This is a genomic window from Streptomyces sp. AC512_CC834, from assembly GCF_019049325.1.
In the GTDB taxonomy this organism is placed as follows: Bacteria; Actinomycetota; Actinomycetes; order Streptomycetales; family Streptomycetaceae; genus Streptomyces.
In genome coordinates, this window is record NZ_JAGMUO010000011.1 from 57672 (window position 1) to 114928 (window position 57257).

Annotated in this window: 52 protein-coding genes, 1 pseudogene and 1 riboswitch (2 of these 54 cut by a window edge); of the genes and pseudogenes, 9 read left to right on the forward strand and 44 right to left on the reverse strand. The window is 71.8% G+C overall.

Annotated elements, in window-relative coordinates; genetic code table 11:
• The 7 genes from KUM40_RS02080 to rpsB all read right to left on the reverse strand — a co-directional run.
• On the reverse strand, positions 1-83 hold the 5' portion of the coding sequence (locus KUM40_RS02080) for a thiamine ABC transporter substrate binding subunit (RefSeq protein WP_217162169.1). Its footprint begins 1003 nt before the window's first position; only the first 83 of its 1086 coding nucleotides appear in the window; its start codon is at positions 81-83; the stop codon falls past the left edge of the window.
• Between the two features lie 79 nt (positions 84-162).
• A riboswitch (TPP riboswitch) is annotated at positions 163-268 on the reverse strand.
• Between the two features lie 41 nt (positions 269-309).
• Positions 310-1422 (reverse strand): 23S rRNA (adenine(2503)-C(2))-methyltransferase RlmN, encoded by a 1113-nt coding sequence (gene rlmN, locus KUM40_RS02085; protein WP_308401043.1) that lies wholly within the window; start codon positions 1420-1422, stop codon positions 310-312.
• A 301-nt stretch (positions 1423-1723) separates the two neighbouring features.
• A complete protein-coding gene (locus KUM40_RS02090; protein WP_374227335.1) occupies positions 1724-2788 on the reverse strand; it encodes a phosphatidate cytidylyltransferase in 1065 nt (354 codons plus the stop codon).
• Positions 2789-2916: 128 nt separating this feature from the next.
• Entirely contained in the window at positions 2917-3474 is a 558-nt protein-coding gene (gene frr / locus KUM40_RS02095) for a ribosome recycling factor (protein WP_217162176.1), read from the reverse strand.
• Between the two features lie 180 nt (positions 3475-3654).
• Positions 3655-4416, reverse strand: coding sequence for a UMP kinase (gene pyrH, locus KUM40_RS02100; RefSeq protein ID WP_217162178.1), 762 nt, complete (start codon positions 4414-4416; stop codon positions 3655-3657).
• 206 nt (positions 4417-4622) lie between these two features.
• The gene (gene tsf / locus KUM40_RS02105; protein WP_217162180.1) at positions 4623-5459 is read right to left on the reverse strand and encodes a translation elongation factor Ts; all 837 of its coding nucleotides are present in this window, start codon (positions 5457-5459) and stop codon (positions 4623-4625) included.
• Positions 5460-5552: 93 nt separating this feature from the next.
• Complete coding sequence (rpsB, locus tag KUM40_RS02110) at positions 5553-6542, reverse strand: 30S ribosomal protein S2 (RefSeq protein WP_217162182.1); 990 nt, start codon at positions 6540-6542, stop codon at positions 5553-5555.
• Positions 6543-6814: 272 nt separating this feature from the next.
• On the opposite strand from rpsB, the gene KUM40_RS02115 reads away from it, so the two are divergent.
• Positions 6815-7507, forward strand: coding sequence for a M23 family metallopeptidase (locus KUM40_RS02115; protein WP_308401044.1), 693 nt, complete (start codon positions 6815-6817; stop codon positions 7505-7507).
• Here KUM40_RS02115 and KUM40_RS02120 read toward each other — a convergent pair.
• The 18 genes and pseudogenes from KUM40_RS02120 to KUM40_RS02205 form a co-directional block, all read right to left on the reverse strand.
• Positions 7461-8018: a TetR/AcrR family transcriptional regulator gene (locus tag KUM40_RS02120; RefSeq protein WP_217162467.1), complete on the reverse strand. Its 558-nt coding sequence runs from the start codon at positions 8016-8018 to the stop codon at positions 7461-7463. The two genes, KUM40_RS02115 and KUM40_RS02120, sit on opposite strands and share 47 nt — an antisense overlap.
• A gap of 140 nt (positions 8019-8158) precedes the next feature.
• Complete coding sequence (whiG, locus tag KUM40_RS02125; RefSeq protein WP_217162184.1) at positions 8159-9001, reverse strand: RNA polymerase sigma factor WhiG; 843 nt, start codon at positions 8999-9001, stop codon at positions 8159-8161.
• Between the two features lie 281 nt (positions 9002-9282).
• Entirely contained in the window at positions 9283-10638 is a 1356-nt protein-coding gene (gene dprA / locus KUM40_RS02130; protein WP_254394414.1) for a DNA-processing protein DprA, read from the reverse strand.
• A complete protein-coding gene (locus tag KUM40_RS02135) occupies positions 10635-12260 on the reverse strand; it encodes a YifB family Mg chelatase-like AAA ATPase (RefSeq protein WP_217162186.1) in 1626 nt (541 codons plus the stop codon). The genes dprA and KUM40_RS02135 overlap by 4 nt, the downstream gene beginning before the upstream one ends.
• Positions 12260-12622: a YraN family protein gene (locus KUM40_RS02140; protein ID WP_217162188.1), complete on the reverse strand. Its 363-nt coding sequence runs from the start codon at positions 12620-12622 to the stop codon at positions 12260-12262. The genes KUM40_RS02135 and KUM40_RS02140 overlap by 1 nt, the downstream gene beginning before the upstream one ends.
• Positions 12623-12710: 88 nt before the next feature.
• A complete protein-coding gene (locus KUM40_RS02145) occupies positions 12711-13019 on the reverse strand; it encodes a DUF2469 domain-containing protein (protein ID WP_003965949.1) in 309 nt (102 codons plus the stop codon).
• Positions 13020-13075: 56 nt separating this feature from the next.
• Positions 13076-13600, reverse strand: coding sequence for an NUDIX hydrolase (locus KUM40_RS02150; protein WP_217162190.1), 525 nt, complete (start codon positions 13598-13600; stop codon positions 13076-13078).
• Positions 13590-14366 (reverse strand): signal peptidase I, encoded by a 777-nt coding sequence (lepB, locus tag KUM40_RS02155; protein ID WP_217162191.1) that lies wholly within the window; start codon positions 14364-14366, stop codon positions 13590-13592. Before lepB (KUM40_RS02155) ends, KUM40_RS02150 begins: the two co-directional genes overlap by 11 nt.
• A 137-nt stretch (positions 14367-14503) precedes the next feature.
• The gene (gene lepB, locus KUM40_RS02160) at positions 14504-15514 is read right to left on the reverse strand and encodes a signal peptidase I (protein ID WP_308401045.1); all 1011 of its coding nucleotides are present in this window, start codon (positions 15512-15514) and stop codon (positions 14504-14506) included.
• Positions 15405-16490: pseudogene (gene lepB / locus KUM40_RS02165) on the reverse strand (signal peptidase I); the annotation flags it as partial. The pseudogene lepB (KUM40_RS02165) and the gene lepB (KUM40_RS02160), both read right to left, overlap by 110 nt.
• Positions 16483-17238: a signal peptidase I gene (lepB, locus tag KUM40_RS02170; protein ID WP_217162198.1), complete on the reverse strand. Its 756-nt coding sequence runs from the start codon at positions 17236-17238 to the stop codon at positions 16483-16485. The pseudogene lepB (KUM40_RS02165) and the gene lepB (KUM40_RS02170), both read right to left, overlap by 8 nt.
• 45 nt (positions 17239-17283) lie before the next feature.
• Positions 17284-17634, reverse strand: a complete 351-nt coding sequence (gene rplS / locus KUM40_RS02175; RefSeq protein ID WP_030041016.1) for a 50S ribosomal protein L19 — start codon at positions 17632-17634, stop codon at positions 17284-17286.
• Positions 17635-17770: 136 nt separating this feature from the next.
• Entirely contained in the window at positions 17771-18604 is an 834-nt protein-coding gene (gene trmD, locus KUM40_RS02180) for a tRNA (guanosine(37)-N1)-methyltransferase TrmD (protein WP_217162200.1), read from the reverse strand.
• Complete coding sequence (gene rimM / locus KUM40_RS02185; protein WP_217162202.1) at positions 18604-19194, reverse strand: ribosome maturation factor RimM; 591 nt, start codon at positions 19192-19194, stop codon at positions 18604-18606. The genes trmD and rimM overlap by 1 nt, the downstream gene beginning before the upstream one ends.
• 154 nt (positions 19195-19348) lie before the next feature.
• Positions 19349-19588 carry an RNA-binding protein gene (locus KUM40_RS02190; RefSeq protein WP_217162204.1) on the reverse strand — a complete coding sequence of 80 codons (240 nt, stop codon included), beginning with the start codon at positions 19586-19588 and terminating at the stop codon, positions 19349-19351.
• A 2-nt stretch (positions 19589-19590) separates the two neighbouring features.
• A complete protein-coding gene (gene rpsP, locus KUM40_RS02195; RefSeq protein WP_217162206.1) occupies positions 19591-20010 on the reverse strand; it encodes a 30S ribosomal protein S16 in 420 nt (139 codons plus the stop codon).
• Positions 20011-20267: 257 nt separating this feature from the next.
• Positions 20268-20864, reverse strand: a complete 597-nt coding sequence (locus KUM40_RS02200) for a hypothetical protein (protein ID WP_217162208.1) — start codon at positions 20862-20864, stop codon at positions 20268-20270.
• 452 nt (positions 20865-21316) lie between these two features.
• A complete protein-coding gene (locus KUM40_RS02205; protein ID WP_308401046.1) occupies positions 21317-21604 on the reverse strand; it encodes a hypothetical protein in 288 nt (95 codons plus the stop codon).
• 269 nt (positions 21605-21873) lie between these two features.
• Between KUM40_RS02205 and KUM40_RS02210 the strand changes: the two genes are divergently transcribed.
• The gene (locus tag KUM40_RS02210; RefSeq protein ID WP_217162210.1) at positions 21874-22776 is read left to right on the forward strand and encodes an SAM-dependent methyltransferase; all 903 of its coding nucleotides are present in this window, start codon (positions 21874-21876) and stop codon (positions 22774-22776) included.
• An 89-nt stretch (positions 22777-22865) separates the two neighbouring features.
• Here KUM40_RS02210 and ffh read toward each other — a convergent pair whose 3' ends face one another.
• From ffh to KUM40_RS02235, 5 genes are all read right to left on the reverse strand, one after another.
• A complete protein-coding gene (ffh, locus tag KUM40_RS02215) occupies positions 22866-24416 on the reverse strand; it encodes a signal recognition particle protein (protein WP_217162212.1) in 1551 nt (516 codons plus the stop codon).
• Positions 24417-24635: 219 nt separating this feature from the next.
• Positions 24636-27131 (reverse strand): [protein-PII] uridylyltransferase, encoded by a 2496-nt coding sequence (locus tag KUM40_RS02220; RefSeq protein WP_217162214.1) that lies wholly within the window; start codon positions 27129-27131, stop codon positions 24636-24638.
• Positions 27132-27203: 72 nt separating this feature from the next.
• The gene (locus tag KUM40_RS02225; RefSeq protein ID WP_217162215.1) at positions 27204-27542 is read right to left on the reverse strand and encodes a P-II family nitrogen regulator; all 339 of its coding nucleotides are present in this window, start codon (positions 27540-27542) and stop codon (positions 27204-27206) included.
• Complete coding sequence (locus tag KUM40_RS02230) at positions 27539-28885, reverse strand: ammonium transporter (RefSeq protein WP_217162216.1); 1347 nt, start codon at positions 28883-28885, stop codon at positions 27539-27541. Before KUM40_RS02230 ends, KUM40_RS02225 begins: the two co-directional genes overlap by 4 nt.
• A gap of 315 nt (positions 28886-29200) precedes the next feature.
• On the reverse strand, positions 29201-30697 hold the full coding sequence (locus tag KUM40_RS02235) for a hypothetical protein (protein WP_217162218.1): 1497 nt from the start codon (positions 30695-30697) through the stop codon (positions 29201-29203).
• 445 nt (positions 30698-31142) lie between these two features.
• Here KUM40_RS02235 and KUM40_RS02240 point away from each other — a divergent pair, with 445 nt between their 5' ends.
• Positions 31143-31814 carry a bifunctional DNA primase/polymerase gene (locus KUM40_RS02240; RefSeq protein WP_217162220.1) on the forward strand — a complete coding sequence of 224 codons (672 nt, stop codon included), beginning with the start codon at positions 31143-31145 and terminating at the stop codon, positions 31812-31814.
• 455 nt (positions 31815-32269) lie between these two features.
• Here KUM40_RS02240 and ftsY read toward each other — a convergent pair whose 3' ends face one another.
• Complete coding sequence (gene ftsY, locus KUM40_RS02245; RefSeq protein WP_217162222.1) at positions 32270-33475, reverse strand: signal recognition particle-docking protein FtsY; 1206 nt, start codon at positions 33473-33475, stop codon at positions 32270-32272.
• A 192-nt stretch (positions 33476-33667) separates the two neighbouring features.
• On the opposite strand from ftsY, the gene KUM40_RS02250 reads away from it, so the two are divergent.
• Positions 33668-35134: a cytosine permease gene (locus KUM40_RS02250; RefSeq protein WP_217162224.1), complete on the forward strand. Its 1467-nt coding sequence runs from the start codon at positions 33668-33670 to the stop codon at positions 35132-35134.
• Between the two features lie 79 nt (positions 35135-35213).
• Here KUM40_RS02250 and KUM40_RS02255 read toward each other — a convergent pair whose 3' ends face one another.
• The 4 genes from KUM40_RS02255 to KUM40_RS02270 form a co-directional block, all read right to left on the reverse strand.
• The gene (locus tag KUM40_RS02255) at positions 35214-36632 is read right to left on the reverse strand and encodes a sugar porter family MFS transporter (protein WP_217162226.1); all 1419 of its coding nucleotides are present in this window, start codon (positions 36630-36632) and stop codon (positions 35214-35216) included.
• A 207-nt stretch (positions 36633-36839) separates the two neighbouring features.
• On the reverse strand, positions 36840-40394 hold the full coding sequence (smc, locus tag KUM40_RS02260; RefSeq protein ID WP_217162227.1) for a chromosome segregation protein SMC: 3555 nt from the start codon (positions 40392-40394) through the stop codon (positions 36840-36842).
• A gap of 314 nt (positions 40395-40708) precedes the next feature.
• Entirely contained in the window at positions 40709-40921 is a 213-nt protein-coding gene (locus KUM40_RS02265) for a hypothetical protein (RefSeq protein ID WP_003973418.1), read from the reverse strand.
• A 388-nt stretch (positions 40922-41309) separates the two neighbouring features.
• Entirely contained in the window at positions 41310-41591 is a 282-nt protein-coding gene (locus KUM40_RS02270; protein WP_217162229.1) for an acylphosphatase, read from the reverse strand.
• 194 nt (positions 41592-41785) lie between these two features.
• Here KUM40_RS02270 and KUM40_RS02275 point away from each other — a divergent pair, with 194 nt between their 5' ends.
• Positions 41786-43024 (forward strand): CAP domain-containing protein, encoded by a 1239-nt coding sequence (locus KUM40_RS02275; protein WP_217162231.1) that lies wholly within the window; start codon positions 41786-41788, stop codon positions 43022-43024.
• Positions 43025-43122: 98 nt separating this feature from the next.
• Positions 43123-43527: a helix-turn-helix domain-containing protein gene (locus KUM40_RS02280; protein WP_217162233.1), complete on the forward strand. Its 405-nt coding sequence runs from the start codon at positions 43123-43125 to the stop codon at positions 43525-43527.
• Positions 43528-43531: 4 nt separating this feature from the next.
• Here KUM40_RS02280 and mutM read toward each other — a convergent pair whose 3' ends face one another.
• From mutM to KUM40_RS02325, 9 genes are all read right to left on the reverse strand, one after another.
• Positions 43532-44392 (reverse strand): bifunctional DNA-formamidopyrimidine glycosylase/DNA-(apurinic or apyrimidinic site) lyase, encoded by an 861-nt coding sequence (gene mutM, locus KUM40_RS02285; RefSeq protein WP_217162234.1) that lies wholly within the window; start codon positions 44390-44392, stop codon positions 43532-43534.
• A 129-nt stretch (positions 44393-44521) separates the two neighbouring features.
• On the reverse strand, positions 44522-45364 hold the full coding sequence (rnc, locus tag KUM40_RS02290; protein WP_217162236.1) for a ribonuclease III: 843 nt from the start codon (positions 45362-45364) through the stop codon (positions 44522-44524).
• Between the two features lie 7 nt (positions 45365-45371).
• A complete protein-coding gene (gene rpmF, locus KUM40_RS02295) occupies positions 45372-45545 on the reverse strand; it encodes a 50S ribosomal protein L32 (RefSeq protein WP_006139588.1) in 174 nt (57 codons plus the stop codon).
• 2 nt (positions 45546-45547) lie between these two features.
• On the reverse strand, positions 45548-46201 hold the full coding sequence (locus KUM40_RS02300; protein WP_217162238.1) for a DUF177 domain-containing protein: 654 nt from the start codon (positions 46199-46201) through the stop codon (positions 45548-45550).
• 145 nt (positions 46202-46346) lie between these two features.
• The gene (locus tag KUM40_RS02305; protein ID WP_217162240.1) at positions 46347-47516 is read right to left on the reverse strand and encodes a cell division initiation protein; all 1170 of its coding nucleotides are present in this window, start codon (positions 47514-47516) and stop codon (positions 46347-46349) included.
• A 151-nt stretch (positions 47517-47667) separates the two neighbouring features.
• Positions 47668-48147 carry a pantetheine-phosphate adenylyltransferase gene (gene coaD, locus KUM40_RS02310; protein ID WP_217162472.1) on the reverse strand — a complete coding sequence of 160 codons (480 nt, stop codon included), beginning with the start codon at positions 48145-48147 and terminating at the stop codon, positions 47668-47670.
• A gap of 26 nt (positions 48148-48173) precedes the next feature.
• Positions 48174-48761, reverse strand: a complete 588-nt coding sequence (rsmD, locus tag KUM40_RS02315) for a 16S rRNA (guanine(966)-N(2))-methyltransferase RsmD (RefSeq protein WP_217162242.1) — start codon at positions 48759-48761, stop codon at positions 48174-48176.
• Positions 48762-48816: 55 nt separating this feature from the next.
• A complete protein-coding gene (gene recG / locus KUM40_RS02320; RefSeq protein ID WP_217162244.1) occupies positions 48817-51039 on the reverse strand; it encodes an ATP-dependent DNA helicase RecG in 2223 nt (740 codons plus the stop codon).
• Positions 51040-51137: 98 nt separating this feature from the next.
• Entirely contained in the window at positions 51138-52823 is a 1686-nt protein-coding gene (locus KUM40_RS02325; protein WP_217162246.1) for a DAK2 domain-containing protein, read from the reverse strand.
• 277 nt (positions 52824-53100) lie between these two features.
• On the opposite strand from KUM40_RS02325, the gene rpmB reads away from it, so the two are divergent.
• The 3 genes from rpmB to KUM40_RS02340 all read left to right on the forward strand — a co-directional run.
• The gene (gene rpmB / locus KUM40_RS02330; RefSeq protein WP_013000438.1) at positions 53101-53286 is read left to right on the forward strand and encodes a 50S ribosomal protein L28; all 186 of its coding nucleotides are present in this window, start codon (positions 53101-53103) and stop codon (positions 53284-53286) included.
• 166 nt (positions 53287-53452) lie between these two features.
• Complete coding sequence (locus tag KUM40_RS02335; RefSeq protein ID WP_217162248.1) at positions 53453-56488, forward strand: BTAD domain-containing putative transcriptional regulator; 3036 nt, start codon at positions 53453-53455, stop codon at positions 56486-56488.
• Between the two features lie 544 nt (positions 56489-57032).
• Positions 57033-57257, forward strand: partial view of an FAD-dependent monooxygenase gene (locus KUM40_RS02340; RefSeq protein WP_217162250.1) — the 5' portion only. The gene runs 978 nt beyond the window's last position; the window shows 225 of its 1203 coding nt (coding positions 1-225); its start codon is at positions 57033-57035; the stop codon falls past the right edge of the window.

Genomic DNA, 57257 nt, shown 5'->3' on the forward strand with positions numbered 1-57257 from the left:
TCGGACGACGATCCGCAGGCGGCCAGCGTGCCGACCATGCCGAGGCCGACGGCCAGGACACTGACCTTCTTGGTGATGCTCACTGAATTCCTCCTGGGTGACCAGGAGAAGACGCGGCCCCGCCCGGAACCCCTGGTGAGGGTCCCGGGCAGGGCGCAACAGCTCGAGTGATGACCGATCTCCCTACCCAGAATGACCTGGGCCAGGTTCGGAGGGTCTGCGGCCGGTGCCGCACTCTCAGCGCTGTGGCGCTCCCCTGTCGGAATATGAAGATGTGGTTACTGTGATTCTGTACTGACGTCGGTCAGGTTACCGCTCGCTTGCGGCGAGCTGACCACACGCCCCGTCGATCTCCTGCCCACGGGTGTCCCGGATCGTCACCGGCACACCGTGCGCCGCGATCGCCTCCACGAACGCCTTCTCGTCCTCGGGCCGCGAGGCGGTCCACTTCGAGCCGGGCGTGGGGTTGAGCGGGATGAGGTTGACGTGCACCGGCCTGCCCTTGAGCATCCGCCCGAGACGGTCGCCGCGCCAGGCCTGGTCGTTGATGTCGCGGATCAGCGCGTACTCGATGGACAGCCGGCGCCCGGACCTCGCCGCGTACTCGAACCCGCTGTCCAGCACCTCGCGCACCTTCCACCGCGTGTTGACGGGGACGAGGGTGTCGCGCAGCTCGTCGTCGGGCGCGTGCAGCGAGATGGCGAGGCGGCACTTGAAGCCCTCGTCGGCGAACCGGTTGATCGCCGGGACGAGGCCGACCGTGGAGACGGTGATGCCGCGCTGGGAGAGCCCCAGCCCGTCCGGCTCGGGGTCGGTGAGGCGGCGGATCGAGCCGACGACGCGGTTGTAGTTGGCGAGGGGCTCGCCCATGCCCATGAACACGATGTTGCTGAGCCGCGCGGGACCCCCCGGGACGTCGCCGTCCCTGAGCGCGCGCATACCGTCCACGATCTGGTGCACGATCTCGGCGGTCGACAGGTTCCGGTCGAGGCCGGCCTGGCCGGTGGCGCAGAACGGGCAGTTCATGCCGCAGCCGGCCTGGGAGCTGATGCACATGGTCACCCGGTCCGGGTAGCGCATCAGAACCGACTCGACGAGCGTCCCGTCGAACAGCTTCCACAGCGTCTTGCGCGTGGTCCCCTCGTCGGTCGACAGATGCCGCACGACCGTCATCAGCTCGGGCAGCAGCGCCTCCCGGAGCCCCTGGCGGGAACCGGCGGGGATGTCGGTCCACTGCTCGGGGTCGTGCGCGTACCGCGCGAAGTAGTGCTGCGAGAGCTGCTTCGCACGAAACGGCTTCTCACCGATCGCGGCGACCGCCTCCTTGCGCTCGGCGGGCGTGAGGTCGGCGAGGTGCCGCGGCGGCCGCTTCGCTCCGCGGGGTGCGGCGAAGGTCAGCTCACCGGGGACTGGACGGGCCACGGTCGGACAACTCCTCATGACGGCGGGCCTGTGTGGCAACACCCCCGCGTCGGCGGGGAGGACGGCAGAGCCATGCCGAAGCCAGGAGACCTCACTGGAACACCCCCGCGTCGGCGGGGACACACGGAAGGGCCCGCAGCCAGACGCCGCGGGCCCTTCCAGGCTACCTGATCGCTGTCAACCCGACCCGACGAAGATCACGAACAGCAGCCACACCACCGGTGCCGTCGGCAGGAGCGAGTCCAGGCGGTCCATGCTGTATCAATTCGCGGCTACCGCCGCGCGGCGCCGTGGCCTGCACTCACCCGGACCCCACAAAGACGACCAGCAGCAGCCACACCACCGGTGCCGTCGGCAGCAGGCTGTCCAGGCGGTCCATGATGCCGCCGTGGCCCGGCAGGAGGGTGCCCATGTCCTTGATGCCGAGGTCACGCTTGATCATGGACTCGCCGAGGTCGCCCAGGGTGGCGCTGACGGCGACGACGAGGCCGAGCAGCAGGCCCTGCCACCAGGTGCCGTCGTCGATCAGGAACTGCACGCACAGCGCGCCCGCCACCATCGCGAACGCCACCGCTCCCAGCAGGCCCTCGCGGGTCTTGCCGGGGCTGATGCGCGGGGCCAGCTTGGTCCTGCCGAAGCGCCAGCCGACGGCGTAGGCGCCGGTGTCGCTGACGACCGTCAGTATCAGGAAGACCAGGACACGCCACGCACCGTCGTCCGCCATCAGCATCATGGCGACGAACGTGGCCAGGAACGGCACGTAGAACGCCGCGAACAGGCCCGCCGTGACGTCCTTGAGGTAGCCCTCCGGCGGCTCGGTCATCCGCCACACCAGGACCGCGAGCGCGGTGAGCGCCATGGCGACCCAGGCGCCCTCGGCACCGCGCGCGTACCCGGCGACGACCATCGCCGCGCCGCCGATCGCGAGCGGCACGAGGGGCGCCTTGATGCCCTTGCGCTCCTCCAGCCGCTTGGTCAGCTCCCACAGCCCCACCACGACGGCGACCACGATCACGCCGACGAAGACGGCCTTGACGACGAACAGCGACGCGACGATCACCACGCCGAGCCCGACGCCGACCCCTATCGCGGCACCCAGGTCGCGCCCCGCGCTCTTCTTCTGCGGCGACGGCTGAGGGTGCGCCGGGTGCGGGGCGTCGGGCATGGGCTCCGGATTCTGCGGCACCGCCGCATACGGCTGCGCCGACGGGTTCTGGTCGCGATAGGGCTCGTCGCGAAACGGCTCGTCGCGAGAGGGCTGGTCGTGGAACGGCTCGTCCCGGAACAGGGGACCACTCAGCCGAGCGGTCCCCTGGTCGTCGTCCTGGTCTCCGCCGTGTTCGGGTACGTCGGGCACGATCGGCATGGGGCGAGTCTGCTGCGCGTAGTGCGCATCGTATGCGGGACCCGCCGGGTCGGCGCCCTGGGCGGGTCCCTGGTCGGACGGCCCCCAGTACCCGGCTTGTGGCGGCGCCCCCCAGGAAGAGTCGTTCATCAGACCTCGAGCAGTTCCGCTTCCTTGTGCTTCAGGAGCTCGTCCACCTGGGCGACGTACTTGGCGGTGGTGTCGTCGAGCTCCTTCTCCGCACGGCGGCCCTCGTCCTCGCCGACCTCGCCGTCCTTGACCATCTTGTCGATGGCGTCCTTGGCCTTGCGGCGTACGGAGCGGATCGAGACCTTGGCGTCCTCGGCCTTCGCCTTGGCGACCTTGATGTACTCGCGGCGACGCTCCTCGGTGAGCTCGGGGAACGTCACCCGGATGATGTTGCCGTCATTGCTCGGGTTGACGCCCAGGTCGGAGTCGCGGATCGCCTGCTCGATGTTGCGCAGGGCCGTCTTGTCGAAGGGGGTCACCACGGCCATGCGCGGCTCGGGCACGGAGAACGAGGCCAGTTGGTTGATCGGCGTCGGCGCGCCGTAGTAGTCGGCCACGATCTTGTTGAACATCGCCGGGTGCGCACGGCCGGTGCGGATCGCGGCGAAGTCCTCCTTGGCGACCACGACGGCCTTCTCCATCTTCTCCTCGGCCTCGAGGAGGGTCTCTTCGATCACCACTTGCTCCTGCGTGTCTTGAGTAGGCCCGGCTGCGGTTCCCTGACGGGTCGTCGGCCGGCTGCGTCGCGTTCTTCCTGCACGGTTCCCGACCGGCGGGACATTGTCCATCCCCCGGCCCGGTCCCGTCCCGTCCGTCCCCCGGACAGGTGGCGTCCGCGGACGGGGGGTGTTCTCCGGTCAGTCCCGGCTGCCCTGGTCACCCACAAGCGTGCCGATCTTCTCACCCTTGACGGCGCGGGCGATATTGCCCTCCTTCAGCAGCTCGAAGACCACGATGGGGAGGCTGTTGTCGCGGCAGAGCGTGACGGCCGTCGCGTCGGCGACCTTCAGGTTCTGGGTGATGACCTCGCCGTAGCCGAGCGCGTCGAACTTCACGGCGTCCGGGTTGGTCTTCGGGTCGGAGTCGTAGACCCCGTCCACGCCGTTCTTGCCCATGAGGAGGGCCTCGGCGTCGATCTCGAGGGCGCGCTGGGCGGCGGTGGTGTCGGTGGAGAAGTAGGGCATGCCCATGCCGGCGCCGAAGATGACCACGCGGCCCTTCTCCAGGTGGCGCACGGCGCGCAGCGGGATGTACGGCTCGGCGACCTGGCCCATGGTGATGGCGGTCTGCACGCGGCAGTCGACGCCCTCCTTCTCCAGGAAGTCCTGGAGGGCCAGGCAGTTCATCACGGTGCCGAGCATGCCCATGTAGTCGGAGCGGGCGCGGTCCATGCCGCGCACCTGCAGTTCGGCGCCGCGGAAGAAGTTGCCGCCGCCGATGACGATGGCGACCTGCGCGCCGTCGCGTACGACGGCCGCGATCTCGCGGGCGATGGCGTGCACCACGTCGGGGTCGACGCCCAGGCCCCCACCGCCGGAGAAGGCCTCTCCGGACAGCTTCAGCATGAAACGGCCGCCTACTTTGCCGTCGTCGCTCTTCTCGGCCTTGGTGGTGGTCATGGAGATCTCGTCTCTTCTACGTGGGTCACACACACGAAGAAGGCCACTGCCGGTGGGGGCGTGTTTCGCATCCCATACGCGGCAATGGCCTCCTCGTCAGATCTGCTGTCGCCCGCCGCCACGCGCGCGTACGCAACGGCATACGCGAACGGCGCCGACGACTGCTGTCGACCCTACCGGGGTCGCGCGTCCGTCGCGGTACGGACTCAGATGCCGACCTTGATGCGCGAGAAGCGCTTCAGGCTGACACCGGCCTCCTCCAGCACCTTCTGGACGGACTTCTTGTTGTCCAGGGCGTAGGGCTGGCCGAGCAGGGTGGCGTCCTTGAAGAAGCCGTTGACGCGACCCTCGACGATCTTCGGCAGGGCGGCCTCGGGCTTGCCCTCGGCGCGGGTGGTCTCCTCGGCGACGCGGCGCTCGGACTCGACGACCTCGGCCGGGACGTCCTCCTTGGAGAGGTACTTCGGCGCGAAGGCGGCGATGTGCTGGGCGACGCCCTTGGCGATCTCGGCGTTGGGCTTGTCCAGCTCCACGAGGACACCGATCTGCGGGGGCAGGTCAGGCATCGTGCGGTGCATGTACGCGGTCACGAAGCCGCCGGAGAACTGCGCGAAGCGGTCCAGGACGATCTTCTCGCCGAGGTTGGCGTTGGCCTCGTCCACGTACGCCTGGACGGTCTTGCCGGGCTCGATCTCGGAGGCGAGCAGGGCCTCGAGGTCGGCCGGGGCGGCCTTGGCGACGTGCTCGGCGATGGTCTTGGCGACGTTCTGGAACCTCTCGCCCTTGGCGACGAAGTCCGTCTCGCACTTCAGCTCGACGATGACACCCGAGGTGTTGTCGTCGGCGATGACCGAGACGACCGCGCCGTTCTCGGCAGAGCGGCCCTCGCGCTTGGCGACGCCCTTCTGACCCTTGATACGGAGCGCCTCGACGGCCTTGTCGACGTTGCCCTCGGCCTCGTCCAGCGCCTTCTTGCAGTCCATCATGCCGGCGCCGGTGAGCTCGCGGAGCTTCTTGACGTCGGCGGCGGTGTAGTTCGCCATGTTTCCGGAATCTCTCTCGAAGTCTGAAGATCTACGGGCCGGACGGCGGAGGCTTCGCAGCCCCCGCCGTCCAGAACCCGAAGGTGGTGAGGGTCAGGCCTGCTCGGCGTCCGTGGCCGGAGCCTCGGCGGCGGGCGCCTCGGCAGCGGGCGCCTCGTCGGCGGGGGCGGCCTCGGCGGCCGGAGCCTCGGTGGCCTCGGCAACCGGGGCGGCCTCGGCGTCGGCGTCGGCAGCCGGAGCCTCGGCGGGCTTCTCGGCGGCCTCGGCGTCGGCGTCGTCCTTCTTCTCGGCCTTCTCGGCCTTCTCGGCCTTCTCGCCCTCGAGCAGGTCGCGCTCCCACGCGGCGAGCGGCTCACCGGCGGCCTTGTCACCCTTGGCGCCACCGGCGGCGCCGGAGCGGGCGATGAGGCCCTCGGCGACGGCGTCGGCGATCACGCGGGTGAGCAGGGTGACGGAGCGGATCGCGTCGTCGTTGCCCGGGATCTTGTAGTCGACCTCGTCGGGGTCGCAGTTGGTGTCGAGGATGGCGACGACCGGGATGTTGAGCTTCCGGGCCTCGCCGACCGCGATGTGCTCCTTCTTGGTGTCCACGATCCAAACGGCGCTGGGCACCTTGGACATCTCGCGGATACCGCCGAGGGTCTTCTCCAGCTTGGCCTTCTCGCGGGAGAGGACCAGCAGCTCCTTCTTGGTGAGGCCGGAGGCGGCCACGTCCTCGAAGTCGATCTGCTCGAGCTCCTTCAGGCGCTGCAGGCGCTTGTAGACGGTCGAGAAGTTGGTGAGCATGCCGCCCAGCCAGCGCTGGTTGACGTAGGGCATGCCGACGCGGGTGGCCTGCTCGGCGATGGCCTCCTGCGCCTGCTTCTTCGTGCCGACGAACATGACCGTGCCGCCGTGGGCGACGGTCTCCTTGACGAACTCGTAGGCGCGGTCGATGTACGACAGCGACTGGAGCAGGTCGATGATGTAGATGCCGTTGCGCTCCGTGAAGATGAACCGCTTCATCTTCGGGTTCCAACGACGGGTCTGGTGACCGAAGTGGACGCCGCTTTCCAGCAGCTCCCGCATCGTGACGACGGCCATGGCCGCATCTCCTCGAGTTTCTCGGTTGTGCCGCGGAAGCCGGACGGCTCCCGCGCCTGACGCCCGCGTTGCGCCGTGCCGCTGAGGACCGAGAGGCGCTGACACCAGCCTTGGGAGGCTTCATGTCGGGGCGTGCGAAGTCGACCCGGTGACCCGGATCGCCACCAGAAGTGTACGGGACCCGCGGGGTACCGGGTGACGCGGCTGTCCACAAGCGGAGCGCGGTCCACAGGGCCGGGCGGCGGTCGGCCCTGGTGCGGGACGGTGCTCGCATGCGAACGAGGCGAATGGCGAGTACGAGTACGTGTGCGGGGGCGAGTGGGAGTGCGTGGGCGTGGGCCTGGGTGGTGCTGCTGCTGACCGTCGTGGTCCCGGGTCCGTCGCGTCCCGCGCCGGCGGCGGCCGCCGTGACGGCCGCGGCGGACTTCGGCAGGAAGGTCCCGGACCCGGCGGTGCCGGCCGTGGCCCGGCACTGGCCGGTCGGCACCCGGCCCGCCGTCCTGCGGGGCTGGGAGCCCCCGGCAACCCCGTACGGACCGGGCCACCGCGGTGTGGACCTCGCCGCGGCGGGCGGGGCACCGGTGCGGGCGGTGGCGGCGGGGCGGGTGTCGTTCGCGGGGCGGGTGGCGGGCCGGGGCGTCGTCTCACTGGAGCTGACGGGAACGGGGGACCCGCCTCTGCGGACGACGTACGAGCCGGTCGAGGCGGCGGTGGAGAAGGGCGACGAGGTGGCGGCGGGCGAGGTGCTGGGCACGGTGGAACCGACGGGCTCCCACTGCGCGGCCTGCCTGCACTGGGGGCTGCTGCGCGGCGAGGTCTATCGGAACCCGCTCTCCCTGCTCCCGCCGTGGCTGCTGGACGCGGGTCCGTCGCGACTGCTGCCGGTGCTGGGGGTGCCCCTGCCCGGCGGCGCGGCGGTCAGCCCCGTACGCCCCGCAACGCCATGGAGACCGCCGCCCGGGTGATCACCGTCGGCTCCTCCGCCGCCCCCAGCTCGATCCGCCGCACGGCCGCGTCCACGACGCCCTGGAGCAGCATGGCCGCCAGCCGCGGCTCTCCGTGCCCCATCTCCCCCAGCGCCTCGACGATCATCGCGATCAGCCCACCGTGCGCGGCCCGGATCTTCTCCCGCGCGCCGGCGTCCAGCTCGCTCGCGGAGATGGCCACCACGGCCCGGTGCCGCCGGTCGCCGACCAGGTCGAGCTGCCCCCGCACATACGCCTCGACCTTGGCCTCCGGGGCCGTCTCGCGCTCCATCGCCGCCTCGACCTCCGCGGCCCAGACCGGGAAGTCGACGGCGCACAGCTCCTCGACCACCGCGGCTCGCGAGCGGAAGTACTCGTAGACGGACGACCTGGCAAGTCCCGTCCGTTCGGCGAGGGCGGGGAAGGTCAGCGCCTCCGTTCCGCCGTCGGACAGCAGGGAGCGTGCCGCGTCCAGCAGGGCGGCACGCTGCATCGACCGGTGCTCGGCCACAGAGGCCGCTCGAATCCTTGGCACGTCACCACTTTACGGACGCGCCACGCCGTACGGGAGTCACTCACCCGACCGTACGACCGCCGACGGGGTCACGGGCAGGGCCGACAGCGGGGCCTGTCGCGTGCCGTAAGCCCAGGTCAGCGGCCGAAACTGGCCAGCTTGGCGCGCAGTTGCAACACCGACTTGGTGTGAATCTGACTGACCCGGCTCTCGGTCACGCCCAGCACGTTCCCGATCTCGGCGAGTGTGAGGCCCTCGTAGTAGTACAGCGTGACGACGGTCTTCTCCCGCTCCGGCAGCGTGTTGATCGCCCGCGCCAGGAGCCGCCGCAGTTCCCGGCCCTCGGCGATCTCCACCGGATCGTCGGCGGCGGTGTCCTCCAGCGTGTCCATCAGGCTCAGCCGGTCGCCGCCCTCGCTCCCCGCGTGCAGCAACTCCTCCAGGGCGACCACGTTGGCCAGCGACAACTGGCTGAAGACCGCATGGAGATCCTCCACCGCGATCCCCATCTCCGCGGCCACCTCGCTCTCCGAGGGGGTGCGCCGCAGCCGTGCCTCCAGCGTCGCGTAGGCGCGCTCCACGTTGCGCGCCTTCTGCCGCACCGACCGCGGGATCCAGTCCAGCGCCCGCAGTTCGTCGATCATCGCGCCCCGGATCCGGGTGATCGCGTACGTCTCGAACTTGATCTCGCGGTCGACGTCGAACTTCTCGATGGCGTCGATCAGCCCGAACACCCCGGAGGAGACGAAGTCGGCCTGCTCGACATTGGGCGGCAGTCCCACGCTCACCCGGCCGGCCACGTACTTCACGAGGGGCGAGTAGTGCAGGATCAGCTGTTCCCGCAGCCGCTCGTCGCCGGTCGTCTTGTACGACCGCCACAGCTCGTCGAGCGTCGAGGGGGCGGACGGTCGCACGCTGCCACCGTCGCGGGCGGCTGGGGGGATCGCCGCCCGGTCGGACCCGGAGGTGTGCTGGGGCATTCGTCGCCTAGTGCCGTTCTGCCGTGTTGTGGTGTGCCTGAGGCCGCCGGCCTGCTGTCTGGTTGTCGCCTGCTGTCGGCCGTCTGCGTGGGGGTCATCGTGAGCGTAGCGTGACTGGACCGTCGCGGTGTGCGAAGAAGCGGGTGAGGGCGGTACGCAGATACGTTCCGCTGAACGCTCTACAGGGGGGACGATGATCGCTCTGGGTGATCACTCGAATACCTCAACTGCCAGAATCCCCACGGGCGTCGGGGTTCCCCCGGACGGCCGAACACGGTGCGTCAGCACGGGCTGCGACCTCCGCGGACCGAGATCATCGCCTGGCGTGTCAACTTCCAGCCGTCGCCGTGTCGTTCGACGTAACCAAGTGCTCGAAGTTCGTACAGTCTCGCGATCGCGTCGTCCTGCGTGGTCTGGGCCCGGCGTGCCACCTCCGCCGCCGTCGCCGTTCCCCGCGCGGGGAGCCCGGCCAGCACCTGGCGGGTCCGGGGTTCCAGGAGGTCGGTGGGGAGGACCGGCCCGCGCCGCTCCGGGGACAGCTCCCCCATGTCGCCGACCAGTTCGACCACCTCGGCGGCGTCGCCGACGAGTACCGCGTCGCCGCGCAGCAGCTCGTGCACGCCGGCGGAGAGCGCGCTGGTCGCCGGCCCCGGCACGCCCATCACATGCCGGCCCAGGCGCCGAGCCGCCCGTGCGGTGACCAGGGAACCGCTGCGGTAGGCGGCCTCGACGACCACGGTGCCCCGGGTGAGCGCGGCGATCACGCGGTTGCGCAGGATGAATCTGCTCGGCGTCGGATGGTCGCCCGGTGGCAGCTCTCCGACGACCAGGCCCTGGTCGGCGATCCTGGTGATCAGGGCGGTGTGCCCGGGAGGGTAGGGGCGGTCGACACCGCAGGCGAGAACCGCCGCGGTGGCACCGCCGGCGCCGAGGGCCCCTCGGTGGGCCGCGCCGTCGACGCCGTAGGCGCCGCCGGACACCACGACCCAGCCGCGCTCGGCGAGGCCGGCGGCGAGCGTGGCCGCCATGTGGGCGCCGTACTCGGTGCAGGCGCGGGCGCCGACGACGGCGACCGACCTGAGCGCCCACATGCGCAGGCTGGGCCCGCCCCGCACCCACAGACCGAGGGGCCGGGCGTCACCGAGGTCGTCGAGCTGCCCCGGCCACTCGGCGGTCCCGGGTGCCACGAAGCGCGCCCCCGCGGACCGGGCGGCGGCCAGGTCCCGTCTGGGGTCGGCCCTGCTCGCCCGGGCGCACAGCCCGGCCCACCGCTTCTCGCTCACCCCGGGCAGGGCACGCCCGCCCTCGCGCAACCGCCGCGCCACCTCCACGACGCCGCGCTCGCGCACCCACCGCCCGGCCGTCTCGTCGCCGGGCTCGATGACCCGGGCGAGGAACACCCGCCCGAGCAGCTCACCGTCCACCGGCCCGTCACTCCGCGCCCCGGTGCCCCCGGCACCGCCTCCCCCAGAAGCGGCGTCCCCCGAATCGGTGTCCTTCGAATCGGTGTCCTTCGAATCGGCCTTCGTCGAATCGGCGCTCCTCGCCGCGGCGGAACCGCACCCCTCCTCGCCACGGGTCGCCGCGTCGGCGTTGAACAGGGCGTCGCCGCCCGTGGGCGCGGTGTCCCCGGTCATGTCAGCGCTCCGAGGGCCATCGGGACGCCTCGCGGCACCCCGGTGCGCAGTTGCAGGGCCAGGGCGACGTCCCGTACGTCGGGCCGGTCGTGGCCGACGAGGTCCGCCACGGTCCAGGCGACGCGCAGGACCCGGTCGAGGCCGCGGGCGGTGAGGACGCCGCGTTCCAGACTGCGCTCCGCCTCCTCCAGCGCTCCGGGCGCGGCGCGCCAGCGGCTGCGCAGCTCACGGCCGGGCACCTCGCTGTTCGACCGCCACGGGGTGTCCGCGAGGCGCGCGGCCGCTCGCTCCCGGGCCGCCCGCACCCGGTCGGCGACCGTTGCGGTGGCGTCTCCCCGGGGGCCGTCCCCCGCGAGCTGACTGCGTGTGACCCGGTCCACCTCGACCCGGAGGTCGACCCGGTCGAGCAGCGGGCCGGACAGTCTGGCCTGGTAGCGGCGGATCGACGAGGGCGGGCACTCGCACAGCTCGTCCGTGCGCGAGAACCGCCCGCACGGGCAGGGATTGGCGGCGAGCACCATCAGGAACCGCGCCGGGAAGCGCACCACGCCCGCGCTGCGCGCGATGACGACGTGCCCGGCCTCCAGCGGCTGGCGCAGGGCGTCGAGCGCGTGGCTGCTGAATTCCGGTGTTTCGTCCAGAAACAGGACGCCTCGGTGCGCCAGTGACACGGCTCCCGGCCTCGCGATGCCGGGGCCGCCCCCGACGAGGGCCTGCATCGTGGCGGAGTGGTGCGGGGCGCAGTAGGGGGCCACGTCGATCAGGGGCTTGCCCGGCGGCAGCAGTCCCGACACCGAGTGCACGGCGGTGACCTCCAGCGACTCCGCACGGCAGAGCCGGGGCAGGATGGCGGGCAGCCGTTCGGCGAGCATGGTCTTGCCGGCCCCCGGCGGCCCTTCCAGGAAGAGGTGATGACGGCCTGCGGCGGCGACCTCCACGGCCGTGCGCGCCGACCCCTGGCCGACGACGTCGGCGAGGTCGTGACCCTGGTCGTGCTGCGCCGCCCCCATGCCGTGCATGCCGGTGGCCGCGCCGGTGCCGGGCATGCGCAGACCGGCGAGGAGCGGGTCGGGGCGGCCCTGCTCGTCCTGTTCCTCCTCCGGCACGGGTTCGTCGGCGAGGACGGCGATGAGCTGGCGCAGGCTGCGCACGCCGAGTACGGAAACCCCTGGCACCAGGGACGCCTCGGCGGCGGCGCACTCCGGCACGACCACCTGTTCGTAGCCGGCCTCGGACGCGGCCAGGACCGCCGGCAGGATGCCGCGCACCGGCCGCACCCGGCCGTCCAGACCCAGCTCCCCGATCATCACGATGTCGGCGAGCACCCGCGGGTCGATCCGCTCGGCGGCGCCCAGGACGCTTGCGGCGACGGCCAGGTCGAAGCCGCTGCCGCTCTTGGGCACCGAGGCCGGGCTGAGTCCCACCGTCAGCTTCTTCTGGGGCCACTCCGCGCCCGAGTTCACCACGGCCGCCCGGACCCGGTCCCGGCTCTCCGTCAGGCTCTTGTCCGGCAGCCCCACCAGCGTGAACGCCGCCACCCCCGGTTCGAGGTCGGCCTGGACCTCGACCACCACGCCCTCGACGCCGACGAGCGCCACCGAGCACGTACGCGCGAACCCCATCACGCCACCCCCCGGGCGTGCTCGACCACGGGGGCGCCGCGCTGCGGGAGGAGCACGCCGACCAGATCGATGCGGACGCCGCCGGGCGGGGCGCCTCCGTGGGTCTGGATCCAGCGCTCGGCGAGCCGCCGCAGCCGCTCCGTCTTCTCCGGGGTCACGGCGGCCATCGGGTGCTCGAAGGAACCGGCCCTGCGCGTCTTGACCTCGCAGACGACCAGGACGTCTCCGTCCCGGGCGACGATGTCGATCTCGCCGGTCCTGCCGCAGCGCCAGTTGCGCTCCAGGACGGTCATCCCGGCCCCGGTCAGCCTGCGGGCGGCGAGTGTCTCGCCGTACTTGCCCATCGCACCTCGTGCGTTCATGCCGGCACCACCTCCGGCACCAACGATCACGCAGACGGGTCGATCCCGTCACTCACGGTGAACTACTCACCGGTTGTGGAAAACTCCGTCACCCGCCGGGAAGCTCCAGGTCGCTCTTGTTCAGCTCCTCGATGTTCACGTCCTTGAACGTCAACACCCGCACCTGCTTGACGAACCGGGCCGGCCGGTACATGTCCCACACCCAGGCATCAGCCATGGAGACCTCGAAGAACACCTCACCCTGGACCGAGTGCACCTGCATCTCGTAGTCGTTGGTGAGGTAGAAACGCCGCTCGGTCTCGATCACGTATTTGAACAGACCGACGACATCGCGGTACTCCCGGTAGAGCTTGAGCTCCATCTCGGTCTCGTACTTTTCGAGGTCCTCGGCGCTCATGGCATGTTCCCCTTCAGCCGTGCGGTCCCACCATTGTGCGCCAGTCCCGTGCGCCCCTAGACGATTTCGGTGTCCAGAGTCACCGGCCCGGCCGGGGGACCTTCGTCGAGCAGCTTGCGCAGCAGCCCGGCGAGTCTGGTCGGATACACCGTCTCATGTGCCCGGGTCAGTTCCTCACACGTCCACCAGCGTGCTCCGGCGACGCTGCGCCGCTCCAGCTCGGTGAGGCCGAGGGCCTCGGTGGCGGTCTGGGCGGTGCGGGCCAGGTAGTACCACTCGTCCTGGTCCCAGCGGCGGCCCGCGAAGGGGAAGGAGCACCTGCGCCGCCACAGCACCGGGCCGAGTTCGACGTCGGTGATGCCGGTCTCCTCCAGGAGCTCGCGCCGGGCGGCCTCCGCACGCGTCTCGTCGCCCTCCACGCCGCCGCCGGGAGTGAACCACCAGTCGTCGGCCGGATCGTCCGGTTCGTGCCCGTGCAGCAGGAGGATGCGGTCCTCGGAGTCGAGCAGCACGACCCGGGCGACCCGGCGCAGTCCGCCCTCGTAGGTGTCCCGGCCCGCCGGGGTCACCTCAGCGGCCACCGGTGGGCTCCGCTCCGCTTCGGGCACGGGAGGCCCCGGCCCGCTTGGCGAGGGGCCCGTACGCCGCGCCGGCCAGAATGAGCACGGCCCCGGCGATCACCACCGCGACGACCGTCCGCAGCGGACCCGGCGAGGAGAGGCCGCCCAGGGTCTCGAACCCGGTCGGCCGCTCCAGCATGCCGTTCATCGGCCAGGCCACGGCGTCGACGCGGGCGTCCACGGCGCCGCGCGGCACGGTGCCGCCGGCCGCGTCGGTGAGGTGGGCGGTGGAGTCCACGGAGTTGTCGCGTTCGTCGCCGAGCAGGAACAGGCGGCCCTCCGGAACGGTCACGGTCTGGAAGTCGCTGATCTCGGCCGGGGTGCCTGCGGGCAGGTACGGCTCCTCGATCACCTTGCCGTTGACCTTCAGCTTGCCCTTCTGGCAGCAGGAGACGGTGTCCCCGCCGACGGCGACGACCCGCTTGACCAGCGGGGCGTCGGCCCAGGTCGCGTCCTTGAACACGACGACGTCGCCGCGGTGGACGTCGGCGCCGTCGATGCGCTGCGCCAGGACCCGGTCACCGGCGTCGATCGTCGGCGTCATCGAGCTGGTCGGCACGGTGTAGGGCCGGTAGACCACCGCACCCCAGGCGAACCCGCCGAGGAACAGCACCAGACCCAGCGCCACGGCGAGTCCGGACAGCCGCTGCCCGGTCCGGCTGCCCACCGGACCCTTGTTCGCGCCGCCGCCGCGCGGGGCCGTACGTGTCGTGCTCTCGCCACCCATGGAGCGGCACCTTACCCGGCGGTACCCGAACGGGGCAGCCCCCTCCCCGGGGGCGGAAGGCGGCCGGGAGGGGCTGCCGCGTCGACGGGCGGACGATCCGAGGCGTCTCAGCGGGTCTCGGTGGGTCTCGGCGGCTCTCAGCGAGTCTCGGCGGGGGCGGTGCGGCGACGGCGCCACCAGACGACCGGGGCGACGCCGGCGAGGGCCAGGCCCTGGGGTGCCACCGACAGCGCGGCGGCGGCAGAGGACTGAGACTGGGCCTGGGCCTGGGCCTGGAGCCTGTCCTGGTCGAAGGTGTCGGGGACCGACAGGGTGCCCCAGCGGTCCATCGGCCAGGCGACCACGATGGCGCGGCCGATGACCGCGTCCACCGGGACCATGCCGTCGTTCTTGTCCGACTGGTTGTAGCGCGAGTCCCGGGAGTTCTGCCGGTGGTCGCCCATGACCCAGATCATGCCCTGCGGCACCTTGACCTTGAACTGGCCGCCCTGGTCGTCGTCGGAGCACGGCGTGTTTCCGGGGTACACGTACGGCTCGTTCAGCGCCTTGCCGTTGACCTTGAGCGGGCCCGTCTTGTTGCACTCGACGGTGTCGCCGCCGACGCCGATGACGCGCTTGATCAGGTCCTTCTCCTCCGCGGACGGCATCAGGCCGATCCAGCTCAGGACGGTCTGAAACGCGTTGGGGTCGGGTGTCGGCTCGCCCGCCAGCCATTCGGCCGGGTCGTGGAAGACGACGACCTCGCCGCGGTCGGGCTCCGAGCCGAACCAGGGGGTCAGCTTGTCGACGAGAACCCGGTCACCGATCTGAAGGGTGTTCTCCATCGAGGACGACGGGATCGAGAACGCCTGTAGCAGGAACGTCTTGATCAGCAGGGCGAGCACCAGCGCGATGCCGATCAGGATGGGCAGCTCCTTCCAGAAGGAGCGCTGCTTCTTGGCCGCGGAGGGTGCGGTGGGAGGTGTCCCGCCCACTCCCTCGTCCTCGGTCCCGCCGTTGTGTCCGTTCGTCACCCTGCCGTCCTCGGTTCCGGAGTCGTGCCCGGAGTCCGGGGCGCCGTCCGTGACCGGGGCGGCCGTCTCCTCGGGGCGTCCGCGGTTCTCCTCGCCGTCGTGTCCGGACCGTGCGCCAACCGCCACATCCCCCACGCCAACTCCTTACTCTCTGCCACCGCCTGCCCCGGATACGACGCAGGCCCACCACTCCCATAACGAGCGGGAGTTCCGCAGGGGTCGGGAGTTGAATCATCGCGTTCGGATCGTAGGGGGCAACCCTATGCGACAGCCGGGGAGCGGCGGTCGCACCGGCGGCCGAGTCGGACACGGACGCATACGTTTTCGGCTCGTCCAGGCTGGTCCAGTGGCCGAACGGCCACGCGATCACCATGGCCCGCCCCACCACCTCGTCCTGGGACACGGTGCCGAAGTCGGTCTCCTGGTGGGCGCGGGAGTCGGCGGAGTTGGACCGGTGGTCGCCCATCACCCACAGCCGTCCCTCGGGGACGGTGACGTCGAACGGCGTCCTGGACGGGGTGTCTCCGGGGTACAGGTAGTCCTTCTCCTCCAGGGGAACGCCGTTGACGGTGATGCGTCCCTGTTTGTCACAGCACTTGACGTGGTCCCCGCCCACACCGACGACCCGCTTGATGAGGTCCTTCTCGTCGTCGGACGGCAGCAGACCGATGAAGGCGAGGCCCTCCTTGACCTGCTTGACCACGACGGGGTCGTCCTTCTTGCTGGTCTGCTCGCCCTGGAGCCAGCCGCCGGGGTCCCGGAACACGACGACGTCCCCGCGCTGCGGCTCGGAGCCGAACCAGGGGGTGAGCTTGTCCACCAGGACCCGGTCGCCGATCCGGATGGTCTGCTCCATGGAGCCCGACGGGATCACGAAGGCCTGGACGAGGAAGGTCTTCAGCACCAGCGCTATGAGTACCGCGACGCCGATGAGGAGGGGGATCTCCTTGACGGCGCCGCGCCTGCGACGCCGTTTGACCTTGCGCTGAAGCTTGCGGCGTTCGGCGCGCGAGCGGCCACCGGACGGCGCGGCGGTGCGCCGGGAGCCGGTGGGCAGCAGGTTCTCCGTGGGGCTGCTGGGCGCTCCCCGCGGTTTGCCCCGGCTACCCATCGCCGTCCTCACGGTGCTCCGCCCCGGCCTCGGCCTCCACCTCGGCCTCCGACTCGGGCACGCGCGCGTAGGCGTCTGGGCGGTCGAGGTGGGTGGCGTGGCCGAAGGGCCAGACGATCCAGTCGGCGCGGCCGATCACCTCGTCCACCGGCACCATCCCACCGCCCGGGGAGCCCAGGTGGTCGCGGGAGTCGCTGGAGTCGGCCCGGTGGTCGCCGAGGACGAAGAGGGTTCCGTCGGGGACGACGACGTCGAAGCGGACCGTGGACGGGCGGTCGCCGGGGTACAGGAACGACGACTCGTCGACCGACTGTCCGTTCACCCGGACCCTCCCCTCCCTGTCGCAGCACACCACGTGGTCCCCACCCACACCGACAACGCGTTTGATGTAGTCGCCGTGCCCGAAGAGCCCGGTGCCGTCGAAGACGACGATGTCGCCCCGCTGCGGCCGGCCGTCAAAACGGTACGCCAACTTATTTACGAGAACCCGGTCACCGATCCTCAATCCGCGCTCCATTGATCCACTGGGGATCAGGAACGGCTTCAGCACGAAGGTGCTGAGCAGCAGCAGGAACAGCAGGAAGGTCAGCAGGGTCACGGTGATCCGGCCGCCCGGCACCCAGTCCCTGATCCGCCCCGTCAACGCGGAACGCGACCGTTCCTCCGGGTCCCCCGGATCCGAGGGCTGCTCGGAGTCGGAAGGGCGGGAGGAGCGGTCGCGCTCCGTGTGCTGTGCTTCGGTGTCCATCGGGGCCAGATGCTATCCGGCCCCGCCACGGACCTCGGAGGGCGCTCAGTTGTCGCGCTTCTCCTTGATCTTCGCGGCCTTGCCGCGCAGCTCGCGCAGGTAGTACAGCTTCGCGCGGCGGACGTCACCGCGGGTGACGAGCTCGATCTTCTCCACGATCGGGGTGTGCACCGGGAAGGTGCGCTCGACGCCGACGGAGAAGGAGACCTTGCGGACCGTGAAGGTCTCGCGCACGCCGGCGCCCTGGCGGCGGATGACGACGCCCTTGAACTGCTGCACACGGGAGCGGTTGCCCTCGATGACGCGCACGTGGACGTTGACGGTGTCGCCGGGGCGGAAGGCCGGGACGTCGCTGCGCAGCGACGCGGAGTCGACGGAGTCGAGCAGGTGAGACATTTCGTCTGCTTTCCTCGCTGATGCCACAGGTCATCAACGGAAACTAGGTGTTTCGGAATCAGGGTCGTGCGGGTCGGGACGGGCGTCGTGTCCCCCTGTGGCAGGGGCGCGCTCCGGACGGACGCACAACAGCGGCCTATTCTTCCATGCCCGGGGTCCTGCGCCAAAATCGGCCGTACGGCTCCCCGTCCGGATCGGGTTGCCAGCCCAGGATGGAGAGCATCTCGCGGTCCTTCTTGTCGAAGGCCGCCGGGTCGCACCGTTCGATCAGGTCGGGCCGGTTGGCCGTGGTGCGCCGCAGGGCCTCGTCGCGGCGCCAGCGGGCGATCTTCCCGTGGTGGCCGCTGAGCAGCACGTCCGGGATGCCGCGGTCGCGCCACCGCGGCGGCTTGGTGTGGACGGGTCCCTCCAGCAGGTTGGCCATGGCGCCGGGGGCGAAGGAGTCGTCCCGGTGGGACTCGGCGTTGCCGAGGACGCCGGGCAGCAGCCGGGCCACGGCCTCGGTGACGACGAGTACGGCGGCCTCCCCACCGGCGAGGACGTAGTCGCCGATGGACACCTCGTAGACGGGCATCCTGGTGGCGTACTCGTCGACCACGCGGCGGTCGATGCCCTCGTAGCGGGCGGGTGTGAAGATCAGCCAGGGGCGCTCGGAGAGGTGGACGGCGAGTTCCTGGGTGAAGGGCCGGCCGCTGGGCGTGGGCACGATGAGGGCGGGCTCGCCGGAGCCCGTCTCGTAGCCGTCGGCCAGGACGGCGTCCAGGGCGTCGCCCCACGGCTCGGTCTTCATCACCATGCCGGGGCCGCCGCCGTACGGGCTGTCGTCGACCGTGTTGTGGCGGTCGTACGTCCAGTCGCGCAGGTCGTGCACACGGACGTCGAGCTGCCCACGCGCGCGTGCCTTGCCGACGAGGGAGACGTTCAGCGGTTCCAGGTACTCGGGGAAGATCGTGACGACGTCGAGCCGCATTACGCGTCTTCTCCCGGGGAGTCCTCCGCGTCGTCCCGCGCGGAGGCGCCGCGTCCATCAGCGACTTCGTCGGGGGCGGTGCGGTCGTCGATCAGGCCGGGCGGCGGGTCGATGACCGCGCGCTGCTCGTCCAGGTCGATCCCGGTGACGATCTCGGAGACGAACGGCACGTAGACCTCGCTGCCGTCGGGGCGCTCCACCACGAACAGGTCCTGCGTGGGCAGGTGGGAGATCTCGGTGATCCGGCCGACCTCGTCGCCGTCCCCGGTCACCACGTCGAGGTCGATCAGTTGGTGGTCGTAGTACTCGTCCTCGTCCTCGGGCCGCTCGTCCGGGTCGACGTCGGCGATCAGGAGGGTGTTGCGCAGCGCCTCGGCTCCGGTGCGGTCGTGGACGCCGGCGAAGCGCAGCAGGAGGCGGCCGCTGTGCACCCGGCCGGTCTCGATGGTGAGCGGCCCGGTGGAGGCGGGATCGGTGGTCAGCACGGCACCGGGCCCGAGCCTCAGCTCCGGCTCGTCCGTGCGGACCTCGACGGTCACCTCGCCCTTGATTCCGTGGGCGCGGCCGATGCGCGCGACTACGAGCTGCACTGTGCTTGATCTCCTGTCGGAACTGCGACGAGCCGCTCTCGGCTCGCACGACGCCGGTCACGGCTCATACGACGCCGGGTCACGGCTCATACGACTACGGGCCGGGGACGGCCCAGTGGCCTTCCCCGGCCCGAGCCGGTGCTGCGTTCTGGCGTCAGCGGACGTGGTCCACGTCGACCAGGTCGACACGGACACCGCGGCCGCCGATGGCGCCCACGACGGTGCGCAGAGCGCGTGCGGTGCGGCCGTTGCGGCCGATCACCTTGCCGAGGTCGTCGGGGTGGACCCTGACCTCGAGCACCCGCCCGCGACGCAGGTCGCGCGAGGCGACCTGCACATCGTCAGGGTTGTCGACGATGCCCTTCACGAGGTGCTCGAGAGTCTCCTCGAGCATGCTCAGGCCTCGGTCGACTCGGACTCGGCGGCAGCCTCGTCCTTCTTGTCGGCCTTCTTCTTCTGGGTGATCGCCTCACCCTTGCCCTCGTCCTCGCCACCGATCACCTCGAAGGACGGACGGGCCGCCTTCTCGGCCGGCTGGAGCAGCGGAGCCGGGGCGGGCTCGCCCTTGAACTTCTGCCAGTCGCCGGTCTTCTTGAGGATGGCGAGCACGGGCTCGGTCGGCTGCGCGCCGACACCGAGCCAGTACGCGACACGGTCGGCGTCGACCTCCATCACCGACGGGTTGTACGTCGGGTGGTACTTGCCGAGCTCCTCGATGGCCCGGCCGTCACGGCGGGTACGGGAGTCGGCGACGACGATGCGGTAGTGAGGCGAACGGATCTTGCCCAGACGCTTCAGCTTGATCTTGACTGCCACGGGAGTGGATTCTCCTGGATTTGACGTGGTTGGGCACGGCGAGAGAGCCGCGTGGGGTTGCGGTACCCGAGTGCCCGATGGACGCGTCAGCCGGAGGAGAGAGGGGTCCTGTTCGACTGTCGAGTACAGCTAGCCATTGTGCCACACGTGGGCAGGCCCGTCGGACCGAGGGCGCCGGGTCCGTCCGCGGGACGGACCACCCGGCCTCGGGACGACGGGACCCGGCCCGGATCCGGCTGCCACGAGCAGCCGGATCGTCAGCTCATCCCCGCGCCGACCACCTCCGGGATCCGGAACGGCTTGCCGCAGCCGCCGCACACGATCGGGGCCTGGGCCAGCACCGACGGGACGACCCGCACATTGCGCCCGCAGTCGCAGACCGCCTTTACGCGCACCCCTCCCCCGGAGGAGCCGTGGCGGGCGGCCGGACCGCGGAAGCTGCGGGCGGAGTCGGTCGCGGTGGCGACGGTGTGGGCCTTCAGCGCGCGCTGGAGGCGATCGATCGTCGGGCGGTAGCGGCGCTTCGCCTCGGGGGTGAGCGTGACCAGCGAGAAGCCGCTGCTGGGATGCGGCTCCTCGGGGTGGTCGAGGCCCAACTCCTCGGCGATCGCGAGGAATCGACGGTTGTGGTAGCGCCCCGCGCGGGAGGTGTCGCGTACTCCGCGCGCGGCTGCGATGCCGTGGACTGCCTCATGAAGCAGTCGCTCGAAAGAGAGCTCGTGCCCGCAGGCGGACGACGACTCTCCGATCAGGGACTCGGGCGCGGCAAGATCGGGCAGCTCGGTGTGGTGCCGCTGAATGTCGGCCCACGCCTGCGCCAGCTCTGCGGCGAGAACAGGTGGTGTCGTGCTCACGTAATGACAACGAGCCGGGGTGCCGCTGTGTTCCTATTCCGGGGCATCCCAAATAATTTGCACGTACCAGTCAGTTGCCGCTGATGCGTCCCGACGAGGGCGGGTGCGCTGATCTGCGGAGAAGCCTCACAGCTCGTACCAAGCTGGTGCGTAGTCCGACGTACGCGCCGGCGTGTAGCCGCCGTCCACGCGCCGGGATGCGTGCGACCCGCGCATGCGCAAGAGGCGTTTCGGTCGCTGTCGCGCCGGAGGAGCGTCGTCCGAGTGGACACTTCGACGTCCGAGTGGGCGCTTCGACGGACGCGAGATTACCGGGTGCGCCACCGTCGTGCGGCACCGCCCCGCCTCCCGCCGCATCCGGGCACCGTACGACGGGCGCCGGGCCCGGTGACCTTGGCCGGAACCGCCTCGTCGGCGCCGCGACCACCCACGGTCATCGCCCGACGACACGTTCAGGCCATCCGGCCGAGGGACATGATCTGCCCGTCCGACGTGGTCGCGATGTTCACGATCCCGAGGTCCACCCCGAGGAACCCGTCCGGCTCGTGGGCCGGGGGCCGGGCCACATCGACGGTGGCCAGCAGGAAGAACATGCCGTCGCGCATGGCCAGGTCGGATTCGCCCTTGCGGAAGGCGTGGAACCTGAGGGCCTCGGGCGAGCGGACGAACGGAATACCTTTCAGTCGTCCGGCAACCGTCCAGACGCTGACCGTCTGCCGGTCCGGGTTCCAGGTCGGCATGCGGTCGTCGTACGGCTGCGCGCCACCCTCACGAAATCTGACGGGTTTCGACTCTGCCCGCTGCCCCGGCCTGAAGGGCCGGGGGCCTCCTGTAAAGAGGCAGGTGAAATCTCGCCACGGCGACGGGGATCGGGCAAACCGGGCCCCGCTACCACTGGACGCCGCGGCGAGCCCGGAGTTTCCTGGCATACGGGGGGAGTGCGAGCGCACTGCACGGGGGCCAGGGAATCGGGCACGGCGGCAACACTCGGCGATTGGGGCGCTTTCCTATGACACCTACGCTCGTGCGGCAGCACCCGTCTCACGCGAGGGCGACGCCTCACGTGGACCTGCGTGCACGCGCGCGTGACTGGTCCGAGATACAGGAGCGGATGCTCGTACCGCTCTACGAGGCCGTCTACGAGCGACTGGACGTGGGCGGCGGCACCCGGACGCTGGGGCTGGGCTGCGGTTCCGGCCTCGCGCTGCTGATGGCGGCCTCGCGCGGTGCCGCGGTGACCGGAGTCGACTCCCGCTCTCCGGAGCTCCTGGCCCTGGCACGGCAGCGGCTGCTGCCCGGGGCCGCCGAGGCGCCGGAACCTCCCCGGGCGCGGGGCGCACGCGCGCGTGCTGACGCGGCGCGGATCGACGCGGTACGGATCGTCGAGGGTTCGCCCGAGGACGCGGCGGACCCGTCGGCGCCGGCGTTCACCCTGGTGACCGCCTTCGAGCCCATCGGGTGCCTCGCGGGCGACGCGGAAGGGCTGGGGGATCTGCTCGCCCGGGCGACGCCGCTCGCCGCGCGGGGGGCGGCCGTGGTGCTGGCCGGCTGGGGCCCGCCGGAGCGGTGTGCCACGACGTCGGTGCTGCGCGTGGCGTCCCGACTCGCCGACCCGTTGCGCGGCGCCGGCGGCTGGCGCCCCGCCCTGCGCGACGATCTCGAGGAGGTCGCCCAGCGGGCCGGGCTCAGGCCGGACGGCTCGGGACGGGTGGCGTGCCCGTTCGGCTACGCGGACGTGGGCAGCGCCGTGCGCGGACTGCTGTCGACGGGGCTGTTCGACGCGGCGGTCGCGGCGACCGACCAGGAGCAGGTCGACAAGGAGCTGACGGAGACCCTGCATCCGCACCGGCGGCCGGACGGGACCGTGTGGATGCCGAACGTCTTCCGCTACTTGATCGCCCGGGTTCCGTAAGGACCGACTCCGACCGAATACGCACGACGCCGGGACGCCCCCTTCGGCAAGGGGCGCCCCGGCGTCGTACGTCCGTAAGGAACGGGCCGTCAGCCCATGAACTTCTTGAACTCGTCCGGCAGCTCGAAGTCCTGGCCGCCCTGCTGCGGCAGTCCGAGGGCGCCCCCGTTCTGCGCGGCGGCGGCCCGGCGGGCGGCCTCCTCCTGCTCCTGCTGCTTGCGCTTCATCGGGTTGCCGGAGCGCTGCTTGCCCTTGGCCTTCTTCTGCTGCTTCTTCTGCCGGCCCGGGCCGCCGCCCATGCCCGGGACACCCGGCATCCCCGGCATGCCGCCGCCCTGGGCCATGCGGGACATCATCTTGCGGGCCTCGAAGAAGCGCTCCACGAGTGACTTGACCGCGCTGACGTCGACGCCGGAGCCCTTGGCGATACGGGCGCGGCGCGAGCCGTTGATGAGCGTCGGCTCCTGGCGCTCGGCCGGGGTCATCGACTTGATGATGGCGGCCGTGCGGTCGACGTCGCGCTCGTCGAGGTTGTTGATCTGGTCCTTCATCTGGCCCATGCCGGGCAGCATGCCGAGGAGCTTCGAGATCGAGCCCATCTTCCGGACCTGCTCCATCTGGGCCAGGAAGTCGTCCAGGGTGAAGTCCTGGCCCTTCTTGGACGCCAGCTTCGAGGCCATCGCCTCGGCTTCTTCCTGGCTGAACGTCTTCTCCGCCTGCTCGATCAGGGTGAGCAGGTCACCCATGTCGAGGATGCGGGAGGCCATCCGGTCCGGGTGGAAGGCGTCGAAGTCGTCGAGCTTCTCGCCGTTCGACGCGAACATGATCGGCTTGCCGGTCACCGAGGCGATCGACAGGGCCGCACCACCACGGGCGTCGCCGTCGAGCTTGGACAGCACCACGCCGTCGAAGCCGACGCCGTCGCGGAAGGCCTCCGCGGTGTTGACGGCGTCCTGGCCGATCATGGCGTCGACGACGAAGAGGATCTCGTCCGGGGAGACCGCGTCCCGGATGTCCGCGGCCTGCTGCATCAGCTCCTGGTCGATGCCCAGGCGGCCGGCGGTGTCGACGATGACCAGGTCGTGGACCTTGGCCTTGGCGAACTCGATGGAGTCCTTGGCGACCTTGACCGGGTCGCCCACGCCGTTGCCCGGCTCGGGGGCGTAGACCGCGACGCCGGCGCGCTCGGCGACGACGCTGAGCTGGTTGACGGCGTTGGGGCGCTGGAGGTCACAGGCCACGAGCAGCGGCGAGTGGCCCTGCTCCTTGAGCCAGTGGCCCAGCTTGCCCGCGAGGGTGGTCTTACCGGCACCCTGGAGACCGGCCAGCATGATCACGGTCGGCGGTTGCTTGGCGAAGCGCAGGCGGCGGGTCTCGCCGCCGAGGATGGTGATCAGCTCCTCGTTGACGATCTTGAGGACCTGCTGGCCAGGATTGAGTGCCTTGGAGACCTCGGCGCCCAGGGAGCGCTCCTTGACCTTCTTGATGAAGGCGCGCACGACGGGCAGGGCCACGTCGGCCTCGAGGAGCGCGATGCGGATCTCGCGGGCCGTGGCGTCGATGTCCGCCTCGGACAGCCTGCCTTTGCCGCGGAGATTCTTGAATGTCGCGCTGAGGCGGTCGGAGAGGGTATCGAACACGGTGGCGTCGGTCCTCGGAGTCGGGGAAGTTTCGGGCTGCCCTCCAGGGTATCCGCCCTGACAACCAACTCGTCCCCGCCCGTGGAACACAGCGGGCGGGGACGGAACCCCGCGTGTGCGGGGAGCATGCCTTGACCATCTTCAGGACTTGTTGAGCGGGCGGACCATCCCCGCATGTGCGGGGAGCACATCCGGTAAACGCACGAGGCGACCATAAGGTCACGCCCCCAGCGACTCCTCCAGCTCCCGCACCACCGCAACCGCCGCCTCCCCCGGCAGCCGCGCGCCCTGCGGGCCGGTGACGTAGAACGCGTCCACCGCGTTCGCCCCCAGCGTCGACACGTGTGCGCTGCGCACCCGCACCCCCGCACCCTCCAGCGCCCGCCCGAGCCGGAACAGCAGGCCCGGCGCGTCCTGGGCGCGGACCTCGATCACCGTGGCCAGCCGGGAAGCGGCCGGGGCGACGGTCACGCGGGGCGGGGGCGGCTCCACGCCCCGGCGCCGGGGATGGGCGGCGTCCCGTTCGGCGAGCCGGCCGGCGATGTCCAGGGTGCCGTCCAGGGCCCTGACCAGGTCGGCACGGAGCCGGGCGGCCTGGGGCAGCGAACCGTACTGGGCGGCGACCCGCCAGTCGAGGAGCAGGACGGAGCCTTCGACACCGTGCGGCAGCGGAAGGGAGCGCAGTTCGGCGGTGCGGACGGTCAGCCGGTGCATGGCCAGGACCCCGGCCACCGCGGGGAGCACCCCCTCCTGGTCGGGTACGGCGATCAGGAGCTCCACGCCGAGCAGCTCGGGCCCGAGCGGCTCCGGGTCGGCGGCCGGTGCCGGGTCGGCGGGCGGCGGCTCGGTCTGGGCCCGCAGCGCCAGCACCGGCCCGCCCGTGCGGAAGGCCTCGACCGCGAGCCGCTCCTGTTCGGCGGTGGGCGGCGCGGTGGCCGCGGGTTCGGTCGGCGGCTCCCCGGCCAGCACCCCGGCGACCCGTTTCACCAGGTCGGCGACGAGGGAGCCGCGCCAGGACGACCAGGCGGCCGGGCCGGTGGCCAGCGCGTCCGCCTCGGTCAGGGCGTGCAGCAGCTCCAGGGTGTGCTCGGTGCCGACCGCGTCGGCGACCGCGCGCACGGTGGCCGGATCGTCGAGGTCGCGCCGGGTGGCGGTCTCCACGAGCAGGAGGTGGTGGCGTACGAGGGTGGCCAGGACGGCGACGTCCGCGCGGTCGAAGCCGACGCGGGTGGCGACGTCCCGGGCGATGGTCTCGCCGGCCACGGAGTGGTCGCCGGGCCAGCCCTTGCCGATGTCGTGCAGCAGCGCGGCGACCAGGAGCAGGTCGGGGCGGTGCACGCGGCGGGCGAACCCGGCGGCGCGGACGGCGGTCTCGATCAGGTGCCGGTCGACGGTCCACAGGTGCACGGCGTTGCGCTGCGGGCGGCAGCGGACCCGTTCCCAGTCGGGCAGGAGCCGGGTGACCAGGCCCTCGGCCTCCAGCGCCTCCCAGACCGGCACCGTGGGCCGGCCGGAGCCCAGCAGGGTCACGAGCTGCTCACGGGCCTCGGCGGGCCAGGGCGTGGGCAGGGGGCGCGCGGTGGCAGCGAGTCGCCGTACGGCGTGCAGGGAGAGCGGGAGCCCGGCCTGGGCGGCGGCGGCCGCGGCGCGCAGCGGGAGTACGGGATCGCGTTCGGGGCGCGCGGTGCGGGCGAGCACCGCCTCGCCGTCCTGCTCCACGACGCCCTCGGCGAGCGGGGAGCGCTCGGCGACGGGTTTCCCGCCGTTCATCATGGCGCGCAACCGCGGCCGCACGGAGCGCGAGCGCAGTACCCGCCCCACCTCGCGCCAGGTGACGTCGCCGGCGTAGGAGATGACGCGGGCCGCCTCGTACACCTGCCGCAGCAGCGCGTCGGCGTCCAGCAGCCCCAGCTCGGCCGCCACCTGGTCCTGTTCCTGGAGCGCCAGCCGGTCGGTGGCCCGGCCCGTCGTCAGGTGGAGGGCGTCGCGCACGTCGAGCAACCTGCGCCGGGCGTCGGCGAGGCCCTCGCGCGGGGCGTCGGCCAGCCAGGAGGCGGCGACGGCGCGCAGTGCGGTGGCGTCGCGCAGGCCGCCCCGGGCCTCCTTGAGGTCGGGTTCCAGCAGGTACTGCAGCTCGCCCTGGCGCTCCGCGCGCCCGGCACACAGTTCCCGCAGTTCGGGGAGGCGCTTGGGGGCCTGGTTGCGCCAGTCGGCGAGGACGGCGGTGCGCAGTGCGGTCGTCAGGCCGAGGTCTCCGGCGAGGTGGCGGGCGTCCAGGAGACCGAGTTGGACTTTCAAATCCTCGCCCGCCGTCCTCCGGGCCTGCTGCGGTGTGCGGACGGAGTGGTCGAGGTCGATCCCGAGGTCCCAGACGGGGTACCAGAGGCGGTCGGCGAGCGCGGCGACCGCCTTGTCGTCACCGCCGTCGTGCAGCAGGAGCAGGTCCAGGTCGCTGCGCGGGGACAGTTCGCCGCGCCCGTAGCCGCCGACCGCGACGAGCGACACCCCCGTGAGCCCCTTGGGCCCCGCAAGCCCCGTCAGCCCCGCGGCGCCCGCGGCGAAGAGGCCCGACAGCCAGTCGTCGGTCAGTTCGGACAGCGCCCTGCGGCGCGGCGGCCCGGACCGCGCCCCCTCGGTGAGGAGGCGCAGCCGGGCCGCCGCGTAGCCGCCGGGTCCCGAGTCGTCTGCTTCTCGCGTCACGTCCGTACTCGTCACCCGGCGACTCCCGTTCCGTTGTCCTACTTCAGAGCTGCCTCAGAGCTGCCTCAGAGCTGCTTCAGAGCTGCTTCAGAGCGCGTCGGGGCCGCGCTCGCCGGTCCGGACGCGTACGGCCGTGTCGACCGGAACCGACCAGACCTTGCCGTCACCGATCTTGCCGGTGCGGGCCGCCTTGACCACGATGTCGATCAGTTGCTCGGCGTCGTCGTCCTCGACCAGCACCTCGATGCGGATCTTGGGCACCAGGTCGACGGTGTACTCGGCGCCGCGGTAGACCTCGGTGTGGCCGCGCTGGCGGCCGTAGCCGCTGGCCTCGGTGACGGTCAGGCCGTGGACCCCGAAGGCCTGGAGGGCCTCCTTGATCTCGTCGAGCCGGTGTGGCTTGACGACGGCGGTGATGAGCTTCATGCGTCCACCTTCTTGCTCGGGGCCGACGCGGCCGCGGAGGCGCCCGGCGTGGCGGTCGTCCGGGCGGCACCGCCGCCGGCGCCGCTGAAGTCGTATGCGGTCTCGGCGTGCTCGGCCTGGTCGATGCCGGCCACCTCGTCGTCCTCCGAGACTCGCATGCCGATCGTCTTGTCCAGCAGGAAGGCGAGGACCGCGGAGACGACCAGGGAGTAGGCGAGGACGCCGAAGACTCCGGCGCACTGCTTCCAGAACTGGTCGAGGCCACCACCGTAGAAGAGACCCTCGACGTCGGACTGGCCCTTGCCGCTGGCGAAGAAGCCGATGAGCAGCGAGCCGAGGATGCCGCCGACGAGGTGGACACCGACGACGTCGAGGGAGTCGTCGTAGCCGAACCGGTACTTCAGGCCGACGGCCATGGCGCACACCACACCGGCGATGATGCCGACGGCGATGGCGCCGAGCGGGGAGACGGCGCCGCCTGCCGGGGTGATGGCGACCAGGCCGGAGACGGCACCGGAGGCGGCACCGAGGGTGGTGAAGGCGCCGTGCCTGATCTTCTCGTAGGCGAGCCAGCCGAGGACGGCGGCACCGGTGGCGACCTGCGTGTTGACGAACATCAGCGCGCCCACGCCGTCGTCGTTGCCGAGCCACGAGCCGGCGTTGAAGCCGAACCAGCCGAACCAGAGCAGGCCGGCGCCGAGCATGACCAGCGGCAGGCTGTGCGGGCGCATCGGGTCCTTCTTGAAGCCGACGCGCTTGCCGATGACCAGGATCACGCCGAGCGCGGCGGCACCGGCGTTGATGTGCACGGCCGTACCGCCGGCGAAGTCGATCACGCCGAGTTCGAAGGCCCAGCCGCCCGAGCCCCACACCCAGTGGGCGACCGGGAAGTAGACGATCGTCACCCACAGGGCGATGAACAGCGCCCAGGCCGTGAACTTCACGCGGTCCGCGAGGGCGCCGCTGATCAGGGCGGGGGTGAGGACGGCGAACATGAGCTGGAAGACCAGGAAGACGAAGACGGGGATGGTGTAGCCGTCCCACAGCTCGGTCAGGCCGATGTTGCTGAGGCCGATCCAGTCGGAGTTCCAGCCGACGATGCCGCCGGTGTCGGTGCCGAACGCCATGGAGAAGCCGTACAGCACCCACAGGACGGTGACGATGCCGAGGCTGATGAAGCTCATCATCAGCATGTTCAGGGTGCTCTTGACGCGGACCATGCCTCCGTAGAAGAAGGCCAGCGCCGGGGTCATGAGCATCACCAGGGCGGAGCAGATGAGCATGAAGCCTGTGTTGGCGGCAGAGAGCTCCGTCTCTGCGGCAAGCGTGATGGCTGGAGCCATCGGCGTCTCCTCGTCGTTGGTACGGCCCCGTGCGGGCGAAGCCTGAGCGGGCAGTGAGGGGTGGGCCGGTTATGCGCCATGAGATTGGCGCAGCGCGGTTTCGGTGGACGCCCCTCGTTGTTTCGCCGCCGTGACGAAGGCGCTGTGCGTGTTACGCGTGGGTGAACTGCCGGCTGCGCGGCGGTGCGGTCGTTGTCGTGGCGCGACGTCCCGCACAGGCACGTGAGCCGGCCGCGGCGGCCTCCGAGTGACCTGGCATGGGGGAGCCGAGTCGGGCAGTTCGGGAGGGCCGGCCGCGGCCGGGGCTGGTGGGGTTCAGACCGCTTCGGCGGTCTCCGGCAACTCGACGGCGAGCCGTTCGGTGAGGTCGACGACCTCACCGAGGTCGCCGAAATCGCGTACGGCCGTGTAGACGGTTTTACGGATGCGGGTGTTGACGCGTTCGGAGCGGACCTTCTTGGCGATGCCCATGGCCTCCGTGGCGAGGACCGCGCTCTCCTCGGGTTCCCGGCGCAGCAGGTGCACGGTGGCCATGCCGATCAGGTTCAGGGCGTAGGAGCGCTGGTGCTCCTCGTCCTTGGCGAACAGCTCCACGGCCCGGCGCATCAGGGGGTCGGCGAGGGAGGCGTAGGCGGGGCTGCGGCCGGCCACGTAGGCCAGGTCGCGGAAGGAGTGGGAGTTCTCCCCGTACAGCTCGGCCTCGGAGAAGAAGCGGATCCAGTCGGGGTCCGGCTCGTCCCACTCGTCGGTCTCGGCGAAGGTGTCCTCGGCCATGCGCACGGCCCGCTTGCAGCGGCCGGGCTGGCCCATGTTGGCGTAGGCGCGGGCCTCCATCGCATACAGCATCGACTGGGTGCGGGGTCCGGCGCAGTCCCGGCTGCCGTACTGCGCGAGGTGGGTCAGCTCCAGGGCGTCGTCGGGCCGGCCGAGGTGGATCATCTGGCGGCTCATGCTGGAGAGGACGTACGAGCCGAGCGGCCGGTCGCCCGCCTCCTTGGCGGCGTGCAGGGCGAGGACGAAGTACTTCTGCGCGGTGGGCTGGAGTCCGACGTCGTACGACATCCAGCCGGCCAGTTCGGCGAGTTCGGCGGCGACCTTGAAGAGCTTGGCGCGGGTGGTCTCCGGCTGGGGTTCCTGGAGGAGGTCGGTCACCTCGTGCAACTGGCCGACCACGGCCTTGCGGCGCAGGCCGCCGCCGCACTGGGCGTCCCAGCGGCGGAACATCACGGCGGTGGACCCCAGCAGCTCCAGCTCCGGCCGGGACAGGCGGCCGCGCGCGCGGGAGGCGGGCACGGCCTCGCGGGCGGACGAGGGAGCGGCCGAGGGCGAGGGGACGAGCCAGCGCTGCATGGGCTCGATGAGGGACGGGCCCGCGGAGAGGGCCAGCGAGCTCCCGAGGAAGCCGCGGCGCGCCAGCATCAGGTCGCTGCGCGAGAACTCGCTGAGCAGGGCCACGGTCTGCGGGCCCGTCCAGGGAAGGTCGACGCCGGTGGCGGAGGGCGTCGGGCGGGTGGAGCGCAGGCCCAGGTCCTCGACGGAGACGACGACGCCGAAGCGCTCGGAGAACAGCTCGGACAGGATCCGCGGGATCGGCTCGCGCGGGTTCTCGCCGTCGAGCCAGCGGCGCACCCGTGAGGTGTCGGTGGAGATGTGGTTGGCGCCCAACTGGCGGGCCCTGCGGTTGACCTGACGGGCCAGCTCACCCTTGGACCAGCCACTGCGGGCGAACCACGAGGTGAGCAGCTCGTTCGGGCGCTTGTCAGCGTGCGACGCGGTGCCCGCGCTCGTACCGCTTCCGCCGTTGCCGCTCACTGGAACGCCCCCATCCCTGAGACCACCTGTCGCCGAGTGCGCCAAGCCCTATCAGAATGCCGGTGGTTGAGGCCTTCCGTCCGGTGCTTGCCACCCTTCGAACGGAACGCCGGGTTGCCTCCGGCATACCCACAAGTGCATGTGCCCCAAGGCTCCATGCACACAAAGTAGTCCCACGATCACCCGTCCAGCCATGGCGATTACGGAATCGCCACCATTCGCCACCCCTTCGAATGAACTCGCCGTGGCCAGTACGCGATTCACTTGACATAGGCCAACCGGGAGCCGGTGCAACGGTGCACACCGGGGCGTGCACGGTCGGGCTCACCACCCCGGGTGCTTCCGGACGCTGTCTGAACCGCGCCACACTGGGGAGTTGGAAGCAGAGAGTCACGTTTCACGTCCGTTGCGTAACCGCCGCTGCGTCGGACCCGTTGGAGGGGGCATGGGCTTCACGATCGGCATCGGCAGCAGTCGGGGCATGCGCGAGATCCGGTCCGGTGCACGCCGCCGCGGCCGCGCCGCGGAGTGCACCGTCGTGGCCGAGTTCACCGGGCTGTGGGGCTGGGACGTGGTGCCGGGTGCCCGGGCCGCCGCGGGCGCCTGCTCATGCGGTCTGCCCGACTGTCCGGCACCGGGCGCGCATCCCCTGGACTTCGCGCCCCGGGTGCCGGCCGGGGCGACGCTGGACGAGGCGAGCGAGGCCTGGGCCCGGTACCCCGGCGCCGCGGCGATGCTGGTGGTCGGGCGGACCTTCGACGTGATCGAGGTGGCCGAGCCCGCCGGGCTGCGGGCGCTGGCCCGGCTGGAGCGCATGGGCCTCCCGCTCGGTCCGGTCACGGCGACCCCGCGGGGCCGCGCCCAGTTCTTCGTCGCCCCTGGCGCCGCCGCCGAGCTGCCCGGGCTGCTCTACCGCATGGGCTGGGACGACCCGTCCGCCCTCGACCTGCGCGGCCTCGGCGCCGGTACGTACGTCACGGCCCCGCCCTCCGACCGCGGCGGCCGGGGCCCGGCGCGCTGGCTGCGCCCCCCGGACCTCGACTCGGCCACCAGGCCCCCGGCGGCCCGGCTGCTGCTGGGCACGCTGGCGTACGTGGCCCATCGATCGCGGGCGTAGGCCCCCGAACCCAGCCCGCTCATCGCACCGCACACGTACCGCCCGGGCTGCCCGCACCTCGGCGTCTCGGCGCCTCCGCACCGTCCGTGCCTCCGCGCCGTCCGTACTTCCGTGCCGTCCGCACCGTCCGCACCCCTGCGCCGTCCGCACCTCCGCGCCCCCGCGCCGTCCGCACCGTCCGCACCCCCGCGCCGTCCGCACCCCGGCGCCCCCGCACCGTCCGCACCCCCGCGCCGTCCGCACCCCGGCGCCCCCGCGGCGTCCGCACCCCCTCGCCGTCCGCACCCCCGCGCCCCCGCGCCGCCCCCGCGGCGTCCGCACCCCTCGCCGTCCGCACTCCGTGCGCCACACGGCGAAGCGCCCGTCCCCCGGTCAGGGAGGCGGGCGCTTCTCGCACGCGGGCGCTTCTCGCACGCGCGTGTTCCGGTGCGCGCGGGACGTCGGCGCGGCCGGTGTCACTCGCCGATGAGGGCATCCACGAAGGCCGCGGGCTCGAACGGCGCCAGGTCGTCCGCGCCCTCGCCGAGCCCGATCAGCTTGACCGGCACGCCCAGCTCGTGCTGCACGGCGACGACGATGCCGCCCTTGGCCGTACCGTCCAGCTTGGTCAGCACGATGCCGGTGATGTTCACGACCTCGGCGAAGACCCGGGCCTGGATCAGACCGTTCTGGCCGGTGGTGGCGTCGAGCACTAGCAGGACCTCGTCCAGCGGCGCGTGCTTCTCCACAACCCGCTTGACCTTGCCCAGCTCGTCCATGAGGCCGGTCTTGGTGTGCAGACGGCCGGCGGTGTCGATGAGCACGACGTCCGAGCCCATCTCCTTGCCCTCCTTGACCGCGTCGAAGGCGACGGAGGCGGGGTCGCCGCCCTCGGGCCCGCGCACGGTGTGCGCGCCGACCCGCTCGCCCCAGGTCTGGAGCTGGTCCGCGGCGGCGGCGCGGAAGGTGTCGGCGGCGCCGAGGACGACGCTGCGGCCGTCGGCCACCAGGACGCGGGCGAGCTTGCCGGTGGTGGTGGTCTTGCCGGTGCCGTTGACCCCGACGACCATCACGATGCCGGGCTTGCTCGCGACGGGCTCGGTCTTGACCTCGCGGTCCATGTCGGGGCCGACCAGGGTGATCAGCTCCTCGCGCAACAGGGCGCGCAGCTCCTCGGGGGTGCGGGTGCCGAGCACCTTCACCCGCTCGCGCAGCCGCTCGACCAGCTCCTGGGTGGGCTGCACGCCGACGTCGGCGGTGAGCAGCGTGTCCTCGATCTCCTCCCAGGTGTCCTCGTCGAGGTGCTCCCGGGACAGCAGGGTCAGCAGGCCCTTGCCGAGGGCGTTCTGTGAGCGGGAGAGGCGGGCACGGAGCCGGACCAGACGGCCGGCGGTGGGCTCGGGAACCTCGAGCTGCGGGATCTCGAGCTCTTCGACCGGCGGTTCCTCGACGGTGGCGGTGCCGCCGTCCGGGAGGTCGACCTCCTCTATCGTCCGGCGCGTTTCGTCGCGCGGCGTCTCGGCCTCTTCGCCGACGTGCGGCTCGGCCGGAGGGGCGGTGATGTCGGGCGTGGCGGGAGGCGGCGGAGGCAACTGCTTCTTGCGGCGGGAGCCCACGACCAGCCCGCCGAGCGCGCCGATCACGACCACGGCGATGACTACAGCAAGGATGACGATTTCCATAACGGGTCCAGTATGCGTGACCTCCGGCATGGCCCCTAGCCGCCGGCCCCTTGTGGCTTCCGACAAAGGACAAAGGCCCCTGGAGGGGCGGAGTCGGATCAAAGTACGATGGAGGAGCCCGCGTCAACGCGCGTAGAGTCCCACGAGTCCCACCGCCCCCCTCTCCCCACGATCGAGGCACGGACCCCCCACATGAGCAAGACCGCCGAGAACGAAAGCGCCCTGGAAACCCGTGGCATCGAGCAGGTGCCCGACCACGAGCGCACCGCCCGGACCCGCGAGCTGTTCCCGACCTGGGTCAGCGCCAACATCAGCGTGCTGCTGCTCACGATGGGCGCGAGCCTCGTCGTGGCGTACCGGCTGAACTTCTGGCAGGCCCTGGTCGTCGCGGGGGCCGCGCCGCTCGTGTCGTACGGCCTGGTCGGGCTGATCGGCATCGCCGGCAAACGGGGCGGCGCCCCCGGTATGGCGCTGTCCCGGGCCGTGTTCGGCCAGCGGGGCAATCTGCTGCCCGGTTCGCTGATCTGGATCGCCCGCTGGGGCTGGGAGACGATCAACGCGGTGACCGGCGCCTACGCCCTGCTCACCGTGCTGGACATCGTGTTCGGCATACGCGCCAACAGCGTGCTGGACATGGTGACGCTGCTCGCCTTCGTCGTCGCGACGTTCGCGATCTCCGGGCTGGGCATCAACGCCGTACAGAAGTGCAACAAGTACGCGGCGTACCTCTTCGGCGCCTTCTCGGTGCTGGTGCTGGGCCATCTGGTCGTCGACACCGACTGGTCCGCGGTGTTCGACCGGTCCGCCGGGTCGGTGGCCGCGATGATCACGGGCGTCGGTCTGATCGCGGCCGGCGGCGTGAGCTGGATCCCGTCCGCCCCGGACTTCACCCGGTACCTGCCGCGCACGGCGTCCTCGAAGGGGATCGTGGGCGTCACGGTCGGCGGTGCCGGCATCGTCGTCCTGCCGATGGTGCTGATGGGCGCGGTCATGGCGGTCTCGACGCCGGACCTGGCCTCGGCCGCCGACCCGGTCTCCTTCCTGGGCGAGATCCTGCCGACCTGGATCGCGGTGCCGTACCTGCTGATCGCGCTGATCGGCATGCTGCTGATCAACTCGATGTCGATGTACTCGGCCGGTTTCACCGCGCAGACCCTGGGCTTCAAGGTCCCGCGGCACTGGGCGGTCTCGGTGAACGCCGTGATCTCGCTGGTCTTCGGCGGTGTGCTGATGCTGGTGGCGACCAGTTTCATGGGCTCGTTCATCGCGTTCCTGTCGCTGCTCGCGGTCGCCTTCTCCGCGTGGGTCGGCGTGTTCGGCGCGGACATGCTGCGCCGTCGGGAGTACGACGGCGAGGCCCTGGCCGACACCGGCCGCACCAGCGCCTACTGGTACCGCGGCGGCTTCTCCCCCGCGGCCGTCGTCGCCTGGGCGGTGGGCCTGGCCGGTGGCCTGATGTTCACCACGTCCGACTGGTTCACCGGCCCCCTCGCCGGCAACAACGTGATCGGCGAGTACGGCCTCGGCTGGGTGGCCACGGTGGTGATCTCCGGTCTCCTGTACGTCGTGCTGCCGAAGCCGGCGGTGGTCGTCCCGGCGCCGACGATCTCGGAGGCCGTCCTTCCGTCGTACGACACCGCCGCCCCGTCCGGAGGGTGACCGGGCGGGGCGGCGGACGGTACGGGGAGAGGGGCAGCGGGGACTTGGGCCCTTCCCCCCGGGTTCGGGGGCGGGCGGGTCAGCCCATCTCCTCCAGGGCCTTGCCCTTCGTCTCCTTCACGAACCTGAGCACGAACGGGATGGAGAGCGCGGCGAAGACCGTGTAGATCACGTAGGTGACGGACAGGTTCCAGTCGGCCAGCGACGGGAAGCTCGCGGTGATGGCCCAGTTGGCGATCCACTGCGCGGAGGCGGCGACGCCCAGGGCGGCGGCGCGGATCCGGTTGGGGAACATCTCGCCGAGGAAGACCCAGACGACCACGCCCCACGAGAGGGCGAAGAAGAGGACGAAGAAGTGGGCGGCGATCAGGGCGACCCAGCCCTGGGTGGCCGGGAGCTTGCCGTCGACCAGGTCGAAGGAGAAGGCCCAGGCCTCCAGCGCCAGACCGATCACCATGCCGACCGAGCCGATGAGGGCGAGGGGCTTGCGGCCGATGCGGTCCACGAAGATCATCGCGATCACGGTGCCGACGATGTTGATGATCGACGTCGTGAACGAGTAGAAGAACGACTGCGACGGGTCGACGCCGACCGACTGCCACAGCGTCGAGGAGTAGTAGAACGCGACGTTGATGCCGACGAACTGCTGGAAGACCGACAGGCCGATGCCGACCCAGACGATCGGCTTGAAGAAGAAGCTGCCGCCGAGGAGGTCCTTGAAGGAGGACTTCTCCTCGCTGTGCATGGCGTGTTCGATCTCGGCGACACGGGCGTCGAAGTCGACGTCCTTGCCCTCGACCTCTTCGAGGACCTGCTTGGCGCGCTCGTGCTTGCCGACGGAGACCAGGAAGCGGGGGGATTCGGGGATGGCGAAGGACAGCAGGCCGTAGAGGACGGCCGGGATCACCATGACGCCGAGCATGACCTGCCAGGCTTCCAGGCCCATCAGCTCACCGCGCTGGTCGCCGCCGGCGGCGTTCAGCAGGCCCCAGTTGACCAACTGCGACACGGCGATGCCGACGACGATCGCGGCCTGCTGGAAGGAGCCGAGCCGGCCGCGGTAGGCGGGCGGGGACACCTCGGCGATGTAGGCCGGGCCGATCACTGAGGCCATGCCGATGGCGAAGCCGCCGATGATGCGCCACATGGCGAGGTCCCACAGCGCGAAGGGCAGGGCGGAGCCGACGGCGCTGACGGTGAAGAGGACCGCCGCGATCTGCATGCAGCGGATACGGCCGATGCGGTCGGCGATGCGGCCCGCGGTCGCGGCGCCGATGGCGCAGCCGATCAGTGCGACGGCGATGACCTGGGCCAGCAACGCGGAGCCGACGTCGTAGCGGTCCCGGATGGCCTCGACGGCGCCGTTGATCACGGAACTGTCGTAGCCGAACAGGAAACCGCCCATCGCGGCCGCCGCCGCGATGAAGATGACGTGCCCGAGATGATCGGGGTGAGCCGTCCTGGCTGCTGAGTTGGGTGCCTGCGATGTGCTGGCCACGTGTGTACTCCTCGGACTACCGGCAACGCTGCCGGGGCGGTTCACCCTTCGAGGTGCCATCGGTAGGGACCATCGGAAGGGACCTGAAGGTAAAGGCAACGTTGCAGAGAATATGCCTTCAAGTTCCGAAGTCAATAGGGCGAGAGCCGTGAAGTTTGAGATCCTTAGGGGTTAAATGTGTTCAAGAGTTGAAGCTAACGTGCCGAGCTAGCGCAACCGCTGGCTGATGACCTTCGACACACCGTCGCCCTGCATGGACACGCCGTAGAGCGCGTCGGCGACCTCCATCGTGCGCTTCTGGTGGGTGATGACGATGAGCTGCGAGGCCTCCTGCAGCTCCTGCATGATCCGGATCAGCCGCTGCAGGTTGGTGTCGTCGAGCGCCGCCTCGACCTCGTCCATCACGTAGAACGGGCTCGGCCGCGCCTTGAAGATCGACACCAGCATCGCCACCGCGGTCAGCGAGCGCTCCCCGCCGGAGAGCAGCGAGAGCCGTTTGACCTTCTTGCCCGGCGGCCGGGCCTCGACGTCCACGCCCGTGGTGAGCATGTTGTCGGGGTCGGTCAGGATCAGCCGGCCCTCACCGCCCGGGAACAGCCGGCCGAACACGCCCTCGAACTCCCGGGCGGTGTCCCGGAAGGCCTCGGCGAAGACCTGCTCGACGCGCTCGTCGACCTCCTTGACGACCTGGAGCAGGTCGGCGCGGGTCTTCTTCAGGTCCTCCAGTTGTTCGCTGAGGAACTGGTGGCGTTCCTCGAGCGCGGAGAACTCCTCAAGCGCCAGCGGGTTGACCTTGCCGAGCTGCTGGTAGGCGCGTTCGGCCGCCTTCAGGCGCTTCTCCTGCTCGGAGCGGACGAACGGCCGGGGCCGGTTGCGTGGGTGCTCGGGGTCCTCCGGGAGCTCCTCGCCCTCGGCGGGGGGCGAGGGCGGCACCGCTTGATGGGGGCCGTATTCGGCCGCGAGCCCCGCCGGTTCCACACCGAGTTCCTCCAGCGCCTTGGTCTCTAGCTGCTCGATGCGCAGCCGCTTCTCGGCGCCGAGTACCTCGCCCCGGTGAACTGAATCCGTCAACTTGTCGAGCTCCGCCTTGAGGTCGCGCCCGGCAGTGCGCGCGGCGGTCAGCTCCTGCTCCCGCCGTGCCTTGGCGGCCTCGGCGAGGGTGCGTTCCTCGTCGGCGCGGGTCAGGGAGACCTCGACGTGCGCGAGCAACTGCCGGGCGCCCGCCGCGACCGCCTCGGCGACGGCCGCCTCGTGCCGCAGCCTGGCCCGCCGCTGTTCGGCACGCGCGCGTGCCTCGCGTTCGGCGCGGGCGGCGCGGTCCAGGGAGTCGGCCCGCCCGGCGAGGCCCTTGACCCGCTCCTCGTGCGTACGGACCTGGAGCCGGGCCTCCATCTCGGTCTGGCGGGCGTTGGCCCCGTCGGCGGCGAGCCGGTCACGGGCTCCGGCGTCGGGCTCCTCCTCGACGGGCATCTCCTCGGCGACGGCGAGCCGCTCGGCCAGCTCCTCGACCTCCGTCAGCGCCCTGTCCAGCGCCTCCTGCGCCCGGGACGCCGCGGCGGCGGACCGCTCCGCCTCTCCGGCGGCGCCCCGCGCCTGTCCCGCGAGTCGGCCGAGCTGCTGGGCGACCGACGACTTCTCCCGGTCGGCGGCCCGGCGCCGCTCCCCCAGCTCCTCGACGAGCGCGGCACACTCCCGGCGGCGTCCGACGGCCGCGTCCTGCGCCCCGGCCAGCTCCTCGCACCGCACGCCCAGCTCCGCCAGCTCGGCGGCGGCCTGGTCCACGGACGCCTGCACTTCGAGGAGGCTGGGCGCCCCTGCGGACCCGCCCTGCGCGAAGTGGGCGCCCAGCAGGTCTCCCTCGGCGGTGACCGCGGTCAGGGCGGGGCGGGCGTAGACGAGGTCCTCGGCGTCCTCCAGGGTGGCGACGACGACGATCCCGCGCAGCAGCCGCCGTACGGCGGGCATCAGGTCGTCGGGCCCGTGGACGAGGTCGGCGGCGTACGGCGGTCCGTCGTCCCGGCTCTCGCGCGGTACGTCGTCGGGGGCGCCGGCGAGCAGCAGGGCGGCCCGGCCCGCGTCCTGCTTGCGCAGCAGGCGGATGGCGTCGGCGGCGGCCGCGGGGGAGGTCGCCGCGAGGGCGTCGGCGGCGACGCCGAAGGCGGTGGCCAGGGCGGTCTCGTGGCCGGGTGTCACGGTGAGGAGTCCGGCGGCCGGGCCGAGCAGGCCGGTGAGCCGGTCCTTGGCGGCGAGCAGCGCGCCGGTGCCGTCCTTGCGGCGCAGACCGAGGGCGAGGGCGTCGTGCCGGGCCCGGGTGGCGGCGTGTTCACGGTCCGCCGACGTGGCCGCCTCGCGGGCCGCGCTCAGGGTGGCCTCGGCCTCGGCCAGCGCGTGCCTGGCGGCGTCGTGCCGTTCGGCGAGTTCCCGGTCGTCGGCGTCGAGTCCGTCGACCTCGGCCTGGAGCGTCTCGTACTCCTCCTGGGCGGCGGCGGCCCGTTCCCGGGACTCGTCCCGGGCTTCGGCCAGCCGCTCGATCTCCGCCTGGGCGGAGGCGGCGCGGGAACGGGCGGCGCCGACCTGGCCGCTGAGCCGGGCCAGGCCCTCGCGGCGGTCGGCGATGGCGCGTGCGGCGTCCTTGAGGCGGCGCTCCTCCATGGCCAGCTCGCGTTCGAGGTCGGCGCGGTGGGCGACCGTGTCCTCAAGGGCGTGTTCGGCCGCCTCCAGGGCCGCTTCGAGTTCGGCCTCCTGCTCGCGGACCCGGGCGGCCTCGCGCTCCAGTTCCTCGGGGTCGCGGCCGCGGCGTTCCTCGGGTGGCGCGGAGGTGGCGCTCTTCACGCGCGCGTCGGCCAGCGAGATGGTGCCGCGCACGCGTTCGGCGAGCTGGGACAGCTCGTACCAGGTCTGCTGGGCGCGCTGGAGGCGCGGGGTGAGCCGGCGCACCTCGTCCTCCAGGTCCGCCTCGCGGCGCAGCGCCCGGCCCAGTTCCTGTTCGGCGGCGTCCTTGCGTTCCTTGAGCGCGGCCTCGTCGGCGACCTCGGCCTCAAGTGCCTCGCGCATCCGTACGAGGTCGTCGGCGAGGAGCCTCAGCCGGGCGTCCCGGAGGTCGGCCTGGATGACGGCGGCCCTGCGGGCGACGGCGGCCTGGCGGCCAAGGGGCTTGAGCTGGCGCCGCAGCTCGTCGGTGAGGTCCTGCACGCGCGCGAGATTGGCCTGCATCGCGTCCAGTTTCCTGAGCGCCTTCTCCTTGCGCTTGCGGTGCTTGAGGACGCCCGCGGCCTCCTCGATGAAGGCGCGGCGCCCCATCGGGTCGGCATGCAGGACGGAGTCGAGCTGGCCCTGGCCGACGATGACGTGCATTTCGCGGCCGATGCCGGAGTCGGAGAGGAGTTCCTGGATGTCGAGGAGGCGGCAGGTGTCGCCGTTGAGCTGGTACTCGCTGCCGCCGTTGCGGAACATGATCCGCGTGATGGTGACCTCGGCGTACTCGATGGGCAGGGCCCCGTCGGAGTTGTCGATGGTCAGCGACACCTCGGCCCGGCCGAGCGGTGGACGGCCGGTGGTGCCGGCGAAGATGACGTCCTCCATCTTGCCGCCGCGCAGCGACTTGGCGCCCTGTTCGCCCATGACCCAACTGAGCGCGTCGACGACATTGGACTTGCCCGAGCCGTTCGGGCCGACGACACAGGTGATGCCCGGCTCGAACCGGAGCGTGGTCGCCGAGGCGAACGACTTGAACCCGCGGAGGGTCAGGGCCTTCAGGTGCACGCCGTCGGACTCTACCTTTCGGGTGTGTCTCGCTCCATGAACCGGTGAACCCCCGCGGTTTCACCGGTGAACGTGCAGGGCACATCAGACGTTGAAGAGGGTGAAAGGTTGCGCGGGGCAGGGACAGGGCGGGCGCCGAGGCGGGGGGACGGACGAGACGGGGGGCGGGCGAGACGGACGAGGCGGGGCGGAAAAGAAAGAAGGGACGCCGAAGCGTCCCTTGCAGACTCTGACACCTGAGCGGTTGTACGGGCGGGCCCGACCACTGCTGTGCCGTGGTGGCACTGCTGTGCCGTAGTGGAGCGATGCAGTGATCAGGTGAGCGCAGGCTCCGCCTGGTGTGCGTCAACGCTCTCCATGCTCTCCATGATCCTGTCGTGAGAAGCGGCAGCCGCCAGCGCGTCGTTCTCCGCCTGGATTCGTCCGAGTTCGGATTCCAGGTCCTGGACGCGCTGCTGGAGCCGTCGCATCTCGGCGAGGAGTCGAGGGTCGGAGCCGCCGACGTAACCGAGAAGCGCCTTTGCCATGATGGATGGTCCTCCACAATGAGTGACCGACCGAAGCGGTTGGGTCGTGAGGGGATCGCACCCGCGGTGCTTGGCACTTTGGAGTTTTTACTGCCGTTCAACCATGCCAAACAGCTAAGGTGCGCGGGGCTTTCAGCGTCTCACCAAAAAGTTTGACGGTCAACACGATCACGCCCCGTATTGGCGGGCGCCCGGGGTCGTGCGGCCGGCGAACGGCGACGCTGCGACTCCTGCGGGCCGGTGCGGGCCCCTGGGGGCAGGGCGGTCATTCCGCGTGCGGAGCCTGCCACGAGCGGTCCCCCTTGGCAACCACCTGCCCGTTTCCGCGCCGGCCACCCCTGTGGGGAGGCTCGTCGCAGTCGCCGGAGACTCCCCGGGCGGCCCGGCGTCAGCGGATGGCGAAGCCCTCGTAGCCCCCGCGCGGTGTGTCCCAGATCTCGGTGACGCCGTCCACACGTCCGGGCGTGTCGGCGCCGCGCAGCCAGTCGAGCAGCCCCTCGCAGCGCTCGCGCGGGCCCTCCGCGACGACCTGGACGCGACCGTCACCCAAATTGAGAGCAAAACCACTCATGCCGCCGAGTTCCAGCGCCCTGGCCCGCGTGAACCAGCGGAAACCCACACCCTGGACCTGTCCGCGCACCCACGCGACCAGCCGTACATCCTCGCTCATGACTGCAACCTAACCAGTCAATGTCTCGCTGGACACTCCACCCCCCGGCGCCATGCGGTACCGTCCCGACCCAATGAATCTCACTTGAAACTCACTCGATCGTGTGAGTTCCGTGTTGATCGTGAGCACGTCGACCGCGAGGGCACGCCCAGCGCGAGGACCAGTGCGAGGACGAGGACGAGGAAGGCCAGGACATGGGACGCCACCGACGCTCCGCCGCCGGCCGCGCCGCCACGGGCCGCGCCACGGAGGGCCGTCAGACGGACGGCACGACGACGGGCCAGGGCCGCGACCAGTCCGCTCCGGACGCCGGCGGGGCCCCCACGATGGGGATCGCGCCCTATCTGAACCCCGAGGCGTACGCCGAGGTCCAGGCCAGGAGCGACGCCTATCTGTTCGCGGCGCAGAGCCCTGACGGTCCGGGCAGTCCGGGCGGGCCCGGCGGGCCCGACGGCGAGGGTCCGCAGGCCGGCCGCACGGTCGCCTTCCCCCGTGACGGGTACGCGCCCGACTCCGGCCCGCAGCCCACCGCGGGTCACCGCCGCCGCCGGAAGAAGGCCGCGACTCCGGTCCGCACGGGTCTGCTCGGGGTGTCCGCCGCGGTCGCCATCGGCACGGTGGCGGTGGCCACGGGCGCGGTGCCCGGCCTCGACAACTACCGGATCGGCGGCGGCAGCGACGGGGGCGACCGGGTGCAGGCCCAGGACGCCCCGACGAACAGCCCGTCCGAGCAGGGCGGCGCCTCCGGCAGCGCCGAGACCGGCCGCGGCGGCGACGCCTCCACGAGCCGCGGCACCGACCGCTCCTCCTCGCCCTCCCAGTCCTCCCAGTCCTCCCCCTCCGGGGACGCCTCGTCCGAGGGCTCCCCCTCCACTTCGCCGTCCTCGGCCTCGCCCTCGCCGTCGGCGCCGGCCTCGAAGCCCGCCGCCCCGGCGGAGACGCCGTCCAAGACCAAGAAGCCGAAGACGACGCCCAGCGCGAAGCCGAAGCCCACTCCCTCGCGCCCGGCCGCCCAGGAGCCCACCGGGCCCAGCGCGCCAGCCGCCGTCTCGGAGGAGGCCGTCGCCCAGGCGCAGGTGCTCAAGCTGGTCAACGCCGAACGGGCCAAAGTGGGCTGCAGCCCGGTGGCCGCGAACAGCGCCCTGCGCGAACTGGCCGAGGACTTCAGCGAGGCCATGGGCACCGAGGGCTTCTTCGACCACACCGACCCCGGCGGCGCCACCCCCTGGGACCGGGCGGCGGCAGCCGGCATAAGCGGCCTCGGGGGCGAGAACATAGCCCGCGGCCAGGCCGACGCCCAGGCCGTGATGGACGCCTGGATGGACAGCCCCGACCACCGGGCCAACATCCTGAACTGCGACTTCCAGACCCTGGGAGTCGGAGTCCACTTCGGCTCCGGCGGCCCCTGGTGGACACAGGACTTCGGCTACTGACCACCACCGGCCACCGGCCATCCGCCACTCTCGGGACAGCGCTGCCCCCTGCTCAGCGCAATCTGCGGCGCAGCGCTGCGCTCCCGTACGCTGGAGGCATGTCGACCACGCAGGAGCGCACGGCGGAGCAGGATCTGCCGTATGACGTGTTCTCCCGGGCCTGTCCCTCGCGCGGCACCCTGGAGCACGTCACGGGGCGCTGGGGCGCGCTGACGCTCGGCGCGCTGTACGAGGGTTCCCTCCGGTTCAACGAGCTGCGGCGCCGTGTCGACGGCGTCAGCGAGAAGATGCTCGCCCAGACCCTGCACGCGCTGGAGCGCGACGGGCTGGTGCACCGCGAGGCCCAGCCCACGAATCCACCGCGTGTGGACTACGAGCTCACGACGCTCGGCCGCGAGGTGGCCGGACGACTGAGCGCGCTCATCCAGTGCCTGGAGGGCCGGATGGACGAGGTGCTGGCGTCGCGCGAGCGGTACGACGCACAGCGGATGCCTACGGCCTGATTGCCTACGGCGTGATCCTCGGCGGCCGCTGGCACTTCGGGCAGAAGTAGCTGGAGCGGTTCATCCACGGCCGGCGCCGCATCGGTGTGGCGCAGCGGCGGCAGGGCAGGCCCTCGCGGCCGTACGCGTCGAGCGACCGGTCGAAGTAGCCGGACTCGCCGTTGACGTTGACGTACAGGCTGTCGAAGCTGGTGCCGCCGACGGCGAGGGCGGCGTTCATCACGTCCCGGACGTGGCCGAGGAGTTCGGTGGTGCGGGGGCGGGTGAGGGTCGCCGTGGGGCGTTCGTAGTGCAGGCGGGCGCGCCACAGGGCCTCGTCCGCGTAGATGTTGCCGACGCCGCTGATCAGGGACTGGTCGAGCAGGGCCCGTTTGACCGTGGTGCGCTTGCGGCGCATGGCCAGGTGGAACGCCTCGTCGTCGAAGAGCGGGTCGAGTGGGTCGCGGGCGATGTGCGCGATGACGTCGGGCAGTCCGTCGGGGGTGGTCTCGTGCAGGGAGAGGCCGCCGAAGGTGCGCTGGTCGACGAAGCGGAGTTCGGTGCCGAGGGCGTCGGTGAAGCGGACGCGGACGCGCAGGTGCTTCTCGGCCGGTGTTTCGTGCGGCTGGACCAGTAGCTGGCCGCTCATGCCGAGGTGCGCGAGGACCGCCTGGTCGGTGTCCTCCAGGGGCAGCCACAGGTATTTGCCGCGGCGGCTGGGGGTGCCGACGCGGTGGCCCTTCAGGCGGTGGGCGAAGTCGTCGGGTCCTGCGATGTGCCGGCGTACCGCACGCGGGTGCAGCACCTCGGCGTCGGCGACGGTCCGGTGGGCGACCCAGCGCTCCAGACCGCGCCGTACGACCTCCACCTCGGGCAACTCGGGCATGGCATCCCCTCGGGCGGTCCGGTGGGGCCGGGCCGGTGGACGAACCGAACGCCCGCCCCGGTTCGTGGGGCGGGCGTTCGCGACGTGCGGTGTACCAGGTGTATCGGATGGATCGGTGTATCGGGTGGCTCAGGCGGAGGCCGACGGTGCGTCGGCGGCTTCGGCGGCCGGATGGGCCGCCGCCTCCTCGGCGCGCTCGTCCGCCGCGGCCCGGATGGACCGCCAGGCGGATTCCGCGGCCTGCTGCTCCGCCTCCTTCTTGCTGCGGCCGGTGCCGGTGCCGTACGAGACGCCTCCGACGCGGGCGGCAGCGGTGAAGGTCTTCTCGTGGTCGGGGCCGGTCTCCGTGACCAGGTACTCGGGGACACCGAGCCCTTCGGTCGCAGTGAGTTCCTGGAGGCTGGTCTTCCAGTCCAGGCCGGCACCGAGGTTGGAGGACCTGTCGATCAGCGGGTCGAACAGGCGGTGCACCAGTTCGGAGGCCGCGTCTAGGCCCTGGTCGAGATAGACCGCGCCGATCACCGCTTCGAGGGTGTCGGCGAGGATGGACGCCTTGTCCCGGCCGCCCGTGCCCTCTTCACCGCGGCCGAGCCGGATGAAGGAGCCGAGTTCGAGCCCACGGCCCACCTCCGCCAGCGCACGCGAGTTGACCACCGCGGCCCGCAACTTGGCCAGTTGGCCTTCGGGCAGGTCGGGGTGAGTGCGGTACAGCGTGTCCGTGACGACGAGGCCGAGCACGGAGTCCCCGAGGAACTCCAGCCGCTCGTTCGTCGGCAGACCGCCGTTCTCGTACGCGTAGGAACGGTGGGTCAGTGCACGCACCAGAAGGGCGGACTCGAGCTGATAGCCGAGCCGCCCTTCCAGAAGCGTGTGGGACGAGGCCTGGGTGTCCGCCGGAGCACCCCCGCGGCGGCGGGGACTGGTGGCTTCGACGTCTGCCACCTTCTTGGTAGTGGACACAGTGCCTCTCACCAGCCGCTCAGACCTCGAGGACCTGGCGCTTGTTGTAAGTGCCGCAAGCCGGGCACGCGATGTGCTGCAGCTTGGGCTCGTGGCAGCGCTCGCACGCAACCAGGGTGGGGACCGCAGCCTTCCACTGCGACCGGCGGTGGCGCGTGTTGCTGCGCGACATCTTCCGCTTCGGAACAGCCACGGCTACTTCTCCTGCTTCTCGGCGGCGTCCGCGGATTCTGGCCCGTCGCCGCTCATCTCGTCCTTCTCGCCGTCTTCGAGTGAACCGGCGAGTCCCTGCAATGCCGCCCAACGGATGTCGACGGCGGCGTGGTGGTGGCCGGGGTCGTCCGCCAGGCGTACTCCGCATTCGGAGCACAGACCCGGGCAGTCTTCCTGGCACACCGGCTGCATCGGCAGTGCGAGCACCACCGCGTCGCGCAGCACGGGTTCGAGGCCGATCAGTCCGTCCTCTACGAAGAGCCTGTCCTCGTCTTCCTCGGCGTCGTCGGCCGGCTCCGCCACAGGGCGGCCCCGGTCGTCGGCGTCAGGGTACGAGAACATCTCCTGGAAGTCCGCTTCGAGCTGCTGCTCCAGCGGCTCCAGACACCTTACGCACTCCCCCTCGGCCTTGGCACGGGCGGTGCCCGTGACGAGCACCCCTTCCATGACCGACTCGAGCCGGAGATCGAGCTTCACCGGGGCGCCTTCCGGCACTCCGACGACTCCCTGGACACCGAAGTCCTTGGGAGCGTCGACCGTGCGGGTCAGGCGCTGGAGCGCACCGGGCCGCCGTCCCAGCTCGTGTGTGTCGAACACGAGGGGGTCGCGGTGGTCGAGGCGCGCGTTCAGAACCATTCCTGCTTTCGGTCTTCGTGGTGTGGGGGTGCCGCCCTTCGGTGTTCCCGGGCAGCGCCGATCGCGGACGTACGCGCGACCGAACAGCCAGGATACTGGACCATTCGCTCTCGTCCCAATCCGGGCCGGTCGAGCGTCCGGCAGCCTAGAGTCCGCGGCCCTGTTCGTACGCCCTGAGCTGCTCGGCGCTGATCATGCCGGTGTCGAAGAGGCTGGTCTCGTCGAGCGCCGGCGGCTGGGCCTGCGGGGGTTGCTGCGGCTGCTGGGGCTGGGGCTGGGCGTAGCCCTGCTGTCCGTCGTACGCCTGCTGCTGGACGTCGTAGCCCTGATAGACGTACGGGTCGGCGCCCTGCTGCTGGTAGCCGTACGGGTCCTGCTGGCCGCCGTAGGTCTGCTGGTAGGCCGCGTACGGATCGGGCTGCTGCTGTGCGTAGCCGTACGCGGGCTCCTGCTGCGGCATGTCCGGCATGGCCTGCGCCGGCATCTGTGCAGGCACCTGTGCGGGCACCTGTGCGGGCATCTCGGGTACGGCCTGTGCCGGAAGCTGTGCCGCCGCGGGCTGCTGCTCGCCGTACTGGGGCTGCCGGGGCTGCTCGACGGGGGCGTCCGAGAGGCCCGCGAGGTAGTCGGCGTCGCTGGAGTGCTGGACGGTGCTCAGGTCGTCCGCGAGGGCGCCGAGGTCGTCGGTGGCGATCCGGCCGTGCAGCTTCTGGCGGCCGCGGCCGACGGCGTCCAGGGTCTTGGCGAGGACGGCCTCGAAGGCACCGAGCTTGGTGTCGACGTAGGAGTCGGCGTCGCGGCGCAGGATCTCGGGGTCGTGGCTGCGCTCGGGGGCGTCCTCGTCCTCGTAGCCGTTCTCGTCGAGGCCGGGTCCGGTGCCGAGCAGCTTCTCGCGGCCCCGGCCGACGGAGCCGAGGGTCTTGGTGAGGACGACCTCGAAGTTGGCGAGCTTGGAGTCGACGTAGTCGTCGGCCTCGGCGCGGACCTCCTCGGCCTCCTGCCTGGCCTCGGCGAGGATCCGGTCGGCCTCGGCCTGGGAGCGGCGGGCCACCTCGGTGTCGGCGATCAGGGAACCGCGCTCGGTGTGCGCGCCCTCGATGATCCGGTCGGCCTCCTGGCGGGCCTGCGCGACCAACTGCTCGCGGTCGCCGATCAGCTCCTGGGCCTGGGCGAGGGAACCGGGCAGCTCGGCGCGCAGCTCTTCCATCATCGAGAGCAGTTCGGCGCGGTTGACCACGCACGAGGCCGACATGGGCATGGCGCGGGCGCCGGAGACCATCGCGGTGATCTCGTCGAGCTTGTTCTGCACGTCCACCGTGTGCTCGCCACTCTCTAAAGCTGTGTTGGAGACGGACGGGACGACTGTACGACCCTGGGGTGTCCCGGGGACACCGGGTGACGGGTTGTCAGTCTCCGGAAGTCACCGGAAGTCGCCGGAAGCCGCCGCGAGCTGTACGACGGCGCGGTCAGTGCTTCTTCAGGCGCTCCGAGAGGACGTCGAGGACCAGCGGCGGCACCAGGTGGGACACGTCGCCGCCCCAGGTCGCGACCTCCTTGACCAGGGAGGACGACAGGAAGCTGTAGGTGGGGTTGGTGGGGATGAAGAGGGTCTCCACACCGGAGAGGCCGTTGTTCATCTGGGCCATCTGCAGTTCGTAGTCGAAGTCGCTGACCGCGCGCAGGCCCTTGACGATGGCCGGGATCTCGCGCTGCTTGCAGAAGTCGACGAGGAGGCCGTGGAAGGACTCCACGCGCACGTTCCCGTACTCGGCGGTGACCTGGCGGATCAGGTCCATCCGCTCCTCGATCTCGAACAGGCCCTTCTTGGCCTGGTTGATCATCACGGCGACGTAGACCTCGTCATAGAGGCTCGACGCACGGGCGATGATGTCGAGATGTCCGTTGGTGATCGGGTCGAACGACCCGGGACAGACGGCGCGGCGCACTAGAGTTCCCTCGCTCTCCGGTCCGGTCATCGTGCGTCTTCGCACGTAGAGGCGGCGCGACCGTACCAAAACGTTCCCTCGCCGTAGCGACGGGCCCGGATCGCGTCGAAGCCCCGGGGCCAGCGGAATTCGCCTCCCCTGGTGCTGCGCTCCACGGTGACGAGCGCTTCCCCGGCGAGCCACCCCTGCGTACGGAGTGTGAGCAGGATCTCCCGAAGATCGTCGTCCGAGACGGCGTACGGCGGGTCCAGGAAGACGACGCCGTACGGCTCGGCCGGGGCCGGGGTGCGGATGATCTGTTCCGCTTTGCCCGCCCTGACCTCGGCGCCGGGCAGGCCGAGGCTCTTGGCGTTCTCCCGGACCGTGCGGGCGGCCCGGGCGTCGGCCTCGACGAGGAGCACGTGTCCCGCGCCGCGGGACAGCGCCTCCAGACCGACGGCGCCGGAACCCGCGTACAGGTCGAGGACCCGCTCGCCGTCCAGCGGGGCGCCGAGCAGGGACTGCCAGGTGGAGAAGAGGCCCTCGCGCGCGCGGTCGGAGGTGGGGCGGGTGCCGGTCCCCGGCGGAACGGCCAGGCGGCGTCCGCCTGCCTTGCCGGCGATCACGCGGGTCATTTCTGGGTCCTTGTCGGTGTGCTCGGGTGTACGGACGGCGTCCGTCGCCAGTCTGTCAGCCCTTCTCCAGGTACTGCTCCCGCTCCTCGTCCAGCAGGGCGTCCAGGGCCGTCCGCAGACCGGGCAGGCCGGTCAGCTCCGGGTCGGCGGCGACGACCGCGGCCGCCTCCTGTCTGGCCTCAGCGATGATCTCCTCGTCCTCGATGACGGCGAGCACCCGCAGCGAGGTGCGGGCGCCGGACTGGGCCTGGCCGAGGACGTCGCCCTCGCGGCGCTGTTCGAGGTCGATGCGGGAGAGCTCGAAGCCGTCGAGGGTGCCGGCGACGGCGTTCAGCCGCTGGCGGGCCGCGCTCGCCTCGGGCATCTCGCTGACCAGCAGGCACAGGCCGGGAGCGGAACCCCGCCCGACCCGGCCGCGCAACTGGTGAAGCTGGGAGACGCCGAAGCGGTCGGCGTCCATGATGACCATCGCGGTGGCGTTGGGGACGTTCACCCCGACCTCGATGACCGTCGTGGCGACCAGGACGTCGCTCTCCCCGGCGGCGAAGCGGCGCATGACCGCGTCCTTGTCGTCGGGCTGCATGCGGCCGTGCAGGATCTCGACCCCGAGCCCCTGGAGCGGTCCCTTCGCCAGTTGGTCGGCGACGTCCAGGACGGCGAGCGGGGGCCGCTTCTCGGCGTCGTCCTCGGGCGACTTGCGCTGCGCGGCCTTCTTCTTCGGGTCGTCGTCCTCGTCGCCGATGCGTGGGCAGACGACGTACCCCTGGTGGCCGTTCGACACCTCCTCGCGGACCCGTTCCCAGGCCCGGGTGAGGAAGTGCGGTTTGTCGGCGGCGGGGACGACATGGCTGGCGATCGGGGACCGGCCGGCCGGGAGCTGGTCCAGGACGGAGGTCTCCAGGTCGCCGAAGACGGTCATGGCGACGGTGCGCGGGATGGGCGTGGCGGTCATGACGAGCAGGTGCGGGGGCTGCTTTCCCTTGCCGCGCAGGGCGTCGCGCTGCTCCACACCGAAGCGGTGCTGTTCGTCGACGACGACCAGGCCGAGGTCGTGGAACTGCACCTTGTCCTCGATCAGCGCGTGGGTGCCGATGACGATGCCCGCCTCGCCGGTGGCCAGGTCGAGCAGGGCGTGCCGGCGGGCGGCGGCGCCCATGGACCCGGTGAGCAGCACCACCTTGGTGGCGTGCTCGGCGCCGCCCAGCATGCCTCCCTCGGCCAGCTCGCCCATCATCTCGACGACGGACCGGTGGTGCTGCTGGGCGAGCACCTCGGTGGGCGCCAGCATCACGGCCTGCCCGCCCGCGTCGACGACGGCGAGCATGGCGCGCAGTGCCACCATCGTCTTTCCCGATCCGACCTCGCCCTGGAGCAGCCGGTGCATCGGGTGGTCGGTGGCGAGGTCGTCGAAGATCTCGCGGGAGACCTTCCGCTGGCCCTCGGTGAGGGTGAAGGGGAGGCGGTCGTCGAAGGCGGTGAGCAGGCCGTCCGGGCTCGGTCTGCGGGGGACGGCGGGGAGTTGGGTCTCGGCGTGGCGGCGGCGGGCGAGGGCGACCTGGAGGACGAAGGCCTCGTCCCACTTCAGGCGGGCGCGGGCGTCCTCGACGTCCGCCCTGGTGTGCGGGCGGTGGATCTTGAGGAGTGCCTCGGGGAGGGGGACCAGGCCCCGGCCCTCGCGCAGGGTGCCGGGAAGGGGATCGACGGCCTCCTGCGCGCTGGGCAGCACCGTCTGGATCGCCTTGCCGATCTTCCAGGACTCCAGTTTGGCGGTGGCCGGGTAGAGGGGGATGAGGGCGCCCGCCCACGACTCGACGCTCTCGGCCGCGTCCCCGTCGTCGTCGGCGCGCAGCAATTCGTACGCCGGATGCGCCAGTTGCAGTCGGCGGTTGAAGACGGAGACCTTGCCGGCGAACATCGCGCGGGTGCCCGGCAGGAGTTCCTTGTGGGGCTTGTGCACGCCGTTGCCGAAGAAGACCAGTTGGAGGCGGCCGCTGCCGTCCGTGATGGTCACTTCGAGGCGCTGGCCCTTGCCGCGCGGGGCCTTCGACGAGGCGAAGGTGTGCAGGCGGGCGTCGGCGACCTGGGCCACCACCGTGACGTGCTCGTCCATGGGCAGGTCGGCGAGGTGGGTGAGCTGGCCGCGCTCCTCGTATCTACGGGGGTAGTGGTGGAGGAGGTCGCCGACGGTGTGCAGGCCGAGGTGCTCGGCCATCACCTTCGCGGTGGCGGGGCCGAGCACCTTCTTCAGGGGTTCTTGCAGTGCGGGCACGAGATCCATTGCACACCACGCCACTGACATCGGCCCAGGGAAGCGCCGTACCAGCCGTACTCCTCCGCCTCTTTCCCCTCCTCCCCCTACTCCACTACCTACTCCACCTACTCCACGCCGACCAGCAGCAGCGCGCCCTGCCGGCCGCCCCGGTAGACGACCGTGTCGACGGCGAGGTACGCCTCGCGGACGCGGGCCTCCAGCCGGTCGGCGACGGTCTGGGGCGCCTCGTCGCCGAGGACGAGGGTGACCAGCTCGCCGCCGGCCGACAGCATGCGCTCCAGGACGGTCGCGGCGACCTCCGAGACGTCCGCGCCGATCACGGCCACGTCGCCGTCGATGAGGCCGAGGACGTCACCGGCCTGGCAGATGCCCGCCGTGGTCCAGGACTGGCGTTCGGCGACGGTGACCTCCGCGTGGCGGGTGGCACCGGCGGCCGAGGTCATCGCCACCACGTCCTCGTCGAAGCGCCGCTCGGACGCGTGCACGGCGAGCGCGGCGATGCCCTGGACGGCGGATCGGGTCGGGATGAGGGCGACGCGGATGCCCTCGGCGCGGGCCTGCTCGGCGGCCGCGGCGGCGGTGTGGCGCAGCTCGGCGTCGTTGGGCAGCAGCACGACCTCGCGCGCGTGTGCCCGCCGGACGGCCTGGACCAGTTCACCGCTCGCGGGCGGCTCCCCGGGGCGCGCGAGCAGGGTGGTCGCGCCGGCCTCGGTGTAGAGCGCGGCCAGCCCCTCCCCCGGTACGACGGCCACCACGGCGCGCTGGGTCCGCTCCCGGGGCGGGCGCTCGGTACCGGTGGTGTGCACGTCGCCGTGCCCGAAGTGGGTGATGCGGATCCGGTACGGCCGCCCGGCCTCGACGCCCGCCTCCACGGCGGCGCCCGCGTCGTCGACGTGCACATGGACGTTCCACAGTCCGTCGCCGCCGACCACGACGAGCGAGTCCCCGAGTCCGTCGAGCCGCTGCCGAAGCCGTGCCACGGCCGCGTCCTCGGCCTCCAGGAGGTAGATCACCTCGAAGGCGGGCGCGTTCTCCTCGCCCTCCGGTGCGGCGCACTCGTCCGAGGGGCCCGCGCCGCCGTGCTCCACGCGCGCGTGCGGCAGGACGAGCGGGCCCGGCGCCCGGCCCGTGAAGGTCTCCACCAGCGCGGCGAGGACCGTCACCAGTCCGTGTCCTCCGGCGTCGACCACGCCGGCGCGCTCCAGGACGGGCAGTTGGTCCGGGGTGGCGGCGAGCGCCGCGCGGGCGCCGTCGTAGGCCGCGCGGGCCACGTCCGCGCAGTCGCCCTCCGCACCGTCGGCCGCGTCGGCGGCGGCCGAGGCGACGGTCAGGACGGTGCCCTCGACCGGGTGGGCCACGGCCTGCCGGGCGGACGCGGCCGCGTGCCGCAGGGCCAGCCGCAGTCCGGCGCCTTCGGTGTGGGCCGAGTCGCCCCGCGCGGTGAGCACCTGGGCCATGCCGCGCAGCAACTGCGCCAGGATCGTCCCGGAGTTGCCCCGCGCGCCGATCAGCGCTCCGTGCGCCATCGCGCCCACGGCATCCGCCAGCGAGGGCCCGCCGTCCGCGTCCGGCGCCCTCGCGTCCACCTCGTGCGCGGCGAACACGGCCTCCACGGCGGCGGTGGCCGACTCGACGGTCAGGTAGAGGTTCGTGCCGGTGTCCCCGTCGGCGACGGGATAGACGTTGATGGCGTCGATCTCCTCGCGCGCCCGTCCCAGCGCGCGCAGCGACAGACCGCACCAGGTACGCACCGCCAGAGCGTCGAAGAACCTCTGTGGCACCTGCGCCACCTGCGCCTCCCTGAGCTGCGGACGTGGCTGGCAGCGTAGACCTTGGGAGGGGGCCCTCCGGAAGAGGGCCGGAAGAGGGCTGGGGCGGGCCCCTGAGCTGCCATGGTAGTTTCGTTGTACGGGAGCAGCCGTTGTATGCTGCTCCGGTTGCCCGATCCCGATCGGGCTCTCCCCCTGGCACCGCCACTCAGATCCCGGACCGTTCGCGCGTTCCGAGAGCTTGATCCCGGCATGCCGGGATCAACCGTAAGTGCATCTGAAGTCTTTGGAGTGACCCGTGGCTGCCAACTGCGACGTCTGTGGCAAGGGGCCGAGCTTCGGCAACAACATCTCGCACTCGCACCGCCGTACGTCCCGTCGCTGGAACCCGAACATCCAGCGCGTGCGTACCGTGGTCGGCGGGACGCCGAAGCGCGTGAACGCTTGCACCTCGTGCATCAAGGCCGGCAAGGTCTCGCGCTGACGCATGAGCTGAGCGCGCGGCCACTGCCTGGTCCGCTGCACGGAGCCGGTCCACCTCGGGTGGGCCGGCTTTTTGCCGTGCCGGAAATCTTCGCGGTGCCGGGAATCTTGGCGGTGCCGGGAATCTTCGCGGCGGCGCAATTCTCCGCCGTGCCAGAATTCCGGGAATGCGCTTCGGCATCCTCGGCCCCCTGGACATCCGTACCGACGACGGCACCCCCGTCGACCCCGGCGGCCCCCGCCCCCGAGCGCTGCTGACCCTCCTGCTCCTCGACGCGGGCCGTACGGTCCCGTCGGCCCGGCTGATCGACGGCCTGTACGGCACCGAGCCGCCCGCCGGTGCCGCGAACGCCCTCCAGTCGCAGATCTCCCGGCTTCGCGGGCGGCTCGCTCCCCACACGCACATCGAGGGCGGTGCCGTCGGCTACCGCGTCGTCACCGCGCCCGAGTCCATCGACGGCCACGTATTCGAACGCCTGTGCGGTGAGGGGCGTGCCGCTCTCGCCGCCGGTGATCCCGCGCGCGCGGCGGCCGGGTTGCGTGAGGCGCTCGCGCTGTGGCGCGGCCCGGCGCTGCCCGACCTGCCGCACGTACCCGCCGAGGCGGCCCGGCTCACGGAGCTGCGGCTGACCGCCGTACAGGACCGGGTCGAGGCGGATCTGGCGCTCGGTGGCGGCCCGGAGCTGGTTCCCGAGCTGCGGGCGCTGTTGGCCGCGCATCCCTTGAGCGAGCGGCTGTACGCGCACCTGATGCGCGCCCTGCACGCGGCCGGGCGGCCCGCCGAGGCGCTGACGGTGTACGAGGAGGCCAGGCGCACGCTTGCCGGACAGCTCGGCGCGGACCCGTCGCCCGAGCTGTCCGCGCTCCACGGCGAACTGCTCCGGGGACACACCGCCGCCGCCCCGCGACGGCCCCGGCTCCCCGCCCAGCTCACCCGCTTCGTCGGCCGGGACACCGACCTTGACCGCATCGCCGCCCTGTTCGACGAGGCGCGCCTGGTCACGCTCACCGGTCCCGGCGGCACCGGCAAGACGCGGCTCGCGATCGAGGCGGCGAGCCGGCGGGGTACGCCGGGCTCCCGGGCGGACGTCTGCTTCGTCGAGCTGGCGCCCCTCACCGACGGCGCGCAGATCCCGTACGCCGTGCTCACCGCACTCGGTGTGCGGGAGGGCTTTCGCAACGCGGGCGCGGACACCACGGAGCGGTTGCTGACCGCCCTGGAGGACCGCGAACCGCTGCTCGTGCTCGACAACTGCGAGCATCTCGTCGACGCGGCCGCGGCGCTGACGGCGCTGCTGCTGGGTGCCTGTCCCGGTGTGCGGATCCTCGCCACCAGCCGTGAGAGCCTCGGGATCACCGGCGAGGCCCTGGTGCCGGTTCCGCCGCTGTCGCCGCGCCCGTCGGTCGAGCTGTTCCTGGAACGCGCCCGTGCGGTGCGCCCCGGTTTCGACGGGCACGCGCGCGTGCCGGAGATCTGCGCGGCCCTGGACGGGCTGCCCCTGGCCATCGAGCTGGCGGCGGCCCGGCTGCGCACGCTTGCCCCGGACGAGCTGGCCGACCGCCTGGACGACCGTTTCCGTCTCCTCAGCCGGGGCGACCGTTCCAAGGCGCCCCGCCATCGCACGCTGCGCGCCGTCGTCGAGTGGAGTTGGGATCTGCTGGACGAGGAGGAGCGGGAGCTGGCCCGGCGGCTGACGGTCTTCACCGGGGGTGCCACGCTGGAGGCCGTGGAGGCGGTGTGCGGGGTGCCGCACCCGGAGGACCTGCTGGCCTCGCTGGTGGAGAAGTCACTCTTGGAGCACCTGCCCCAGGGCCGCTATCGGATGCTCGAGACTCTCCGCGCGTTCGCGGCCGAGGACCTGACCGGCCGGGACGGGCTGCGCGACGCGCACGCGGCGTACTTCCTGGAGCTGGCCGAGCGGGCGGAGCCGCGGCTGCGCACCGGCGATCAGTTGCCCTGGCTGGCCCGGCTCACCGCCGAGCTGGGCAATCTGGACGCGGCCCAGCGGCATCTCACGGACACCGCACCCCGCGAGGCCCTGCGGCTCATGGCCGCCCTGACCTGGTTCCGCCGGCTGCGCGGGCTGCACGGCGAACAGGTGCCGCGGGCCCGCGCGCTGCTGGCGGCCGTCGGGGACGAGCCGCCGGAGGGGCTGACCGAGGAGTACGCGCTGTGCGCGATGAACGCGGTCGCCGGGGACGGGGATGGGGACGACCCGGCCGAGACCGAACGGGTCGCTCGGGTGTCGGCGCTGATGGAGTCGCTGGACCGGCCGCTGCGGCTGCCGTTCGCGGTCGTGCTGCACTCACTGACCTGCGGGCCCACGCTCGTGCAGGACGCCCTGCCGAGGGTCCAGGTCGGGGAGCGGCCCTGGGGGCTGGCGCTGCTCGACATGGGCATCGGCTACCAGGAGCTGTTCGCGGGCCGGGCGGAGGAGGCTGAGGCCGCCTTCGCCCGCTCCCTGGCCGGCTTCCGTGCCACCGGAGACCGCTGGGGCATGGCCAACTGCCTCGACCCGCTGGGTGGTTTCGCGAACCGGCGGGGCGCCCACGACCAGGCCCTCGAACTGCTCGACGAGGGCCTGGCCCAGGTCAGGGAGCTGGAGGCGCCCGAGGAGACCGCGGACCTGCTGCGCTCCCGCGCGGTCGTACTGCTGCACCGGGGCGAGCCCGAGGACGCCGTCACGCACTTCACGCGCTCCGCGGCCCTCGCGCGCACGGCCGGTGCCGGTGACAAGGTGGCGAGTGCCCGGCGCGGCCTCGGCGACGTGGCCCGGCTGTCCGGTGACACGGCACGCGCGCGCGTGGAGTACGAGAACGCGCTGCGGCTGTGCGCCGCCAACTGGTTCAGCACCGGCGAGTCGGTCCGCATCCTGGTGGGCCTGGGCCGCACGGCCGCCGCGGAGGGCGACGCGGAGGCCGCCCGCGACTGGCTGGAGCAGGCCCGCGCGCTCGCCCTCGACTCCCCCGACGTGCTCGCCCTCGCGGAGGTCGCCGACTCCCTGTCCGCGCTCGCCCCCACCCCGGAGCGGGCCGCCGAACTCCTCGGCGCCGCCACGGGCCTGCGCGGCGCCCCAGCCCCCGGCGACCCGGACACCGCCCGCACCGACCACGACGTTCGCACCCGACTCAGCCCCGAGGTCTACACCCGCGCCTTCACACGGGGACGGAAACTGCGCTCGACGGCCCTCGACCGGGAGTAGCCGCCCCCACCTCGCGACAGGCGCCCCTGGTCCAGCGGCACCCCAACCCCGCTCACACCCACCCCGGAGCAGGCCGCCGAACTCCTCGGCGCCGCCACGGGCCTGCGCGGCACCCCCGCCCCCGGCGACCCGGACACCGCCCGCACCGACCACGACGTTCGCACCCGACTCAGCCCCGAGGCCTACACCCGCGCCTTCACGCGAGGGCGGAAACTGCGGTCGACGGCCCTCGGCCGGGAGTAGCCGCCCCCACCTCGCGACAGGCGCCCCTGGTCCAGCAGCAGACACCCCAACCTCCCGGCAGGCGGCCCCCAGCCAGCCGTAGACACCCCGACCACGCGACAGACCCCCCAGCCAGCAGCAGGCGGGCCGAGCACGCGACAGGCAGCCCCCAGCCTGCCGCAGGCGGGCCGCCCTCGCTTCGGGCGGCCCTGGGGCAGCGGTGGGCGGCCCGGCTCCCGCGGCAGGCTCGGTGACCGTGTGGTTTGCGGGCGGTATGCGGGCGGTGGGTGAACGGTCAGCGGCGCCGTCGAGGCTCGTTGCCATGACCAACACAGACCGTCTCGGCCACCTCGCCGTCCTGATCTCCGGCGCCGGCGTCGCCGGACCCGCCCTCGCTCTCGGCCTCGCCCGGTACGGCGCCCGCGTCACCGTCGTCGAGAAGGCACCCGCCCTGCGCGGGGACGGCTTCGCCGTCGACTTCCGGGGACACGTCCACCGGACCGTGCTGACCGCCATGGGGGTCTGGGAGGAGATCCACGCCCGCCAG

Excerpts from the sequence above, each read along its gene's own strand:
- KUM40_RS02090 (WP_374227335.1), bottom strand. The coding sequence starts at position 2,788 with ATGCCGATCGTGCCCGACGTACCCGAACACGGCGGAGACCAGGACGAC.
- pyrH (WP_217162178.1), bottom strand. The coding sequence starts at position 4,416 with ATGACCACCACCAAGGCCGAGAAGAGCGACGACGGCAAAGTAGGCGGC.
- tsf (WP_217162180.1), bottom strand. The coding sequence starts at position 5,459 with ATGGCGAACTACACCGCCGCCGACGTCAAGAAGCTCCGCGAGCTCACC.
- rpsB (WP_217162182.1), bottom strand. The coding sequence starts at position 6,542 with ATGGCCGTCGTCACGATGCGGGAGCTGCTGGAAAGCGGCGTCCACTTC.
- KUM40_RS02115 (WP_308401044.1), top strand. The coding sequence starts at position 6,815 with ATGCGAACGAGGCGAATGGCGAGTACGAGTACGTGTGCGGGGGCGAGT.
- whiG (WP_217162184.1), bottom strand. The coding sequence starts at position 9,001 with ATGCCCCAGCACACCTCCGGGTCCGACCGGGCGGCGATCCCCCCAGCC.
- dprA (WP_254394414.1), bottom strand. The coding sequence starts at position 10,638 with ATGACCGGGGACACCGCGCCCACGGGCGGCGACGCCCTGTTCAACGCC.
- KUM40_RS02135 (WP_217162186.1), bottom strand. The coding sequence starts at position 12,260 with ATGGGGTTCGCGCGTACGTGCTCGGTGGCGCTCGTCGGCGTCGAGGGC.
- KUM40_RS02140 (WP_217162188.1), bottom strand. The coding sequence starts at position 12,622 with ATGAACGCACGAGGTGCGATGGGCAAGTACGGCGAGACACTCGCCGCC.
- KUM40_RS02145 (WP_003965949.1), bottom strand. The coding sequence starts at position 13,019 with ATGAGCGCCGAGGACCTCGAAAAGTACGAGACCGAGATGGAGCTCAAG.
- lepB (WP_217162191.1), bottom strand. The coding sequence starts at position 14,366 with ATGGGTGGCGAGAGCACGACACGTACGGCCCCGCGCGGCGGCGGCGCG.
- lepB (WP_217162198.1), bottom strand. The coding sequence starts at position 17,238 with ATGGACACCGAAGCACAGCACACGGAGCGCGACCGCTCCTCCCGCCCT.
- rplS (WP_030041016.1), bottom strand. The coding sequence starts at position 17,634 with ATGTCTCACCTGCTCGACTCCGTCGACTCCGCGTCGCTGCGCAGCGAC.
- trmD (WP_217162200.1), bottom strand. The coding sequence starts at position 18,604 with ATGCGGCTCGACGTCGTCACGATCTTCCCCGAGTACCTGGAACCGCTG.
- KUM40_RS02190 (WP_217162204.1), bottom strand. The coding sequence starts at position 19,588 with ATGCTCGAGGAGACTCTCGAGCACCTCGTGAAGGGCATCGTCGACAAC.
- KUM40_RS02205 (WP_308401046.1), bottom strand. The coding sequence starts at position 21,604 with ATGCCGACCTGGAACCCGGACCGGCAGACGGTCAGCGTCTGGACGGTT.
- KUM40_RS02210 (WP_217162210.1), top strand. The coding sequence starts at position 21,874 with ATGACACCTACGCTCGTGCGGCAGCACCCGTCTCACGCGAGGGCGACG.
- KUM40_RS02225 (WP_217162215.1), bottom strand. The coding sequence starts at position 27,542 with ATGAAGCTCATCACCGCCGTCGTCAAGCCACACCGGCTCGACGAGATC.
- KUM40_RS02230 (WP_217162216.1), bottom strand. The coding sequence starts at position 28,885 with ATGGCTCCAGCCATCACGCTTGCCGCAGAGACGGAGCTCTCTGCCGCC.
- KUM40_RS02240 (WP_217162220.1), top strand. The coding sequence starts at position 31,143 with ATGGGCTTCACGATCGGCATCGGCAGCAGTCGGGGCATGCGCGAGATC.
- ftsY (WP_217162222.1), bottom strand. The coding sequence starts at position 33,475 with ATGGAAATCGTCATCCTTGCTGTAGTCATCGCCGTGGTCGTGATCGGC.
- KUM40_RS02250 (WP_217162224.1), top strand. The coding sequence starts at position 33,668 with ATGAGCAAGACCGCCGAGAACGAAAGCGCCCTGGAAACCCGTGGCATC.
- KUM40_RS02265 (WP_003973418.1), bottom strand. The coding sequence starts at position 40,921 with ATGGCAAAGGCGCTTCTCGGTTACGTCGGCGGCTCCGACCCTCGACTC.
- KUM40_RS02270 (WP_217162229.1), bottom strand. The coding sequence starts at position 41,591 with ATGAGCGAGGATGTACGGCTGGTCGCGTGGGTGCGCGGACAGGTCCAG.
- KUM40_RS02275 (WP_217162231.1), top strand. The coding sequence starts at position 41,786 with ATGGGACGCCACCGACGCTCCGCCGCCGGCCGCGCCGCCACGGGCCGC.
- KUM40_RS02280 (WP_217162233.1), top strand. The coding sequence starts at position 43,123 with ATGTCGACCACGCAGGAGCGCACGGCGGAGCAGGATCTGCCGTATGAC.
- mutM (WP_217162234.1), bottom strand. The coding sequence starts at position 44,392 with ATGCCCGAGTTGCCCGAGGTGGAGGTCGTACGGCGCGGTCTGGAGCGC.
- KUM40_RS02300 (WP_217162238.1), bottom strand. The coding sequence starts at position 46,201 with ATGGTTCTGAACGCGCGCCTCGACCACCGCGACCCCCTCGTGTTCGAC.
- rsmD (WP_217162242.1), bottom strand. The coding sequence starts at position 48,761 with ATGACCCGCGTGATCGCCGGCAAGGCAGGCGGACGCCGCCTGGCCGTT.
- recG (WP_217162244.1), bottom strand. The coding sequence starts at position 51,039 with ATGGATCTCGTGCCCGCACTGCAAGAACCCCTGAAGAAGGTGCTCGGC.
- KUM40_RS02335 (WP_217162248.1), top strand. The coding sequence starts at position 53,453 with ATGCGCTTCGGCATCCTCGGCCCCCTGGACATCCGTACCGACGACGGC.